The sequence below is a fragment of the Pseudomonas sp. NPDC098740 genome, assembly GCF_044760065.1.
GTDB lineage: Bacteria > Pseudomonadota > Gammaproteobacteria > Pseudomonadales > Pseudomonadaceae > Aquipseudomonas > Aquipseudomonas rossensis.
Genome location: NZ_JBIWAM010000001.1, coordinates 340,506 through 397,111 on the forward strand (window position 1 = coordinate 340,506; position 56,606 = coordinate 397,111).

A 56,606-nucleotide genomic window follows, 5' to 3' on the forward strand; every position below is an offset into this window, starting at 1 on the left:
CTGGAGGGTGCAGTGAGGGGGCATGCGAGGCTCCAAAGAGGCCGATTCTCAAGCTGGATCTGGCGGAGGGTCAAGCGGGTGACAGTAATAACGCACGACCCGCGGCACCGGGGCTGCTTCTGCTTTTTTGCGCAAACCACAAGCTGATATCATTCGAAAACTGACAAGCCGAGTAGAAAAAATGAATCGTCGTAAAAAAATACAGCAGTTATTAAAGGCCCACGCCAAAAAAGCCAGTGCCAAATTGGCACCGTCAAGCAAGTCTAAATACATTAGTAAAGCTGACCGATTGAAGCTGGCTGCTGAATCCGGTGACGACTCAATCATTTCCTCTGAGAGCTGATCTATGTAGCTCACTCAGGCAAACGCAGCCTCGATAAATGCCTCCAGGGCCTTGTTTTCCAGGATCTCGATAGAGAAGTGTCCGAAGCGCTTGGGCAACCAGATGATGCGTGCCCCGGACGGGGATTGCAGGTTCGCGCGGGCCAATGGCTCTCCGTTTTCGTCTTCTGGCTGAACACCGGCGACCATCAATTCGTCATAGGCCTTCTCGATGTCCGGTGTCGAGTAGCAGTGGCGATAAATCATCCCCTCGCCCGAGGAGTCCAATAGCTCCTTCAGATTCCCCGCCAACGGTTGTACCAGCATGAAACGCTCCTGGCCGATCAGCGCAATCGCGTAGCGCACGTGCAGACCACCTCGTTCCCAGGCGAGCGTCTTGGAGATCCTGGCTTTCAGTATCTGCGCGTAGTACGCACAGGCTTCTTCGAGGTTCTTGACCAGTACATCGACGTGACTGAACTTCAGTTCCATTGCATGCCTCCTCCTGATCTCGAGATTGTTCAATCACAAACCGGGCTCAGCATGCCATTAACCGCGCTGTTGCGTTGCAATGATCGCTGTGGGAGCAAGCTCGCTCCCACAGGTCCGTATTTTTATGGCTGTGGCGATCAACTTCCAGCCCGCTTATTCAACGCCTCTTCAGCCGCCGCAATCTCAGCCTGACGCTTGACGATCATGTCGCCAATCGGCGGACCCTGGAAGCGTCGGGCTTCAAAACCGAACCAGACGATGGCTGTCAACACCAGAAAACCGATGGTGATGTACAGCGCCCAATCGTTCGGTGGCTGGATGCCGATGACGAAAATGATCACCATCGAGAGGATCGAGAGGAGGGCGAACACTGTGTACCAGAAGCGCCCCATGTTCCACGGCCCCATGGTCGGCCACTTCGAAGTCCCGTAGGTAAACAGGCCCAGCACTATGGGAATGATGAAGGAGAAGAACAGGAAGATCACCGTGCAGGACACCACGATGGTATAGACCGGCGTTTCGCCGACCGAGATCACCGACGATCCCCAGACGAACAACACCGCGAGCGTGGCACCGGTCCAGATCGCTGCCACCGGGCTGCGAAGGGTCGGCGAGACCGAGGCCAGTGTTTTGGAGAAGGGCAGGCCGCCGTCACGGGAGAACGCAAAGATCATGCGTGAGACCGAGGTCACGGTCGCCAACCCGCAAAGAAATTGCGAGATGAAAATCGCCACGTAAAGCGCCAACTTCACAGTCGGATTGACCTGGGTGTCCATGGCCCAGAAAAACACGGTCCAGCCATGCTTCGCCGCCTCGTCCATGCTTGGCAGCATCAGCACAAACGAACTGAGCATGACCCAGCCGAACAGCAACGACCAGACCACCGACATGACCATGCCGCGCGGCACTGACATGGCGGCATTTCGGGTCTCTTCCGAGGTATGCGCAGAGGCGTCATAGCCCGTGATGGTATAGATCGGCAAGAGCAGGCCGAGCATGAAAATCCAGCCGTTCGAGACCTGTGGCCAAACGCTGCCGCCAGCCTCGCCGGAATAGTTGCTGAAGGTCCATAACCGGGCGAACTCATAACTGGGTGCAGAGATCAGGCAGACGATGGTCAGCGCGAGCGCCGTGGCGAAGATCAGATAGCCCGAGAAGTCGGTGAGCTTCGCGGTCAGGCCGATACCCAGGTGGTTACACAAGGCCTGGAGACCGGTCAGGATCGCCAGGAAAATCACCCGGGTCGTGGTGGTGTCTTCCATTCCCAGGGCCGGTCCGAAGGCGCCGAAAAAGAAGTAATAGGTGCCGACGTTGATCGCACCGAGCACGGTGACCAGCCCGAGCAAGTTGAACCACGCGGTCAGCCATCCGGTGAAGCGGTTACCGAGAATCGAACCCCAATGATAGAGGCCACCAGCGGTGGGGTAGGCCGAGGAAATCTGCGCCATGGCCATGGCGAAAACCCCGGAGATCAGGCAACCGATCGGCCAGCCGATGCCAATTGACGCACCGCCCGCACCCGAGGTGCCCTGAGCGAGTGAGTTGATACCACCCGAGAGGATGCAGATGATCGAAAAGGAAATGGCAAAGTTAGAGAAAACGCCCATGCGTCGTGAGAGCTGCTGGGCATAGCCCATGTTGTGCAGCACCTTGACGTCATCGTCTTGCGGCGCGCTCGTGCCGGGCTGGCTTGCTGGATTCATGTTGTGTGCCCCTTAGGTTTTGATACGCATCCATCCGGGTTTTACGGTGCCGGATGGGCTGGCCTTCAACCCCTTGTCGTACTGCTCCTGTCTCTTACGGATAAACACCGTCCATGCTGCGAGTTCGCACCTTGGCCATGGACAGACAACTGCTCTACAGACGGCCGTGGTACGCCGCTTCGAAAATTTCTGCCGCGCCATTTCGGGTCAATGGCAGCGGGTTGCCGCCGGCGCAAGGGTCGACAATCGCCATGTCCGCGATCAGGTCGGCCTGCCGGTCATCCACCCCCAGCTCAACCAGCGTATGGGGCACGCCGATGTCCTTGCGCAACTTGAGGACGAAGGCCAGAAAACTGTCGAAGCCGGGCGAGGGCAGACGCAAATAAGCCGCGAGGCGGGTGATGCGTTCCTCGATGGCCGGGCGATTGAATTTCAGGACATAGGGCATGAACGTGGCATTGGTCATGCCGTGATGGGTGTCGTACAGGGCGCCCACCGGATGTGAGAGGGCGTGCATCCCGCCCAGGCCTTTCTGGAAAGCGGTAGCGCCCATCGCGGCCGCCGCGAGCATTTCCGCTCGCGCCTCCAGGTCCGAGGGTGTGTGTACGGCTCGCACCAGGGCATTGGCGACCAGGCGCATGCCTTCCACCGCAATCCCTTCGGCCATGGGGTGAAAGCCGGGAGCGCAATACGATTCCAGACAATGCGCAAACGCATCCATGCCGGTGCCCGCAGTGACCTTGGCCGGCATGCCGACGGTGAGGGCCGGGTCGCTGATGACCACGCGCGGCATCATCTTCGGGTGGAAGATGATGCGTTTGGTGTGCGTACGCTCATCGATGATCACCGCGGCACGGCCCACCTCGGAGCCGGTACCCGCCGTGGTCGGCACCGCAATGATCGGGGCGATGCTGCCTTCGTCGGCGCGGGTCCAGTAGTCGCCGATGTCTTCGAAATCCCACACCGGTCGGGTTTGGCCGCTCATGAAGGCGATGAGCTTGCCCATGTCCAGGCCACTGCCACCGCCGAAGGCGACCACGCCATCGTGTTTGCCGGCGCGCCAGGCGTCGAGCCCGCCCGCCAGGTTGGCTTCGACCGGATTGGGTTTAAGGTCGCAAAACAGCGCGACGCCAAGACCGGCAGCGCGCAAGGCGTCCAGCGCTGCGGCAGTGATCGGGGCTCGCGCCAGGCCACTGTCGGTGACCAGTAACGGTCGCTGGATCCCTTGGCTGCGGCAGATCTCGGCAAGCTCGGCGATGCGGCCGGCACCGAAGCGGATGCTTGTGGGGTAGTTCCAGTTCGCGGTCAGGCTCATGGCTCAGATCTCGTGGCGCAAATGGAAGGATTTCGCGCGGGTCAGGTTGTCATAGCCAAGGCGCGACAGCGTGACGCCGCGCCCGCTGTTCTTCACCCCGGTCCAGGCCAGGGCCGGGTCCAGGTAATCGCAGCGGTTCATGAACACGGTGCCGGTGTCGATCTCGTTGCCCAGACGTTCTGCGGCGGCAAGGTCTTGTGTCCAGATGGAGGCGCTGAGCCCGAACTCACTGTCGTTCATCAAGGCGATGGCTTCGTCGTCGCTGGCCACCGGCATGATGCCGACCACCGGGCCAAAGCTTTCGTCGCGCATCACCGACATTTGATGGGTGACGTCGACTAATACTTGCGGCGCGAGGTAGGCGCTGCCCGGTGCGTCGGCAGGAAAATCCTTTGGATCGATCAGCGCCCGAGCGCCTTGGGTCAGTGCATCGGCGATCTGCCCGCGAACGAATTCAGCGGCACTCGGTGTGACCAACGGACCGAGTGTGGTGGCTTCGTCCAGTGGGTTGCCCAGCACGTATTGGCGGGTCAAGGCGACGAAGCGTTCGACAAACACCGGGTAAATTTTTTCATCGACATAAATACGCTCGACCGCGCAACAGCTTTGCCCGGAATTGAAGAAGCTGCCGTCCACCAGGTTTTCCACTGCATGCTCGAGGTTGGCGTCTGACCGGACGTAAGCCGGGTCTTTGCCACCGAGCTCCAACCCCACGCCGAGGAAGCGTCCGGTGGCGGCGGTTTCCATGGCCTTGCCAGCATCGACTGAACCGGTGAAGTTCACCTGGTGCACGCGTCCCGAGCCAATGATCTCGCCGGTCTGGCCATGATCGAGCAGCAGGTTATGGAACAGGCCGGCGGGCAAGTTGGCGCGGCGCAACGCTTCGGCAAAACGTTCGCCAACCAGCAGCGTTTGCGAGGCGTGTTTGAGGATGACGCTGTTGCCGGCCATCAGCGCCGGGATGATCGTATTCACTGCCGTCAGATAGGGGTAATTCCAGGGTGCGACGACCAATACCGTACCCAGCGGCTCGCGTTTGATACAGCGACGAAAACCTGCGGCGGGTGTCGGTTCAAGCGCTGCCAAGGCTTCAGGCGCAATGGCGATCATATGGCGGGCACGCTCTTCGAAACCGCGCAGTTCACCAGCACCAAAGCGCACCGGGCGGCCCATCTGCCAGGCCAGTTCCGGCACGATGTCAGCCTTCATGGCCAGCATCGCGTCTACCGCGGCGCTGCAGAAGGCGGCGCGTTCGCTCAGTGGCCGGCGTTTCCATTGCGTCTGGGCTGCTTCGGCCGCCGCCAGAGCCTGGTCGATTTGCGCCGCATCGGCGCAGCGACGTTCGGCATAGACCCGGCCATCGACTGGGGAGATGAGTTGAATCGTTGAAGTCATGATGGAAGTCTCAATAGCGCTCAAACCCGCGCTGCAGTTCCCAGTCGGTGATCCGCCGGTCGTACTCTTTCTGCTCCCATTCGGCGGTGTGCACGTAGTGGTCGATCACTTCATCGCCGAACGCCTCGCGCAACATGGTCGAGCCCTGGAGTGCGGCGCAGGCTTCGCGCAGGGTCTTCGATACTTCAGGCAAGTGTTCGTCGACGTAGGCATCGCCCTCGAAGGGTGGCGCGAGGCTGAGCTTCTCGTCGATACCGGCCAGGCCAGCGGCGATCAACGCGGCAAAGGCCAGATAAGGGTTGAGGTCGGCACCGCCAATGCGACATTCGATGCGGATGGCTTTGCTGCCTTCTGCGCACAAACGGAAACCTGCGGTGCGATTGTCCCGGCTCCACACCGCCCGGGTCGGGGCAAAGGTGCCTGCCTGAAAGCGCTTGTACGAATTGATGTAGGGCGCGAGAAAACAGGTGATGTCGTTGGCATATTTAAGCTGCCCGGCCACCCAGGAGCGCATCAGTTTCGACATGCCAAACTCAGCCTTGGCGTCGAAGAACAGCGGCTTCTTACCGTTCTTGTCCCACAGCGAATTGTGGATGTGGCTGCTGGAACCGGCGGCGTCATAGCGCCACTTGGCCATGAACGTGATCGCCTTGCCCTGCAGTTGCGCGATCTCTTTGCAGGCGTGCTTGATGATGACGTGGTGGTCGGCCATAGTCAGGGCATCGGCATAACGGATGTTGATCTCTTCCTGGCCCGGCCCCCATTCACCCTTGGAGTTTTCCACGGGAATGCCGCTGGCCTGCAGATGCTTGCGAATCGCCCGCAGCACCGGCTCTTCGCGGGTGGTTTGCAGGATGTTGTAGTCTTCGATGTAGTGGCCGGCCGTCTTCGGCTTGTGGTAGTTGCGCTCGTGGATCGCCTCGTAGCTCTCGTCGAACAGATAGAACTCCAGTTCCGAAGCAAACATGCCGGTGTAGCCGCGCTCGCGCAGTCGCTCAATCTGCTTTTTCAGAATCGCCCGTGGGCTGTGCGGCAGGTCGCGCCGATGGTGATGATCGAGCACATCGCAGAGCACCAGCGCCGTGCACTCAAGCCAGGGCACCCGTCGCAACGTAGCCATGTCGGGTTTGAGCACAAAGTCGCCATAGCCTTTGCTCCAACTGGCCGCGGCGTAACCCGGCACCGGTTCCATGTCGATGTCATCGGCCAGCAGGTAATTGCAGCAGTGGGTTTCTTCGTGGCCGCTGTCGATGAAAAACTCGACCTGGAATCGCTTGCCGACCAGTCGGCCTTGCATGTCGACCATGCAGACAAGAACGGTATCGATCTCGCCGGAGGCGGCGGCACGCTTGAGTTGATCAAAACTGAGGAGGGGCTCGGTCATCACGTAGTCCTGCGTGAATTGTTTGGGCCTGTCTGAAATAGCTGTTGCAGACGCTCTCCAGAAAAAACCAAAACCTGCAGACGCGAGCATCGTGTGCAATAAGCTGCTGTAAGCGTAGCCTACTGCTGCAGTGTGCAAGTTTCGGAAATCGCAGCCTGATGACTCGGGCGCAAAGGCGAGAACTGATCGCCCTCCCACGCGAGGAAACAAACATGGCAAAGAAGAGAGCGCACAACACCTACCAACGTCTCGAACAGCAGTACCCGGATTACCTGGCCGCAGTGGAGGCCTTGGGTACGGCGGTGCGTCATACCGGCCCACTGGAAGAGATCGTTGTTCAGCTGATCCAGCTCGGTGCCGCGGCGGCCATCCGTTCTGAGGGCGCGGTGCACAGTCATACCCGACGGGCACTGGAGGCGGGCGCTACGCCAGAGCAGATCCGTCACACACTGATCTCACTGACCAGCACGATCGGTTTCCCCACCGTCGTCGCGGCTATCAGTTGGGCGGATGATGTGATTGAGACGTGAACGAGGTCTGTTGAGCCGCGTTTGAGCACCTGGCTTGTCAGCTTTTCGAAGCCCTCCATTCATGCGGAATCTGGCAACAGTGTCAAAGCAGACTTCAGCTTCACCACTAAGCCAGATACCGCCGAAACCATCCGAGCGTCCGGTCCCAGGCCAGCCTGGCCGCGGCGTCATCGTATCGAGGCGTGGAGTCGTTATGGAAACCATGGTTGGCGCCGGGGTAAATGTAGGCTTCATACGTCTTGCCCGCAGCTTTCAGTGCCTTCTCATAGGCGGGCCAGCCTTCGTTGATGCGCGTATCCAGTTCACCGTAGTGAAGCATCACCGGCGCCTTGATTCGGGCGACATCCTTGGCTTCTGGCTGGCGGCCATAAAAGGACACGGCAGCCCCCAGCTCCGGATAGGCGACGGCCGCGGCATTGGTCACACCGCCGCCGTAACAAAACCCGGTGATGCCGACTTTTCCGGTGGTCGCGTCATGCTTCATCAGCCATTCGATGGCGGCGAAAAAATCGTTCATGAGCTTTTCGGGGTCGACGGTCGCCTGCAGCTCCCGGCCTTTGTCATCGTTGCCGGGATAACCGCCCAGCGACGTCAGACCATCAGGGGCGAGGGCGATGAACCCTGCCTTGGCAACACGCCGCGCGACATCTTCGATGTACGGGTTGAGCCCGCGGTTTTCATGCACGACCACCACCGCCGGCACCTTGCCGACGGCTTTCGCCGGGCGTACCAGATAGCCACGGACTTGCCCGTTGCCCTTGGGGGAGGGATAGGTGATGTACTCGGCAACAATGTCCGGGTCGGTAAATTCAACCTGCTCGGCGAGTGCATAATTCGGACTCAGGGCCGCGAGGAGCGCGCTGGCGGTCAAACCGCCCAAGGTGAACAACGCCGCTCGATCCAGAAACTCTCGCCGGTTGATCTTGCCGTGGGCGTAGTAGTCGTACAGTTCGAGCAATTCCGGGGCAAAGTCTTTCGCAGTGAGACGGGTCATCTGTGCGCTTCCTCTTGGGCGGGTCGATTGCTCTGTCGGTTGGACAGGGTGAGCGATACCTAACGAGCGTAGCCGCTCACAAACAAAAGAGGCCTCGAAGACTGGGTGAAAACGCGGAGAGGGTGACTCAAGCAAACGCCAGAGATTGTTTAGGGCGCTTGCTTTTGGGTGAGGTCGCGGCTGCCTGGAAATTACTGCTATCGATCGCTACAGCTCACCTACGGCCAAGCTCTAATCGTCAGGCGGGTAGCTAAGTTTTCACACAATCTGTGGATGTCGATTTTTTTGAAGTATTTATTATTACTAATTATGTAACTTTTACTGGGTTTTCATAGGCTGCTGTTTTTTAAAAGTTAACTGGAGAGTCTGTGGCTTTAAGCACGGAGGCCCAGATCTTTAGCTCTATTGGAACATGTGTAGAATTATTTCAAAGACACAATATGAAACAAATAGTCGATTGAATCGCAATGTAACGAAATTATAGAAGTGTTCTGTTTTCTAACGAGAAAAGTTGATTTTTCTTACGTCGCGGGTAATCGTCTGAGGTCAAAACATGGAGTTCGACGTCATTGTTGTAGGTGCAGGAGCAGTTGGCGGGTCAATCGCGTATGAGTTGTCCACGCGTGGTTTAAATGTCTGTCGAGTTGGTGAGACTGATCGTACAAATGCAGCGTCAAGGGCTGCCGGTGCGATGAATGGATGTTTCGGGGAGGTAACAAGCGGCCTACTGGCAAGTGATTTTGGTCGATTGAAACTAGACATGGACCGACAAGCTCAACACTTGTGGTCAAGTTGGGCGGAGCGCCTGGCAATTTCTTCAGGTGATTCCAGTTCGTTGTTTACCGCGATAGGGACCCATGTGCTGCTCAACACCGCCGGCATGGATGAGGTAGACAGCGTTAACTACGACACCATCGAAAGAACCCTTCGTGAGTATGGGGAGCCGTTCGAAATTGTTGATCCGCGCAAAATGGAGTGGCTGAAACCCAACCATCTGGTTCGGCCTTTGCGTGGGCTGTACATACCAAACGAGCACTCCGTGAACTCTCATCTTTTGCTGGAGAAACTGGATGCTGCATTTGTCTCCGAGGGCGGCACTCTGAAAAATGAGAACGCCCAACGCGTGCTGGGTGAGGGTGGGGTAGTCACCGGTATTGAGTTGTGCAATGGAGAGGTTCTTTGGGCTAAAAAGGTTGTGATTGCGGCAGGCGTTCAATCTTTAGACCTGCTTAGTGATTTCGACGAGCTCGTAAAGAAAATTCCACCGTTGTTCAGTGGATATGGCGTTTCAATTCTCGTGAAAATGCCAGAAGGGGTTGAGTTGCCGAGTTCTGTCATACGGACGCCAAATCGTGCTTTTGCGTGCGGCTTGCACTGTGTCCCTCGTGGGGACGGCGTCTTGTATCTGGGAGCTACTAATATAATTTCGGAGCGGCCTAAACAACAGGCTCTCATATCGGATGTTCAGTTTTTGCTTGACTGTGCTGTTGATCAGTTGAACTTGGACCTTCACGGCGCTGAAATCATTTCCATACAGGTTGGCAACAGACCAATTCCGGCAGATGGTTTCCCATTGATTGGCGAGTGCGGTATCGAAGGTCTTTGGCTTGCAACAGGCACCTACCGAGACGGCCTGCACCAATCACCACTGCTGGCGCGGTATATAGCTGATTGCCTTACCGATATAGAGACTCCCGATCTAGATCTCAGCCCTTTCAAACCTGTACGTGCTCCGTTATCTGGGTTTGCCCGCGAGAATACGGTCAGGGAAACGGTACAGCAGATGTTTGCCACAGGATATGAGTATCGTTGGGATATAAAACCTTACTGGTTTCCTTTGCTGGATGAAGGGCTGTCGCGCAATTACGAACAACTTATAAATAACTTGCACCCGTCATTTACGCCTCCGCCGGAGTTGGTCGCATTCTCCTATCTGTATGAGTCAATTTTGAAAAGACTTTCGCAGTATTACAAGGAGTGGTCATGAGTCTTACGGATCGTGAGTATCTTGCTATTAGTCAAGCGCGGGCCATGTTGCAAGCGTCTGGTGTCTGGGACTTGGAAGCAGATTTGAGTTGTCTTATAGATCGCTATATCGAACGGGTGGATAAAAGCCGTGCGCTCGATGAGTTTATGTTAGCGGTTAAAGAGCGCTGTAACCGAATCCCTCTCGGGCATATTGTTGGCATGGTGGAGTTTGACGAAATGCCGCTGGTGGTCGGTAGCGGCGTGTTTATCCCCCGCCCTCACAGCAAAATCATTCACAAGTGGCTGGAAACCAGTGCTGCGCTGCGACCGGGAGCAAGTGTTCTCGATTTGTGTGCCGGAAGCGGCGCGATTGGCTTGGCGATCGCACGGCGCAGACCGGATCTGAAAGTGACATGTGTGGAGTTTGATGAGATAGCGATGCAGTACCTCAAACGCAACATTGATCGACTGGCCTGCAAGGGGGGGCAGGTCAATCACTTGCGGGCAGACATTCGCGACAAACAGGCATTTACGCGATTCACAGATCAGGTCGGTTTGATTGTCGCTAATCCTCCGTACGTCCCACAGTCCCAAGAGTTGTTGCCTGAGTGGAGCGATCACCATCCACGGGACTCGGTCTATTCCGGGGTCGATGGGCTTGAACTGATACGGCAAATCATCTCGCTCGCGAACCAGTTACTTAGTCGTGAAGGTTGGCTAGTCATTGAGCATGGCGAGGAACAGGCCAAAGCGGTGCGCGAACTGTTCAAGCAGAGTCAGCTGACAAATACGCAAACTGTAATCGATAAGGAAGCGTCTGACGCCTCTGGCAGCTCAGTAATGACCATCGGTTGCAAATCACATTGATCTTCAGAAAGGAGCTTTAGCTATGGATGTGCAAACCAAACAAGACTGGATGAGCATTCGTCGCGGCAACACCACTGGTGCACTGGCGAAGGCTTACGAGGAAGGGCTTACAGGTTTTACCGTTGCGAGTCGTGTGGGGAAGCACATTACCTTGCAGGACGGAGGTACATTCACAGAGTTTGTTTCCTGTTCGTACTTGGGCTTGGAAACCCACTCTGCATTGGTCGATGCCGCACACCAGGCTATGGAAACTTCCGGACTGCACCTGTCGTCTTCTCGAAGTGCAATGCGCCCAAGTTACCTACCTCAACTGGAAGAGTTGCTTGCTCAGATTTATAGAGGTTGCGGCGTTGCGGTGTTTACTTCTACCAGCAGTGTCCATTTGGGTGTTTTACCGTTGCTGGGGAGTGGTTCGTTGAGTGGGTATCCGGTCAAAAAACGAATCCACTGGCTGATGGACAAAACCGCCCATGCTTCGATGCAGGTACTTAGAGGGATTTTGGAGCAGTTCGGACCTGTTTCTAGAGTTGAGTCCACCAGCCAAGAATCACTGACCACAGCGCTGAAAGTTTGCACCGACAAAGGTGAAACTCCTGTGCTCTTGATCGATGGAATTGGTTCGATGAGTGGACTTGTACCCATCGCCGAGCTCTCTCGGCAGCTAGAGTCGGCACAGGGATACCTATACGTAGACGATGCTCATGGTATTTCGATCGTCGGACGTCATGGTGCGGGATATGCCTTTTCAGCGGTTGATCACTCATTATCTGCAAATATTATTCTGGCAGGGTCTCTCTCCAAGGCATTTGGTGGCGCGGGTGGTTTTGTCGTGGTTTCAGATCCACGGGATGTTGAAGTTATCCGAACCCTGGCCAATCCGCTGATATTTGGTCATTCCATTATGGTGCCCATGTTGGCGGCGAACGTTGCCGCGGCGAAAATCCATCTCAGTGAAGAGATCGATATGCTGCAACGGCGACTTTGGGAAAATGTCGCCCTTTTAGATTCTCTCACCGACAACCAGTTGCTCAATGCAGGTATCCAGTCACCTGTCAGAGGAGCCTTCTTCGAAACAGAGGAAGCCGGCCTACAGGCTGCGAGAACCCTGCGAGACCAAGGCATGCTGCTCTTTCCGGTGTTTTACCCAATTATTGCCAAAGGCAAAGCGATGCTGCGTTTTGCAATTTCAGCAGACCACAGTGGCAAAGACATTAAGTTATTGGGGGCTGCTCTAGGGGGGATGACGAGCAAGGGGTTATGGACGCCGGCTATCAATGAGCGGGATCACGCCTGACTGGCGACTCTCTTCCAGAAATTGGCTAACGGAGATGCAAAAGATGAAACAACAGGGACAGTTATCACAGACAGGCACGTCTAACATTTTGCAGCCGCAGCGGGAGCGGCTTGATTCGATAAATTTGCAAGTCGTCGACCTGCTTTCTGAGCGAATGAAAGTGTGCATGGACATTGCCGAACTCAAAGCCGTCCATGGCATTGCGATGATGCAACCCGGACGAATTTCCTACGTGCTTGATATGATTAAGACTAGATCGGAGGCGGTAGGATTGAGGCCGGAATACACCGAGTCGATATTCAAACTGATTATAGAAGAGACGTGTATTCAGGAAGACGTCCTGATCAATCAGTGTCTGGCCCCGGGGCGACCCTCATGAAAATATTACTGATTGATAACTTTGATTCCTTCACCCAGAACATCGCTCAGTATTTATATGAGGTGACAGGTATTTGCGCGGATGTAGTCAAAAACACCCTTCCGTACAATGAATTGGGCATCGAAAAATATGACGCTGTAGTGCTGTCGCCCGGTCCAGGGCACCCCGGACAGGAGGGAGATTTCGGTGTGTGCGGTGACGTCATCCTCCGTTCTCCTGTCCCGTTGCTTGGTATTTGTCTAGGGCATCAAGGCATCGCTCAATTTCTCGGGGGGACGGTGGGGTACGCTCCCAACCCTGTGCATGGCTACCGCAGTCGGATTACTCATTCAGGTAAAGGGCTCTTTCGAGATCTGCCGGAACAGTTCGAAGTGGTCAGATACCATTCGTTGATGTGTACAAGCCTACCAGCAGAGCTCCAATGTACGGCCTGGACGTCTGAAGGTGTGGTCATGGCAATCGAACATATCACCAGACCGGTTTGGGGTGTCCAGTTCCACCCCGAATCCATCGATTCAGAATATGGCCATGCGTTATTGAGCAACTTCATACGCATGGCGCTGGAACATAACGTCAGTGCTAGAGCTCATTTAGAATCCGACACGGAATGTACGTCATCAAAAGATGCATACGTCGCAGTAGGGGGGATGCTGAATATGCAGCTTGCCTACCGCGAGTTTTCCGAATGCACGGATCCATCAGCAGTATTTTCAACGCTCTATGCAGATGATGGTTATGCTTTTTGGCTAGACTGCGAGAAGTCGGAAAGACCTAATGCCCGCTACTCGATCATGGGTAGTGGGGAGGCGCAAGGAGCGATAAGGCTTGAGTACGATGTCAACGATGAGTGCCTGAAACTTGAGGGCCCCAAGGGCAAAAAAAGCATCAAAGGAGACTTTTTTACACTGATTGCACAAATCTTCGAAGCTGTGCAGGTGGCAACCCCTCAGTACTTGCCGTTTGTTTTCAAGGGTGGTTTTGTTGGCTACCTCGGTTACGAATTGAAAGCGCTGGCGGGTGGACGCAAAATTTACCGTTCGATTTATCCGGATGCTTCATTCATGTTTGCGCCGCATTTCTTTGTCTTTGATCATCATGAAGACAAGGCCTATGAATGCCTGATGACTGCGACTGGCGATGCTGTGGAATGGCCATCCTTACCTGATTTTCTCCATCGTAATGATGAGCCAGTTGGTCATTGCAGTTCGTTTATTCCAGGTGCCGTAGATCAGCTGAAGCTCTCGCTTGAGGACGGGCCAGATGAGTACATCAGTAAGATCAATCAATCTCTCAAGTACATCACCGATGGGGAGTCATACGAGATCTGCCTGACCAATAGGGCAAAAATGGCTTACAGCGGTGCGCCTTTGAGTGCTTATTGGCGAATGCGCCAGGCTAGCCCCGTACCCTACGGTGCTTACCTCTCGTTTGCAGGATTTTCAGTATTGAGCGCTTCGCCCGAAACTTTTCTCAGAGTCGATGACAGCGGATTGATCGAGTCCAGACCGATCAAGGGAACCAGACCGCGTAGTAAACAATTCGCAGAGGACCAAGTACTGCGGGATGAGCTACGTAGCTCGGCGAAGGACAGGGCCGAGAACCTAATGATTGTAGATTTAGTGCGCCATGATTTGAATCAAGTGTGCCGTCCAGGGAGCGTTCATGTTCCTGAGATTTTCTCAGTGGAAAGCTTTTCCTCGGTCCACCAACTTGTCTCAACAGTTCGTGGACACCTTCGCTCGGATATTTCAACGATCGAAGCTATTCGAGCCTGCTTCCCAGGTGGCTCAATGACGGGAGCTCCGAAGAAACGCACGATGGAAATTATTGACGTATTGGAGTCCTCTGCCCGTGGTGTCTACTCAGGCGCATTAGGATGGTTATCTTTCAGTGGTGGAGCGGAGCTGAGTATTGTCATCCGAACAGCAGTGCTCCAGGGTAACGAGGCGAAATTTGGAATTGGTGGCGCGATTGTTGCGCACTCCGATCCACAGCAAGAGCTTGAAGAAACTTTGGTCAAGGCTAGCGTGCCTTTTTACAGTTTTGTCGCAGGGAGCGAATCATGATGAGCGACACGGTTGTCGTGTTGGGGGGAGCGGGTTTGGTTGGCTCATTGATCAGCCGCATTCTTATGCAATATGGATACGATGTCCGGGTGGTGGATCGCAGGCCTTCCGAACAGGAAAGTGGCTTCTATGAAGTCGATGTCACAAGTCCGTTCAGCAACACCGGGCATATCTTCCAAGGGGCAGTGGCAGTGGTCTTTGCGTTGCCCGAAAACGTGGCTATCCGGGCAATACCTTGGGTTGTTGGCTCCGTTTCGAACGATGTTGTATTCATACCGACTTGTTCTGTTCAGGAACCTTTTTACAGAGCATTGAAGAATGCTTCGTCCCAGCAGCCTTTCGTCGGCGTCAATCCGATGTTTTCACCCAAGCTCTCCGTTCAGGGACGCACCGTCGCAATTTGTCTGGAAGATGGCGACTCCCCTTCGACTTTCATCGAACAGCACTTGATGGGGGCTGGGATGAAGATAAAGCGAATGACGCCAGCGGCCCATGATGAGCTCATGGCGCTATGTCAGGCGCTGCCCCATGCCGCAATTCTCGGTTTCGGTTTGGCGTTGGCAAGGTCTTCACTTGATCTGGAAAGCGCTCTTGAAGTGATGCCACCACCGATGCGGACAATGATGGCGTTGCTGTCCCGGGTTCTGGTCAATCCGCCTGAAGTCTACTGGGACATACAACTAGAAAATGACCAGGCCAACCACCAGCGCGCCGCGCTGGCGGAAGGGATGGAACGCTTGATGACTAATGTCTCTAATCAGGATTTTGACGAGTTCAGACGTGACTTACAGGGCGTTTCAAATGCTTTGGGTAGTCGTTTGAATTCGGGGGCCGTTGATTGTCAGCACGTTTTTTCATTACTGAACTGACCGAGTCCTCGTCATGGAAGCGCGCTGGGTTCGTTTCACGGGTGCCTTGCGAAATCTCCCGTGAGTACTTTGAGGAGATAAGGAGTTGGCTGATGTCGTTAATAAGTGAGACCGCGCAACACAAAGCAAAATCAAAACGATGGTTAGCCCTAAGCGTGCTAATGCTGCCAGTACTACTGGTGACCGTAGACAATACGGTGCTTGGATTCGCGTTACCAAAGATTGCCGAGGCCCTGAGTCCGAGCGCTAGTCAGCAGTTATGGATGATCGATGCCTATTCGCTGGTATTGGCGGGATTGCTGGTGTCGATGGGCAGTCTGGGCGATCGAATCGGTCATCGAAAGTTGTTACTGGCCGGGTCTTTGGGTTTTGTCGTTGTGTCGGTACTGACCGCCTATTCCCATACGGCCATGCAACTGATTGCCGGGCGAGCTTGCATGGGGATTTTCGGTGCGATGTTGATGCCCTCGACGTTGGCATTGATACGTTCGGTGTTTCTGGATCGAGAGGAGCGCAGAGTCGCTGTCGCGATCTGGGCAACAACGCTGACGGTAGGATCAGCACTCGGTCCTTTGGTCGGTGGGGTTTTGCTGGAGTTTTTCAGCTGGGGGGCGATTTTCCTATTGGCGATACCCGTATTGGTGCCGTTGTTGGTATTGGGACCGGTGTTGTTGCCCGAATCCGAGAAAGACTGTTCAGGGCCATTGGATCCGCTAAGTATCCTGCAATCGATGGTTGCCCTCAGTGCCATCGTTTATGGCATTAAACACAGCGCCAGTAATGGTCTGGACTGGATGGCGCTGACAGCATTTGTAATCGGCATGGTTGCTGGGTGGATGTTTGTGCATCGGCAGTTACGTCTGCCTGTGCCGCTGATGGATCTGAGCCTGTTCCGAAGTGGCACCTTTAGCGGCTCCGTACTAATCAATCTGATGAGCCTCGCGTTCCTCGTCGGCTTTGTATTCTTCACCACTCAGTTCTTACAGATCGTCCTTCAGATGTCACCGTTGAATGCGAGCTTTGCGTTAGTACCTGGTCAGATCATGGCGATCGTAGTGGGAATGGCCGTCGTGCCTGTAGCGCGGCGAGTACCGGTGCATGTGCTGGTACCGATTCTGATGGCGTTTGCCGGGGCGGCGTTTTTGCTGGTCGCCAGCATCGGCAGCAGCCTGACCGTTCTGGTGGTGGCTTTTGCCTTGCTGAACATCGGCGTGGGCGCGATCGCGACGGTATCCAACGATGTGATTTTGTCGGCTGCACCACCGGAAAAGGCGGGTGCGGCGTCGGCCATTAGTGAAACGGCCTATGAAGTGGGTGTGGTTTTGGGGACGACAGTGCTCGGTGGTCTCGTTACTGCCTACTATCGCGGTGCATTGCAGCTGCCGGGATTTTTGAGCGAGGTGCAGACGATGCTGGCGAGTGAGACGCTATCGGGTGCTAATCATGTAGCGGTGCAGTTGTCGCAAGATCAAGCACAAGCGCTGATGACGCAGGCGGGAAGTGCATTCGAGGGTGGAATTAATCTGGTTTCGTGGGTGACGTTCGGCTTGGCACTCATGGCGATTTTAATTGCCTGGCGCGCTCTGCGGATACCGAAGACGAAACTTGCTGAAGGGCAGTGATCGAGAACGAACGTCGGGCCGTTTATCACACGGCCCGACCATTTCAGCGCTCAGCTCAAATCAGTTCGGCTCAGTTCAGGCATTGCGCCCCGGCCTTGGCCACTTGTGCGTCCTGCTCGGCTTTGACACCGGACACCCCGACCGCGCCGATCACCTGGCCGTCGACGATGATCGGCACGCCGCCCTCAAGGGACGTCAGCAATGGCGCGGACAAAAAGGCGTGGCGCCCGCCATTGACCATCTCTTCATAACCTTTGGATTCGCGCCGACCCAGGGCTGAGGTGCGGGCCTTTTCGGTGGCGATGTAGGCGCCAATCGGAGCGCAACCGTCGAGGCGTTCGAGAGCCAGGGGATGGCCGCCGTCATCGACAATCACGATGGTCACGGCCCACTGGTTGTTCTGTGCTTCGGTGCGTGCCGCCGCGAGGATTTGGCTGACTTCGGTCTGGCTCAGTACGGCTTTGCTTTTCATGGGGATTCTCCAGTACTCGGTTAGGGCAAGGCGGCTTCAACCAGTTCGATCCAGTGCCTGACAGGGGTTCGGCCCGCACCGTCGAGGTGGGACTGACAGCCGATGTTGGCCGTGACAATGACTTCGGGGTGTCCGCTTTCCAGCGCGTTCAGCTTGTTGTCGCGCAGTTGCCGGGACAGTTCGGGTTGGGTCAGCGAATAGGTGCCCGCCGAGCCGCAGCACAGGTGACTGTCGGCAACATACGTGAGGTTGAAGCCCAGACTCGTCAGAATCGCTTCAACCGCACCGCCCAGTTTCTGCGCGTGCTGCAAGGTGCAGGGGCAATGAAAGGCCAGGCGCTGGGCGCTGTGGATACCGAGCTTTTCCAGCGGCTCGTCGCGCAGCACTTCGACCAGATCCTTGGCCAGGGCACTGACCTTTTTCGCCTTCTCGGCATAGGCCGGGTCGGTGCTGAGCAGGTGGCCATAATCTTTGATGAAGGCACCGCAACCGCTGGCGGTTTGCACGATGGCCTCGGCGCCGTTTTCAATGCTCGGCCACCACGCGTCAATGTTGCGACGGGCGCGGTCCAGGCCGGCCGCCTGAGCGTCGAGGTGATAATCCACGGCGCCGCAACAGCCCGCCTCGCGGGTCGGCGTGACGCTGATCCCCAGTCGATCCAGGACTCGGGCGGCGGCCGCGTTGGTATTGGGCGACAGACTAGGTTGCACGCAGCCTTCGAGCATCAGCACCTGCCGGGTGTGGCGAGTGATCGGGCGCGGCTTGGCCGGATAGACGTGGCGAGGCAGCTTTATCTGCAAGGTGTTGGGCAACAACGCCCGGAACATCTGGCCGCTGCTGACCAGCCCTTTGAACAGCGCAGGATTGGGGACGACGCTGCGCAGTCCTTCACGCAACAAGCGCTGACCGAGCGGGCGCGGCACCGCCGCATCGACCACCGCCCGGCCGATGTCCAGCAAGTTGTGGTAGTCGACGCCGGAAGGGCAGGTGGTTTCGCAGTTACGACACGACAGGCAGCGATCCAGGTGTAGTTGGGTCTTTTGCGTGACTTCGTTGCCCTCCAGCACCTGTTTGATCAGGTAAATACGGCCCCGCGGTCCATCCAGTTCATCGCCCAGCAATTGATAGGTCGGGCAAGTGGCATTGCAGAAACCGCAGTGCACGCAGGTGCGCAGGATGCTTTCGGCTTCTTCGGCGCGGGGCAGTTGGCGTGCGTGTTCGCTCAAAGTGGTCTGCATGGGTCAAAGCTCCACGTACAAGCGTCCGGGGTTGAAGATTCCCCGGGGATCGAGTTGTTGCTTCAAGTTCCGGTGGTAGCGCATCAGTGCGGCAGGCAACGGTTGGAACGGGCTGTCGATCAGGCCATGGCTGTAGCAGGTCACATGCCCGCCGACGTCTTCCACGATCGAGCGAATGAACGTTGCCTCTGCGTCGGTTTTGAGCCAGCGCTGTGCACCGCCCCAATCGATCAGCTGACGGCCAGGCAGGGAAAGACGAGGCGTGTTGTGAGGAACGGACAGGCGCCAAAGTGCCTGGTCCTCATCGAAGAAGCTCAATCGATGTTCGTTGAGATCATCCCAATATGAAGCGTCCAGCAACTCGCCGCCGAGTCGGTCATGAGCCGCCGCCACCGAGCCTTCGCCCCCCTCAAGCCGCAGGTGCAGGCGCTGCCCATCGTGGCACGCGGCGCTGATCGGCAGCGGCTGCTGGCCCCATTCGGCGAGGCGCGGCAAGGCGCGATCGCTGTCCATTTCCAGACTGATGCTTAAAGCTTGACGCGGCTTGGGCAGGACCTTGAGCGAGACTTCGGTGACCACGCCGAGCGAGCCATAGCTGCCAGCCATCAAGCGCGACAGGTCGTAGCCGGCGACGTTTTTCATGACTTCGCCACCGAAGCGTAAATGCTTGCCATGACCGGTGATGACGCGGGTGCCCAGGACGAAGTCCCTGACGGAGCCGGACCAGGGGCGCCGTGGTCCCGACAGCCCACTGGCGATCATGCCGCCGACAGTCGCGCCGTCGCCGAAGGAGGGCGGTTCGCAGGGCAACATCTGCTGCGCCGCGTCCAACACTTCAGCCAGTTCTGCCAACGGGGTGCCGCAGCGGGCGGTGATCACCAGCTCGGTCGGATCGTAGCTGACGATGCCTCGGTGGCTGCGCGTGTCGAGCACTTCGCCCGCCACGATGCGCCCAAGAAACGCCTTGCTGTTGGAGCCTTGAATGCGCATCGGCGTGGCGTTTTGCAGCGCCTGGTTGACCTGTTCCAGCAGCGAGGCGCTGTCGTCGAAATCGTGTTCGCTGCGCATCAGAAACGCTCCAGTTCAGGGAAGGGCATCTGACCCAAATGAACGTGCATGGCGCCAAACTCGGCGCAGCGGTGCAGCGTCGGAATGTTCTTGCCAGGGTTGAGTAAGCCGCTCGGATCGAAGGCAGCTTTGACGGCATGGAACACGGTCAGCTCATCGCTATTGAACTGCGCACACATCTGATTGATTTTCTCCCGCCCCACGCCGTGTTCACCGGTAATGCTGCCGCCGACCTTCACGCACAATTCGAGGATCTTGCCGCCCAGGGCTTCGGCGCGATCGAGCTCACCCGGTTGGTTGGCATCGAACAGAATCAGTGGGTGCATGTTGCCGTCTCCGGCGTGGAAAACGTTGGCCACCCGCAGGTCGAACTCGGCCGACAACGCGGCAATCGCGTGCAGCACGCCGGGCAACTCGCGGCGCGGGATCGTCCCGTCCATGCAGTAATAATCCGGTGAGAGACGGCCCACCGCCGGAAAGGCATTCTTGCGCCCGGCCCAGAAACGCACGCGTTCGGCTTCATCGCGAGCCTGGCGCACTTCGGTGGCGCCGGCCTGTTCCAGCACTTGGCGGACGCGGTCGCAGTCATCATGAACGTCCGCTTCAACGCCATCGAGTTCGCACAGCAGGATGGCTTCGGCGTCGACCGGATAGCCGGCGTGGATGAAGTCTTCGGCGGCGCGAATGGCCAGGTTGTCCATCATTTCCAGGCCGCCGGGGATGATGCCGGCGGCAATAATGTCACCCACCGCGCGACCCGCTTTCTCGACGGAATCGAACGCTGCCAACAGCACTTTCGCGGTCTGGGGTTTGGGCAGCAGTTTGACCGTGACCTCGGTGATGACACCGAGCATGCCTTCGGAACCGGTGAACAACGCCAGCAGATCGAAGCCCGGAGAATCGAGCGCCTGCGAACCCAGGCTCAGGTGTTCGCCATCGACGGTGAGGATGTCGACCTTGAGCAGGTTGTGCACGGTCAGCCCGTACTTCAGGCAATGCACGCCACCGGCGTTTTCCGCCACATTACCGCCGATTGAACAAGCGATCTGCGAGGAAGGGTCCGGCGCGTAATACAAACCAAACGGCGCGGCTGCCTGGGAAATCGCCAGATTGCGCACCCCTGGTTGGACCCGAGCCGTGCGGGCGGCGGGGTCGATGTGCAGAATAGAGTTGAAACGCGCCATCACCAGCAGCACGCCTTTTTCCAGCGGCAATGCACCGCCAGACAAACCCGTGCCGGCACCGCGGGCGACCACCGCGACCTGCCGCTCATGGCAGAGCCGAAGCACGCCTTGCACCTCGTCGATGTGGCGCGGCAGCACCACCAGCATGGGCGTGGTGCGGTAAGCAGAAAGTCCGTCGCATTCGTACGGTTTGAGCTCTTCCTGTTGATGCAGTACTTCCAGATCCGGCCACTGCGTGTGCAGGGCTTGCAGCAGGGCGGTTTTGTCGACGTCAGGCAGGACGCCGTCGACGCGTTCATCGTAGAGAATGTTCATAGTCGGTTGGCGACCCTCAGTTGTTTTTATAGGAGGTCTGTATCCGTTTACCACTGACTTTCATCATTGGCCTGGGGCGTTCTACTGTCTATGTGTTGTTGGCTGGTCGAACCAGTTTTCGGTTCGAAGGTTCGAGCAACGCTGCGACTTGGGGGGGGGCGTAAAGCTTGCTGATCACTTAAAGAAGTCATGAGTCAGTGAGAGTCCTGCCGCCATGCCCAAACGATGACCCCAGGCATGGCTGACAGGTTTGCGTCAATCAATGCCCGCCCACAACCATACTGCTGAACGGCTCCACATACGCCTGCAACGTCACCAAACCACCGACCAGAATGGCCAGGATGATCGAGTGGAAAAACACATAACGCAGGATTTCCCCTTCATGCCCGTACCAGCGGGTGGCGGTGGAGGCCACCACGATCGACTGCGCGTCGACCATCTTGCCCATGACCCCGCCGGAACTGTTGGCGGCAGCCATCAGCACCGGGCTGATCCCCAACTGCTCGGCGGTCACCCGTTGCAAGCCGCCGAACAGCACGTTGGACGCCGTGTCCGAGCCGGTCAACGCCACGCCGAGCCAGCCGAGCAGGGTGCCGAACATGGGGTAGAAGATGCCCGTCGCGGCGAAGGCCAGGCCCATGGTGGCGTCCAGGCCCGAGTAGCGGGTGAGGAAGCCCAGGGCGAGCATCGCCACGATAGTAATCAACGAGTAACGCACCAACCAGATCGTTCGCAGGTAATGGTGGATCAACTGCGGGATGGAGTAACCCATCAGCAACCCGCCGAGGATCGCCGACAACAGGATGCCGCTACCGGTGGCGGTGAACCAGTTGAACTTGTAGATCGCCTCTTCGGTTTTCGGCGCAGGCACCACCGGTGGAACCTTCTCGATCTGCTGGTGAATGGTGGTGAAGGTCAGCGTCGGGGCGAAAATCGGGTTGGCTTCGCGCATCGGTTTGCCTTGCGGGTCGAGTTTGGCCGAGCTGGTCGCCGGATCGATCGCCGCGCGAGTATCGAACATGTTTTTGAAGCTCTGTGTGCCCCAGGCGAACACAAAGATCGTGAGGATGATCCAAGGCATCCAGGCGCGCATCACCGCCGAGCGGTTTTCGCTGTTGAAGGTGGCGGTCGCCGTGGGTTGTACGTCGTGCTCATCGTCGATCTTTGAGTTGTCTACCCGCCCTGACAGCGCGGCGGAGGTATGGATGGTGGCCGGTTTCCAGACCTTGATGAAACCGGTCAGGCAGGCCATGGAAATCAGCGCGGCGATCACGTCCACCAGCATCGGCCCGTGGTAGTTGGACACCAGGAACTGCGGCACGGCAAAACTGACCCCGGCCACCAGAATCGCCGGCCAGATTTCCAGCATCTTGCGCCAGCCGGCGAAGGCCCAGATCAACCAGAACGGCACGATCACCGAGAAGAACGGCAGTTGCCGGCCAACCATCATCGACAGCTCCATTTCGTCCAGCCCGGTTACCTTGGCCAGGGTAATGATCGGCGTGCCCAGCGCACCGAACGCCACGGGCGCGGTGTTGGCGATCAACGCCAGGCCAGACGCGGCCAGAGGCGAGAAGCCCAACCCGATCAGAATCGCCCCGGTCACCGCCACCGGTGTGCCGAATCCGGCAGCCCCTTCGAAGAAAGCACCGAAGCAGAAGGCAATCAGCAGCAATTGCAGGCGTCGATCGTCGGTGATGCGCGCGAGGGAATCCTGCAGCACTTTGAACGAGCCGTTCTCGGTGGTCAGCCGATGCAGGAAGATGATGTTAAGCACAATCCAGCCAATGGGCAGCAAGCCGTTGGCGGCGCCGTACAGTGCGGCCGAGCCGGCCATGTTCGCCGGCATGCCGAAGGCGAAGATCGCGATCAGCAGCGCAGACGCCAAGGCCATCAATGCGGCCAGATGCGCCTTGATATGGAAAAACGCCAGGGCTGCCAGCATCACCACGACCGGCACTGCTGCCATGAGGGTTGAAAGTATCGGGTTGCCGAACGGATCGTAGATTTGCTGCCAGACCATGTTCCACCTCTGCTTTTTATTGTTGGGAGTGCAGACCCCTTAGGGGCGGTGGCTTCTAGTATAGGGGGCATTACGCCGCTGTCCTGGCAGGCCTTTTAGTGGGCCGCACTGAGCTAACATGGCCAATGGGTAAATGCGCTACTCGGACTTCAACGACGGGAGAAATGCAGCCATGACTGAACGCCATATGCACCACAAGGAAACGCTGTCCAACGGATGCAAGATCGAGGTCAAAGCCGAGATATTGAAGGACGGCTCACTGGGGATGTTCATCGGTGTTTACCGGCCGGACGGCACGGCCATTTTTGAGGATCACGATCCAAAACCGCATCTGCTGGACATGGAGGCCGCCTTGGATTGGGGTATCGAAACGGCGAGAGACGTCGGTAACAGCCAAAGAACGCTATATGCCCTGGCTCTGGCACCCACATGTACAAGGCGATAACCACCATGAAGAAAGAGCAGGTCGGTGCAAAAGAAGAAGAGGGAGGAGATTGGCCTCTCAGCGGATAGACGCGAGAATCAAGGAACTGGAAGATTGGCGGGGGGTTCCAGAATGGTCGCACGCCGGAATCATCTGCACCGGTGAGACGTACAAGCAGGTTCCAAGGGCGCCTCGCTGGAAGACCCTTCAGGCCCGCACTGGCGATAGCATCTTTCCATCCTGCCGCGCTTCCCACAGGTCAAAATCGTTCTAAAAAAGCCTGCCTTGCGCTTTGGACTTTGTACTACTCTTGAAGTTGTAGGTGAAGACGCAGACTGATGCGCAAGCGGATGGCGAGGAAACGTGGGGCGCGTTCCGAAGGGTACACGGTTAGAAAGATCTCCGCGCTGAGATCCAGCCCTTATGCCGTGTGAAGCAGGACAGCACAAAACTGTTCTGTGGGAGTCCTGATAAACCTTGTAAGCCGGAGACCAGCACCGGCCACCTACTCGATTTACAAAGCCCGCCTTGTGCGGGCTTTTTCGTGTCCGCAGGAAACGTTTGTATCGGAACGTATCCGGTGCGCCTTCAGCTAACTCCGCATACAAATCCAAGGCATCTCGACACTTGCGCGATACACGGCGGCCTCCAAATAGAGCCACCGCATCCGCGGCAAGTTCCGCGCGCATTCCCGCGCACTGATTGGAGAAATGCCATGTCCCGTTTCAACCACCGTATCTCCGCTGGCATGCTCGGCGTCGCCGTTGCCGCGGCACTCACCGCCTTCGCGGGCCTCTCTCAAGCACAAGAGGCGCCACCGGTAAAAAGCTGGCAGGCGGGTCTTCACCGCACCGATCTGCTGCGCCAGGATCTCGACGTCGCCGGGCGTGAGGTGATCCAGGTCCGCGTTGATTTCGAGCCGGGTGTGGTGTCCCCCAAGCATTCGCATCCCGGGGTGGAAGTGGCCTACGTGATTGAGGGCACGTTTGAATATCAGCTCGAGGGTCGGCCACCGGTAACGCTCAAGGCTGGCGATTCCTTGTACATCCCCGCAGGCACCGCGCACGTCGCGAAGAACGTCGGCGCGAACAAAGCGTCTGAGCTGGCGACGTACATTGTGAAGAAAGACACGCCACTGGTCGTGCTGGAAAAGTAAACGACCTGTCGGCTTACCGGCGGTTATGACGCACTGCCAACGCGCGGCTTCCCAGCGCGATGGCCAGTGCGACAGCGATCAGCACCAGCGCCACGGCGAAGGTGATCCGCAGACCGCTGGCAACCGCTTCGGGTCGCGCCGTTGCAATGTCTACCGAGGACGATGCGAGCGCGAACACCGCGCCCAAGGCGGACGCACCTGTGATGAGCCCCAGATTGCGCGACAGGTTGAGCATGCCGGAGATGACGCCTCGCTGGTCCGGCTGAACATCCGCCATGACCGCCGTGTTGTTGGCTGTCTGGAACAGGGAATAGCCGATGGTTATCACGACCATGGGCAAGAGATAGCCGCCGATGCCGAACGTCTCCGGCAGCACCGACAGGGTGAAGCATCCGGTCGCCATTGCCGCGAGCCCGGCGAGAGTCATGCGTTGGGCGCCAAAGCGGTCGGCAATACGGCCAGCGGGCACACCGGTCAGAGCCGCGACAAATGGCCCGACCGACAAGACCAGTCCAACCAGAACCGCATCGAGCCCCAGCCCATGCGCGAGATAGAAGGGCCCGACCACGAGTGTCGCCATCATCACGGTCGCGACGAGCAGGCTCATGGCGAGGCTGCCACTGAGCACGGGGTCGCGGAACATCGCCAATCGAATCAACGGTGAGGTGACTCGAGCCTCGGCGCACACGAAGAGGCCGACGCCGACGCCCGCCGCCAACAGCAAGGCGATGTTGATCGGCCCGAAGCTGCCTCGCCCAAGGGTCATGGCCAGCGCATAAGCGGCGAGTGTCAACGCCAGCAGCAGTGTGCCCAGCGGGTCGAAGCCAGCACGATCGGTCTTGGGCTTCGGGCGATCGGCGGGCAAGTAGCGATGCGCGAGCACTAACGTCAGCAAGCCCAGCGGTACGCTGATGAGGAAGATCGCCTGCCAGCCAAACCCGCCAATCAGCAGGCCACCGAACGACGGCCCCATCGCGGTGCCAATCGCCGACATCGTCCCGAGCAAGCCCATGGCGCTGCCGGTTTTTGCCTTCGCGACCGTCTCGCCGACAAAGGCCATGGTCAGTGCCATCATGATTGCTGCACCGATTCCCTGCAGCGCCCGGGCGCCAATCAGCATCCAGAGCGTGGGCGCAAAGCCGCACAGGGCCGACGCCAGCGTGAACAAGCCGATGCCGGCCAAAAGCAGCCGCCGACGCCCAGTGATGTCACCGAGCCGACCGACACTGACAATCAGGGTGGTAATGGCCAGAAGGTAGGCGAGGACGATCCATTGCACGTGCTGGAAGGAGGCGTTGTACACCTGCGCCAGGGTCGGCAAACCCACATTGGCGATACTGGTGCCGAGCGAGGACAGCAGCATCGCCAGCGAAAGACTGGCCAGCGCCCACCGAACCGACGGCGTCTGTTGCGCAAGCTGTGCGACTGCACTGATGGATTTCATTGTGTCCCTCTTTTCTGGCCACTCCCGAAGCGGAGCTATCAGAAAGCTACGCCTCGGCCTAATATGGCGAAAGGCGCACCGTTTGCACTTGATACGTGCGTTCAACGCCATATCTCTCTGCCGCGGGGCGCTGCATGTCCACTCCCGATTTCAACTTGCTGATCACCCTTGATGTGCTGCTCGCCGAAGGCAGCGTGGCGCGCGCCGCCAAGCGCTTGCGGCTGAGCCCGTCGGCCATGAGCCGGGCACTGGCGCGATTGCGTGAAACCACCGGCGATCCGCTGTTGGTCAGGGCCGGGCGGGGTCTGGTGCCCACCCCGCGAGCGCTCGAACTGCGCGAGCGGGTCAGTCAGCTGGTGCAGGACGCAGAAGCGGTCCTTCGGCCTGCCGAGCAACCCGACCTCAAACAGCTGAGCCGCACGTTCACGCTGCGCACCAGTGAAGGCTTTGTCGAGAATTTTGGCGTGGACCTAATTGCCCGTGTCGCCGAGCAAGCCCCTGGTGTGCGGCTGCGCTTCATGCACAAACCCGATAAAGACAGCACGTCACTGCGCGATGGGACTGTCGATCTGGAAACGGGTGTGGTGGGGAAGACCACTGGGCCGGAGTTGCGTACCCAGGGCTTGTTCCGGGACCGTTTTGTTGGCGTCGTGCGAATGGGGCATCCGCTGAGCGAAGGCGAGATGACCCCCGCGCGTTATGCGGCAGGCAGCCACATCGGCGTCTCTCGGCGGGGGCTCGACAAGGGACCCATTGATGAAGCCCTTGAGCTCCTGGAACTGGAGCGGCACATAGCAACAATCGTTGCAGGCTTCTCCACTGCGCTGGCGCTCGCCCGGGTCACTGACCTGATCGCCAGCGTTCCCGAACGGCACACCGCCAACCTGCGCACCGGCATGCACAGCTTTGCACTGCCGTTGTCTCTGCCGGCGTTCACTGTCGCCATGCTCTGGCATCCGCGGCTGGATGCCGATCCTGTGCATCGCTGGTTGCGGGGTTGCCTTCGGGATGTTTGTGCTGACTAAGAAAGTTGTCAGTTTTTTGAACTAATGTTCATTATTGAAACAATAATGTTTCACTCGTGTAACTGCTGCATGACTATTCTGGTTCTATAAAGTGAGTAATTTTGGAATAAAAATACTTTGAACTTATTAATATGCAGGCGGTTACCGAAAGCTGTCGCAAATGGGAATTAACTGCTGATGCCATTAAATAGCGCAACGCTATCAATGGTGGCCATTAACTAGTAGTGAGTATAGTTGTAACGCTTGAGTTACTTAGTATGTTTAACCTGATGAAATATAAATGATTATTTTTTGTGGTAAGCAGGCGATTTGCTGAGCAGCAACGCAGCGAGCCAGTCGGGATCCAATTAAAGTTAATGGCGAAATATTGGCGGTCGATATGTCAAAAAATAACTTCATAATAATACTGACGTTTTTCTGCTGCGGTGCTAGTGTTTCTAACTCATCTTAACCGTACTTGTCTGTCTGCAGAGGCTGTGCGTCATGCCCACTCCAACTCCACGGATTGCGATACTGGGTAATAGAATTCCAAGCTTGGATCTTCCGGAGCTTGAGCACTTCGCCGATCTGGGCAGCTTGTTGGCTGCACCCGCCTTTGATGTCGTGCTGCTGGACCTGCCAGCGGTTTATGCCGGGCGGGTGCTTCGAAAATTGCGCGTCATTCCCCCTTATCGCTACAGCCTCATTTACTGCTGCCGTGATCAGAACGACTGGTGTGAAGCCTTGGGTGATGGCGCGTGCCCTGTCGATTCCAGCGAAACAAGAACCCTCTGGGGGGTGTGGCGAGAACGTTACAGGTTGTTCACACAGGGTTCTGCCCCCGAGCGTTTTGAAAGTCGGGTGCTTTCATGGTTGTGGTTGCGCGACAACGCCCACATCTATGCCCTTCGAGACCCGGAGGTGCCTCAGCATTATCGCTATCCGTTGCTGGACGCCTTGGCTGATAACGAGCAGGTCAACTCGTTTGTCTGGCTCAGTTTGATGGTGCAGCAGGACTGGCTGGAAGAGGGGATTCTGGTCGATCGCGTTCGCCTGTGTTCGGAGTGTGGCTCGGGCCGGCTCAATTACATTGATGTGTGTGCCGAATGTCAGGCCCTGGACATTTCACGGCAGCCGTCATTGCACTGCTTTACCTGTGGGCATGTAGGGCCACAGGAATCCTTTCTCAAGGACGGGGTGTTGTTGTGCCCCAACTGCTTGAACCGGTTGCGCCATATCGGCAGTGATTACGACCGCCCTATGGAGAACTATCGCTGTCGGTCATGTCAGGCGTTTTTTGTCGATGCCGAAGTGCAGGCGCGTTGCCTGGATTGCGGCCTGTCACACACGCCTGACAAGTTGCGAGTACGCGAGGTCAGAGATTTCCGCCTGGCCGAGGCCGGCCGTTTCCGCTGCCGCCAGGAGTTCAGCGATCAAACGGTCCATCACTTCGGTCGACTCAATCTGTTAGGTGGCAAGGATTTCTATGACCTGCTGACCTGGCAGATGCAGGTCGTACGCCGCTACCAGTCGCCTGCCTTCTCACTGCTCGGTCTGCGCTTCGTCAACCTGGCCGATACGTTGACTCGCCTGGGTGAACACCACGGCCATGCCTTCATCGATAGCGTGGCTGATCGATTGAAGGAAACCGTCAGGGATACAGACCGCTGCTCTCGAAGTACCGAAGAGTACTTCTGGATCATGCTTCCCCATACCGATGGCAACGGCCTGGAAACCGTCAAACAACGCTTGAGTCGGGTTGCCGAGTTGTTTTCAGCACCGGAGGTCAGCGACATTTCCTTGCGTGTCGTCAGCATCACGGCGCCCCAGGATCTGCTCGAACAGGAAGATGGTGAACTACTACTGGCCCGTCTGGCCAGTGAGTTGGCGTGACCGCCATGAGCCCTTTCCTGGAGCAACTCCTCAGCGCACTCAGCGGGCTCATGGGGCCGGATGGTTTGAGCCGGGTGTTTTTCATGCTTTTCCCTTTGTTTCTGATCTTTGAATTGCCCCTGATGATCATGGTGATGCTGGGTGTTTTGCGCTGGTTCGCACGTCGGCGCACCCGTGTACCGAGGATCAGTCTCTATCGGCCCAAGGTCTCTTGCATCATTACCTGCTACAGCGAAGGGATGGACGTTCAGACCACGCTGTTAAGCCTGTGCGAGCAAACGTACCCCGGCCACATCGAGATGATTCCGGTGGTGGACGGGGCCACGGTGAACCAGCCGACGCTCAGCGCCGTTCGCAGTTTCAACGTGGATCCGCAGTTATACCCCAGACGGCATTTGCGCCCGATCGCCAAATGGCAGAGGGGCGGGCGGGTGTCGTCGCTGAACGCCGGCCTGTCGCTTGCCAGCGGTGAAATCGTGATGGCGCTTGATGGTGATACGTCCTTCGACAACAACATGGTCAGCTCCATCGTGCGCCATTTCGAGGACCCGACGGTGCCTGCGGTTGCCGGTAGCCTGCGAGTGCGCAATGTCTGGGCTTCGTGGGTGACCGCGATGCAGGCGCTGGAATACCTGTTGTCCATCCACATGTCGAAAATCGGTCTGGCCGAATGGAACCTGGTCAATAACGTCTCGGGGGCCTTCGGGGCATTCCGCCGCAGCTTTCTGGTGAAAATCGGTGGCTGGAACACGCACACCGCGGAGGATCTGGACCTGACGTTGCGCATCAAGAGTTACTTCAAGCGACACGATTTGAGGATTCCCTTCGAGCCGGAAGCGATTGGACACACCGATGCACCGTCGACGCTCAGTCAGTTCCTGATGCAGCGCTTGCGCTGGGACGGCGACCTGTTTTTTCTGTACATCAGAAAGCACAACCACAACATCAACCCCAACTTGTTGGGCTGGCCGACCTTTCTGATGATCTTGCTCAGCGGCTTCTTTTTTCAGCTGGTGCTGCCGTTCCTCATCTTCAGCTACACCTTGCTGGCGTTATTTGTTCTGCCGGGAAAGACGCTGTTGTTTCTATTTGTACTGATCTATGCGCTGTACCTGACGATCACCGCGCTGTTGTTCGGCGCCATGTTGTTGATGGTGTCCGACCGACCAGCAAAGGACATGGTCCTGGGGTTGTTGGTGCCTTTCTTTCCGCTGTTCATGCTAATCCTGCGGTGCTGGAGCGCAGTGGCCATGCTCAACGAGATCTTTCGCCGGGGCCACGAAGAAAGCTCGATGGCACCGTGGTGGGTGCTTAAACGAGCCACGAGGTTTTGATTATGCGATCGATAGTTCTGCTGCTGACGCTGTCGTTGCCCCCCACGATACTGGCCGCACAACCCCTTTCGGCTCCGGCGGCGGGGGCGCCGTCGAGCCAATGGTCCCAGGCCAGTTATGTCTGGGACAGCGAAGCGTTGCTCGATCCCGATCAACGTAAGGCGGAGCTCGAGCAACTGCGTAAAGCCGGGATGGACAAGATCTACCTTGGCCTCAAGTCCTCCCAGTTGAAAGACCTTGCCACGACGCGCCAGCGGCTGGAGCAATTGCTGCAGGACGCGGCCGGCAAGGGGGTGCAAGTCAGTCTGTTGCTCGGCGATCCGGCCTGGATCGAGCCGCAGGAACGCCATCAGCTCACCGATTTACTGGCGAAGCTCAAAGGGCTTTCATTCACCAGCCTGCACCTGGACCTGGAACTCGAACAACTGGGCGTGCCGGTCCCGGATCAGCGCTTGAAGGACTTGCTCGATACCTTGCGCGCAGCCTCCGCAGCCAGCCCATGGCCGGTAGAAATCTCCAGCCATCATCGTTGGTTTGCTGAGGCAAAACCCGGGAAAACCTGTCTGCCGTGTGCGCTTCCCGAGGCGGGCGTGCGTCAGGTCAGCCTGATGATCTACACCCGTAACCCGAAAAACAGCGCACGAATGGCAGAGCAGATCGCCCAACGCTGGCCCGATCTGCAGTTTCGCCTGGCGCAAAGCACGGAGCCGCAACTGGATGCCACTGAATCCTGGGCCGGCGCGTCGACTGAGCAGTTGCAGCACCAGACCAGTGTCTGGCGCGAACAGCTGCAACCACGGGGAATTGCCGGCATTGACTGGCAAGCCTGGCGAGACTTTCCAAAACGGTGAGCCGTCATGAAAATTCGATTCGATAGTCGCAAAGAACTGAACCCCACCCAGGAACAGGGTTTGACTGTGCTCTACGCGCCGGGCAAACGCATGGCGTTTCGCGTGCGTTGGTATTTGATCCTGTTCCTGGTCGCGAGCCCCTTGATCTGGCTGGGAGGGAAGCTGGCTTACGGCATGTTGATGATCGACGCACCGGCGCAATTGCGCCTGCCGATACTTGAGGTGCGCGCGCGGGATGCCGGTCGGGTCGATCAGCTGTTCGTCATGGCCGGGGAGCAGGTCCAGATCGATCAACCGTTGGTCAGTCTCGACAATCCCGAATGGCGTGCGCGGCTATTGCAGCTCGCCGCGATGCCGACCAAAGCGGTGCCCACCACCAACACCAAACTGGACACGAGGGAGCGTCAGTTGCTCAGGACCCGAGTGAGCAGGACGGAGGAACGCGTGCAGGTGCTTGAGGACCTCGTTTTATCAGGCGCCGTCTCTCGTGGAGAAGTGCTGGCAGCCCAGTCTGAACTCGACGCTTTTAAAGCGGACCTGTTGGCGTTCGAGCGCCGCGAGCAACTGGCTCGTCAGTCACCGTTGAGCGTTGAGCGCGAGATTATTCAACAGACCGCCGAAAAACAGTGGTTGAAAACGCGCCTCGCCGCATTGTCGGTCAAGGCTACGCAGAGCGGTCGAATTGCGGAGGTGTTGGTCACGCCCGGCGAAAACGTCGGTGCGGGTACGTTGTTGATGCGCCTTGAGCGGCTGGAAGAGCCCCTGCTGTGGATTTATCTGGAACCGCTGAATATCAGCTACGCCGCGATCGGCCAGCCGCTGCGCGTTCGCATGCCCGATGGCGAGTGGTTGGCGGCCCATGTTGTCCAGGCCGTCGACAGCGCCGGTCGCACGCCGACGGTGTTGCGTGGGCCGTTCGCTACCAGCGAGATGGGCCTGCAGGTCGCTGCCCGGTTTGATCGCCCTCTGTCGCCGCGCTGGAGAATCGATCAACTGCCGTTGAATGTGCGCTTTCCCACCGACTGGCAACAAATGCTTAGTGACAGCCGTGAACTCATCGAGCAATTAGGCGACTTCATTGCAATGGACCGAACACCCACCACCGCACCGGGGAGTAAATAAATCATGACTGCTGATCGAATTCTAGTGACGGGCGGTGCCGGTTTCATCGGTTCGCACCTGGTCGAAGCACTGCTTGAAAGCGGTTATAGCGTTCGGGTACTGGACGATCTTTCCAGTGGAAAATTGTCGAATTTGCCGATTGATCGCTGCCATTTGACCCTGGTGGTGGGGGATGTCGCCGACGCGCCGACGGTGGAGCGGGCGATGAAAGACTGTAGCGCGGTGGTGCATCTGGCGGCGGTGGCCTCGGTGCAGGCGTCGGTCGATGACCCGGTCGCGACTCACCAAAGCAATTTCGTCGGTACGCTGAATATCTGCGAAGCCATGCGTCAGGCAGGCGTAAGACGAGTGGTTTACGCGTCCAGTGCGGCGATCTATGGCAACAATGGCGAGGGCATGGCGATTACCGAGGACACGCCCAAGAATCCGCTGACCCCGTATGCCGCCGACAAACTGGCCAGCGAACATTTCCTTGATTTCTATCGCCGCCAGCATGGTCTTGAACCGGTCATTCTGCGGTTTTTCAATATTTACGGACCGCGTCAGGACCCTTCATCGCCTTATTCCGGTGTCATCAGCATTTTCAGCGAGAGGGCGCAAAAAAAACTCCCCATCACGGTTTACGGTGATGGGGAGCAAACAAGGGATTTTGTTTACGTCAATGACCTCGTAAAGGTCCTGGTACAGGCGGTCGGTGAGTCAGAGCCGATTATCGAGCCGGTCAATGTCGGGTTTAACCGATCCACCAGCGTTAACGATCTGGCAGCGGCATTGAGCGAACTCCTGGGGCGACCCCTGACGTTGAACTACGACGCGCCACGTTCCGGTGACATCAAACATTCGCGCGCCGACAACAGTCGCCTGCTTGAGCGTTTTTCCTTGAACTCACCGACCTGTTTTACCGAGGGTCTGGGTCAACTGCTCAGAAGTATTGATTCCGGGGGGCGGTAGCGGCGAGCTCAGTCGTCAGCAGGTGATCCTCCAGCACATCGCTCAGGAACCGGAACTGATCATTGAGCCCGATCACTTCATTGTTGAAATGATTGGCGGCGGACGGCATCAGCAGCGCCTCGAAGTTTTTGTCGAACACCAGTTCGAACGTTTTGCGGGAAACGAATGACTGGGAATAGTAGTTGTTGCCGAACACCGCAAAGCTCACGGCCAGGGTCACGGAGTGAATCATGACGTGCGCTCCTCGGACAGGACGTACCAGGAAAAAACGCTCAGTGTGACGGCCGTCAGGGCCAGGCAGGTCAGGAGATGGATAATCATGATTCGCCCCTCCGATGCGGGGTTTTGCGTTGGGTTAAGGCTGATCCTACGCTGACGGTTTTTGAGCGGAAGGGCATTCGCGGCGATGGTGAATATCGACATAAGTGATGGTGGGATCATTGCTGACTGTTCCGGCCCCGGTGTGGTCAGCCACCTATACTCAGGCATATAGCCCTTGATCTGATTTCAACCCGAGAGAACCGCGATCTTGAACGTGCGTTCGCTTATCGTCGCCGTGTTGGTGGTACTGACGGGATGCGTCACGCCTGCGCCTGCGCCGGTGGAAGTGGTGCCGGTGGTTGTTTCCCAAAGCACCTGGCAGATGGTGGACCGGGAGATTGTCGCGGCGTCGCAATCGGCCACCGAGCAAACCAAAATCTACGCGCGCGGTGCCATGGATTACTGGCGAACGCGGGTCTATCAATTGACCGAAGAGAACTTCATTCCCTGGTTCAGCAGTTACTGGACCCAGGAATGGCTGTCGATGAAGGTCAGCTGGTACACGCTCAGCGCCAAGGGCGAGCAGGATGCCTCGGCCAAGCGCCTGGCGGCCTATCTGCTGGAGCAATACCAACAGCGTGTGCTGGCACCGGTCGCGGTGGAGATCGATCCCGACGCGATTCTCGGCCTGGCAACGGCGTTCTACGTGGACATTCTTCAGGAAGAACTGCAGAAAACCTCCCAGCGCCACGGTGTGCCAATGGCTCAGCTCAACGGGCGGATCCAGAAAATCCCCGCCATCGCCCTGGGGCCGCCGCCTGCCCGCGACGCCTCGCTCTATCAGGTCGTGCACACCCAGCCTCTGAATACGTTGCCGGCCTATGCGGCGCTGATCGAGAAAATCCACAAGGCAGGTGGCGACAAGGGCGTTGATTCGACAGACACCGCCATGGCGCCGGTGGCCAAGCGCGCCAGCCAACGGATGGAAGCCGAAATGGTCCCGCGAGGTGCGGCCAGTGCAGTAGCCGCTGCAGCAGGAAAATTGGCCGGGGGCTTGATTTCCGTGGGTGTGGCGGGGATTCGCGCGATTATCCAGGCCAATGATCGGCCTGACAGCGAGGCATTGATTCGCAGCAGTCTGGGTAACACGTTCGACAAGGCCTGGTTGAAGCTGGTGCAAAACCCGACCACCGGCGTGATGGCCGGTACGTTGTATATGGCGGCGCAGATCGAGGGCAATCTGGCGGGGAGCGCCGAAGTACCGTCGGTCAGTTCGGGCAGCGGATCTGTCGATTGGGGGCCGACGGAATCGACTAACCATCAGATCACCCCATAACCCAAGGAGAATGACCATGTCCTACGTTGATGGCTTCATCGCAGCCGTACCCACCGCCAACCGCGAAAAATTCAAGAAGCACGCCGAAACCGCCGCTGTCATTTTCAAGGAAAGCGGTGCCCTCAGCGTCGCCGAATGCTGGGGCGACGACGTCCCTGACGGCAAAGTGACCTCGTTTCCGATGGCGGTAAAACTCAAGGAAGACGAAACCGTGGTGTTTTCCTGGATCGTCTGGCCGGACAAGGCTACCCGCGATGCAGGCATGGAAAAACTCATGACCGATCCGCGCATGCAGCCAGACGTCAACCCGATGCCGTTCGATGGCCAGAGGCTGATCTTTGGCGGGTTCGAAATGATCGTAAAAGCCTGAAACAAACGACAGGATCACTCCGGCGTCGGGGTGGTCCTGCAACTCTTGCGATTACGAATCTCGCTGTCCGTCGGCCGCTCTTTGATGAACTCGAAGCGCGGCTCACCTTCGTTGTAATGAACCAGCCAGCCCCATTCCAGCTCGGACTCATCCTGACCGGGTTTCGGTGGCACGGCCCACCATGGTTCCTTGCTGATGATCTCCCGCATGGCCCCCTCCAGTTGAATCGTTTGCATGAACTATAACTTGGATGTCAGGAGGTGCCAGATATGAGCGACGAATCCCATGAGCCGTTAAAACGACTGTTTTTTGCCCTGAACTGCACACCCGAGCAACGTCGGGCCATTGCCCAATGGCGCAGCGCACTTGAACTCAGGAGCGGACGCCCGGTACCGGTGGAGAACTTTCATCTGACGTTGATGTTTTTGGGCGCTGTCGAGGTGGCGCAAATCGCCGATATCTGTTCGGCTGCTGCCAATATTCGAACGCCGGGTGTGCCTTTGAAGGTTGCGCTTGATCGGCTGGATGTCTGGCGCAGGGCAGGGGTGTTGGTGCTCGCGCCAGAGCAGGCATCGCCGGAGTTGCTTCGGCTGGTGTATGCGCTTGAGCAGGCGATGCTGCCGTTCGGGTTTGAGGATTCGCCGAAGGCGTTTCGGCCGCACCTGACGCTGATGCGTGATTACCGAGTGCCGGTGCCAGAGTCCGCGACGCCGCCCGAGTTCTATCTGCGGGCCGATCACTTCACCTTGTTCGAATCCCATAAGGGCCGCTACCGAGCGCTGGCCGAGTGGCCGCTCGCTCCATCATAAAAAAAGGCGCCCGAGGAGGGCGCCCAAATTCACCTTAACCGAGGAAGCCAGGTGAGGCCGTTCTACAGATAGGAGTGCAGCGGTGGTAAGGCGCTGCGTGAACGGAAAACAGAATTCAGGGTGTCCACAACCCCCTGTAGGAGCTGTCGAGTTCAACGAGGCTGCGATCTTTGGATCTTGATCCGGAAAAAACAAGATCAAAAGATCGCAGCCTCGTTGCACTCGACAGCTCCTACAGAAGCGGATTTTCGTGGTTACTTGCCGAGCTTCACTCGCGTCCACCCGCGGGTCATCACCCGCTGAACACCAATCGGCATGTCCGGAATCGCATACAACGTCGCCATCACAGCCTGCGACGGATACGACCCCGGATCATCCCGAATCGCTTCATCCACCAAAGGTGTAGCCGCCGCGTTGGCGTTGCTATAGCCGATGTTGTTGGTGATCTCGGCGATGATGTCCGGGCGCATCAGGAAGTTCATGAACAGGTAAGCGTTCTCGACGTTCGCTGCGTCCCGAGGGATCGCGACCATGTCGTAGAAACTGCCCGCGCCTTCCTTGGGAATGCTGTAATCGACCTTCACCTTATCGCCAGCTTCTTGGGCGCGCGCCTTGGCTTGCAGCACATCGCCGGAGTAACCGACCGCCACGCAGATGTTGCCGTTGGCCAGGTCCGAGATGTATTTCGACGAATGGAAGTACGCCACCGAAGGACGAATCTTCATGAACAGCGCTTCAGCTTCGGCGATCTGATCCTTGTTCTGCGAGTTCACCGGGTAACCCAGATAGTGCAGGGCGGCCGGGAGCATCTCGGTCGGCGAATCAAGGAAACTGATGCCGCACGCTTTCAGCTTCGCGGCGTTTTCCGGTTTGAACAGCAAGTCCCAGGAGTTGGTCGGCGCATTGCTGCCGAGCACTTCCTTGACCTTCTCCGGGTTGAAGCCGATGCCAATCGAGCCCCACATGTACGGGAAGGCGTGGCCGTTATCCGGGTCGCTGGCGGCAGCATTTTTCAGCAGGACCGGGTTGAGGTTTTTCCAGTTCGGCAGCTTCGACTTATCCAGTTCCTGATAGACGCCAGCCTTGATCTGCTTGGCCAGGAAACTGTTGGACGGCACGACGATGTCGTAGCCGGATTTGCCGGCGAGCAGCCGTGCCTCCAGGGTTTCATTGCTGTCGAACACATCGTAGGTCACGCGGATGCCGGTCTCGTCTTCGAACTTTTTGACGGTGTCCGGGGCGATGTAATCCGACCAGTTGTAGACGCGCAGTACCTTGTCATTGGCCTGGGCGCCGGTGGCAATCGCGCCCAATAAGGACAGTGTCAGCAGAGTCCTGCCAAACATTTTCATCGGTACAACTCCATTCTTTTTTTATTCAATACGCAAAGCTGTGAAACGCGACGGCACTAGGCCGTCGCTTCTACCATTTGCTTTTTAGGTTGCTGCCAGGATTCGCTGGCGGTCTGGTCCATCGCTTCCTGGATCGCACGTTTGCGGGTGGCTTCGGCGCGGCGGCTGAAGTACCAGACCATGAAGGTCACGATCGATACGGCGAGCAGAATCAGGCTGGCCACGGCATTGATCTCAGGCTTCACGCCCAGACGCACCGCCGAGAACACTTCCATCGGCAGGGTCGTGGAACCCGGGCCGGACACGAAACTCGCCAACACCAGGTCATCTAGCGACAGGGCAAACGACATCATGCCGCCGGCCGCCAGTGACGGCGCGATCATCGGAATGGTGATCAGGAAAAACACCTTGAACGGCTTCGCCCCGAGGTCCATGGCCGCTTCTTCGATGGACAGGTCCAGCTCACGCAAGCGCGCCGAAACCACCACCGCCACATACGCCGCACAGAAGGTGGTGTGGGCGATCCAGATGGTGACGATGCCACGTTCCTGCGGCCAGCCAATCAACTGCGCCATCGCCACGAACAGCAGTAACAGCGAAAGACCGGTGATCACTTCCGGCATCACCAGCGGCGCCGTCACCAAACCACCGAACAATGTGCGGCCCTTGAAGCGCGTGACGCGAGTCAGCACAAACGCCGCCAACGTCCCCAGCGCCACCGCAGCAATCGCGGTGTAGCAGGCGATTTCCAGCGAACGCACCACCGAACCCATCAGTTGCGAGTTATCGAGCAGGCCGGCGTACCACTTGAACGACCAGCCGCCCCATACGGTTACCAGTTTCGAGGCATTGAACGAGTAGATCACCAGAATCAACATCGGCAGGTAGATAAACGACAGACCGAAAATCAGCATGAACTTTGAAAATCCGAAGCGTTTCATCCCCGTGCCTCCATCTCTTTGGCCTGACTGCGGTTGAACAGCAGAATTGGCACAATCAGGATCAACAGCATCACCACCGCCAGGGCAGACGCCACCGGCCAGTCGCGGTTATTGAAGAACTCTTGCCACAGCACGCGACCGATCATCAGGGTCTCCGGGCCGCCCAGCAGTTCCGGAATCACGAACTCACCGACAACCGGAATGAACACCAGCATGCAGCCGGCGATGATCCCGTTCTTGGCCAACGGCACGGTGATTTTCCAGAAGTTGTTGAAGTTGCTCGAACCCAGGTCCGAACCCGCTTCCAGAAGGCTTTGATCGTGCTTGACCAGGTTGGCGTACAGCGGCAGCACCATGAATGGCAGATACGCATACACCACGCCGATATACACAGCGGTGTTGGTGTTGAGAATCTCGATCGGGTGCGACGTCAGCCCGGTCCACATCAGGAAGCCGTTGAGCAAACCGTTGTTGCTGAGAATGCCCATCCACGCGTAGACGCGGATCAGGATCGCCGTCCAGGTCGGCATCATGATCAGCAGCAGCAAAACGTTTTGCGATTCCTTGCTGGCCTTGGTGATGGCGTAGGCCATCGGAAAACCGATCACCAGGCACATCAGCGTGCTGAAGAAGGCGACCTTCAACGAGCCAAAGTAGGCCGAGATGTACAGCTCATCCTGGGTCAGCAAACTGTAGTTGCCGAGGTTCAGCAGCAGCTGAAATTTCTGCTCGGCGAAGGTGTAGATCTCCGAGTAAGGCGGAATGGCCAGGGCCGCTTCCGAGAAGCTGATCTTCATCACCAGGAAGAATGGCAACATGAAGAACAGGAACAGCCACAGGAAAGGAACCCCGATGACGAGCTTTCGACCACTCGGCATCAGCCGCATAAACTGCTGATTGAGTGTTTTCATGAGCGCAGTACCACGCCGCTGTCGTCTTCCCACCACACGTAGACTTGATCGTCCCAGGTCGGTCGCGCGCCACGGCGTTCGGCATTGGCCATTAACGACTGCACAACCTTGCCGCCAGGCAGTTCCACGTAAAACACCGAGTGGCCGCCGAGGTAGGCGATGTCATGCACCTTGCCACTGGACCAGTTGTAGCGGGTCTCGGGTTTGGTGGTACTGACCAGCAGTTTTTCCGGGCGGATGGCGTAGGTGATCGACTTGTCTTGCACCGACGTACTCACGCCGTGGCCGACGTAAATCTTCTGCTCCAGGTCCGGGCTGTGAATGATCGCGTGCCCCTCAAGGTCTTCCACAACCGTGCCGTCGAAGGCGTTCACGTTGCCGATGAATTCGCAGACCATGCGGCTGACCGGCGCCTCATAAATGTCCACCGGGCTGCCGATCTGCGCGATCCAGCCGAGGTGCATGATCGCGATGCGTTGGGCCATGGTCATGGCCTCTTCCTGATCGTGGGTCACCATCACGCAGGTCACGCCGACCCGCTCGATGATCTCCACCAGCTCCAGTTGCATCTGCGAACGCAGCTTCTTATCCAGCGCGCCCATCGGTTCGTCGAGCAGCAACAGCTTCGGACGCTTGGCCAGGGAGCGAGCCAATGCCACACGCTGACGCTGACCGCCGGACAGTTGATGCGGTTTGCGCTTGGCATATTGGGTCATGTGCACCAGTCGCAGCATCTCTTCAACGCGGGCGTCGATTTCGCTGGCGGACAGACGATCCTGCTTCAGGCCGAAGGCGATGTTCTGCGCCACCGTCATGTGCGGGAACAGCGCGTAGGACTGGAACATCATGTTGATCGGCCGTTCGTACGGCGGCATGTCGGTGATGTCGACACCGTCGAGCAGAATCCGCCCTTCGGTCGGGCGCTCGAAACCTGCGAGCATGCGCAGCAGGGTCGATTTACCGGAGCCGGAACCGCCGAGCAGGGCGAAGATTTCCCCTTGATGGATCTCAAGCGAGACATCGTCCACCGCGGTGGTTTCGTCGAATTTCTTGGTGACGCGGTCGACTTTCACCAGCACCTTTTTCGGTGACTGGTGACCTTCAAGAGCCTTCCTGTAGATGCTGGAGGCGTTTGCCATGTGAAACTCCCAACAGGTTTCAGTCGTCGGGCCAACGCGGCCTGACTTAATAGTTGATTGCAAGCTCAAGTCGGTGAGGCCAGTCCGTCATATCGCTGATCCCCTGTGGGAGCGAGCTTGCTCGCGATGGCGGTGTGTCAGTCGACATCAATGTTGACTGGGCCGCCCTCATCGCGAGCAAGCTCGCTCCCACAGGGATTTGCGTTTGACTTTCTGGCCCGCACTGAGTGGGCTTATTCGGCGCCGCCGTCCTGGCTGCCTGGTGGTACTTGTTGTTATCGCGTTTGTTGTTGTCGTGAGGGACTGGCGCGCAAAGGCACGCCCGCCTGACTCACGGGGGCAGTAAATGGATCAATCATGTTTGGAGTCAGCCCTTGTTACGTAGCGCCGCCCGTCGCCGGCATGCATCACCGAACGCCTGGAAAATACTCAAGTAGGGCGGATTCGAAAGCACCTGCCATTCCGGGTGCCACTGCACACCGACGGCGAAGGTCGGGCTGTGTTCCACCGAGATCGCTTCGATCAGGCCATCCGGTGCGACGGCTTCCGCACGCAGGCCGGGCGCCAGTCGGTCGATGCCCTGGCTGTGAATCGAATTGACCTGGAACACCTGCGGCAAATCCAGCGCCTCGAACACACCGCCCGGTTGCACGTTGACCGCATGCGCCGGTGCGTATTGCACGGCCAGGTCCGGATGATTCGCTTCCCGGTGATCAAGCATGCCGGGGAGTTCGTGGACCTTCTGATGCAGGCTGCCACCGAACGCCACGTTCATTTCCTGGAAGCCCCGGCAGATGCCAAGTACCGGAACGCCCGCCGCAATGGCCGCACGCAATAAGGGAAGGGTCGTGGCGTCCCGTTGCGGATCGTGATCCGTGCCGGGGGCGCTGTCGGGGCCTTGATAGTGGAAAGGTTCCACATTCGAGGGTGAGCCGGTCAGCAGCAGACCGTCGAGCTGCGCGAGCAGGTCATCGATTTCGGTCAGATCGCCTAAAGAAGGAATGACGACCGGCAGCCCCAAAGCCGCGACGCTGACAGCACGCAAGTACTTGTCGCCGCTGACATGGTAGGGGTGCAGGCCAATCTGTTTGACGCATGCAGTAACGCCGATCAATGGCTTGAGTGCCATTTTTATCACCTCGAAGTTTCACACTTGAACGAGCTTTTCCGGAGCTTAGCCTTGTTGATTTTAATTAACAACTCTCATGTAAAAAATTCTAAACGCCACACGTCCGATCTTCAGGATTTACACGGTGCGCAAGACTGATTTGGCACTCTCGTGCCCAAGAAAGGCCAGAAAATAAAGGTTGAGAGGTCAGGTGTTCGCTATTGACTTCACTTTGCCGTTCGGGTTGACTGGGCTCGCAACAAGGTAGTGAACATAATAATTAACAGCTAATAGGTGCATCATGTCGGTCCCTCTGCGTACCGTTCAACTCAACGAAGCAAACGCATTCCTTAAGAAATATCCTGAGGTTTTGTACGTCGACCTTCTGATTGCGGATATGAACGGTGTGGTGCGCGGCAAGCGCATCGAGCGCACCAGTCTTCATAAGGTTTACGAAAAAGGCATTAACCTCCCGGCGTCGCTGTTTGCTCTGGACATCAACGGTTCTACGGTAGAAAGCACCGGCCTGGGTCTGGACATCGGTGACTCAGACCGAATCTGCTTCCCCATCCCTGATACGCTCAGCATCGAGCCCTGGCAGAAGCGCCCGACCGCGCAACTGTTAATGACCATGCACGAACTCGAAGGCCAGCCGTTCTTCGCCGACCCTCGCGAAGTGTTGCGTCAGGTCGTGAGCAAGTTCGATGACATGGGCCTGACCATCTGCGCCGCGTTCGAACTCGAGTTCTATCTGATCGACCAGGACAACGTGAACGGTCGTCCGCAATCGCCACGTTCGCCGGTCTCCGGCAAACGTCCGATGTCGACTCAGGTCTACCTGATCGACGACCTGGACGAATACGTCGATTGCCTGCAAGACATCCTCGAAGGCGCGAAAGAGCAGGGCATTCCTGCCGACGCCATCGTCAAGGAAAGCGCCCCGGCGCAGTTCGAAGTGAACCTGCATCACGTCAATGACCCGATCAAGGCCTGCGACTACGCGGTGTTGCTCAAGCGTCTGGTGAAGAACATCGCCTACGACCACGAGATGGACACCACGTTTATGGCCAAGCCGTATCCGGGCCAGGCGGGCAATGGTTTGCACGTGCACATTTCGATTCTCGACAAAGAAGGCAACAACATCTTTGCCAGCGAGGATCCCGAGCAGAACGCCGCACTGCGTCACGCGATCGGCGGTGTGCTCGAGACCCTGCCGGCGCAGATGGCGTTCCTGTGTCCGAACGTCAACTCGTATCGTCGTTTCGGCGCGCAGTTCTACGTACCGAACTCGCCGAGCTGGGGCATCGACAACCGTACCGTGGCGGTACGTGTGCCGACCGGTTCGCCGGACTCCGTGCGCATCGAACACCGCGTAGCGGGCGCCGACGCCAACCCGTATCTGCTGATGGCGTCGGTCCTGGCTGGTATTCACCACGGCCTGACCAACGAAATCGAGCCGGGCGCACCGGTTGAAGGCAACAGCTACGAGCAGAACGAGCAGAGCCTGCCGAACAACCTGCGTGATGCACTGCGCGAACTGGACGACAGCGAAGTCATGGCCCGTTACATCGACCCGATGTACATCGACGTGTTCGTGGCGTGCAAGGAAAGCGAGCTGGCCGAGTTCGAAAACTCCATCTCGGACCTTGAGTACAACTGGTACTTGCACACCGTCTGATGGGCAGTTGCCCGCCAAATGGAGATACGACACATCTTTGATGGCGGGTAAATACCTCTGTAGGAGCTGCCGAAGGCTGCGATCTTTTGACTTTGTTTTTTAAGATCAAGATCAAAAGATCGCAGCCATCGGCAGCTCCTACAGGGCGCCAGGCAAACGATCACTTATTCCTCTGCGTCGAGTCACAACCATGACAAACACTCGCAGCGACTGGGAGCAACGCTTCCAGTCCTTGACACTCGAAGGCCGCGCGTTCATCGACGGCCAATACTGCCCGGCACTCAGCGGCGACACCTTTGAATGCATGAGCCCGGTCGACGGCCGTTTCCTGGCCAACGTCGCCAGCACCGACGAGGCCGACGCCAATGCGGCAGTCGCCGTTGCACGCCGTACCTTCGAATCCGGTATCTGGGCGCGGTTGGCACCCGCAGAACGCAAGCGCATTTTGATTCGCTTCGCCGACCTGATCCTGGCCAACCAGGAAGAACTCGCCCTGCTCGAAACCCTCGACATGGGCAAGCCGATTAACGATTCCATGAACATCGACATTCCAGCGACCGCCAACGCGATCCGCTGGAGCGCCGAGGCCATCGACAAGATCTACGACGAAGTTGCCGCCACGCCCCACGACCAACTCGGCCTCATCACCCGCGAACCAGCTGGTGTTGTCGCCGCCATCGTGCCGTGGAACTTCCCGCTGATCATGGCCAGCTGGAAGTTCGCCCCAGCCCTTGCGGCCGGCAACTCGTTCATCCTCAAGCCTTCGGAAAAGTCGCCACTGACCGCGATTCGCATCGCGCAACTGGCGCTGGATGCCGGCATCCCGAAAGGCGTGTTCAACGTCCTGCCGGGCTACGGTCACACTGTCGGCAAGGCACTGGCGTTGCACATGGACGTCGACGTGCTGGCCTTCACCGGCTCGACCGCGATTGCCAAGCAACTGCTGATCTACGCCGGGCAAAGCAACATGAAACGCGTCTGGCTCGAAGCAGGGGGGAAGAGCCCGAACGTGGTGTTCGCCGACGCGCCGGATTTGCGCGCGGCAGCACAAGCGGCGGCCGGTGCGATTGCCTTCAACCAGGGCGAAGTCTGCACCGCCGGTTCACGCTTGCTGGTAGAGCGTTCGATCCGCGAGCAGTTCATTCCGCTGCTGGTGGAAGCCCTGCAAGCCTGGAAACCGGGGCACGCTTTGGACCCGGAAACCACCGTCGGCGCGGTCGTCGATCAGCGTCAACTGGACAACGTGCTGCGCTACATCCAGGTCGGCAAAGACCAGGGCGCGCAACTGATCGCCGGCGGCAGCCGCACCCTCGAAGCCACCGGTGGCCTGTACGTGGAACCGGCGATTTTCGACGGCGTGACCAACGCCATGACCATCGCCCGGGAAGAAATCTTCGGCCCGGTGCTGTCGCTGATCACCTTCGACACCGAGGAAGAAGCGCTGGCCATCGCCAATGACAGCATCTTCGGCCTGGCCGCAGGCGTGTGGACCAGCAACCTGAGCAAGGCCCACACCTTCGCGCGCGGCTTGCGCGCCGGCAGCGTCTGGGTCAACCAGTACGACGGCGGCGACATGACCGCGCCGTTCGGCGGGTACAAGCAGTCGGGTAACGGTCGGGACAAATCGCTGCACGCGTTCGACAAATACACCGAACTCAAAGCGACCTGGATCAAGCTCTAATACCTATAAAAAACGACGGTCACCGGCACGCTGCCGGCGACCCTCGGAGAAACCTATGAAACAAGCACATGTAAATAGCTACTACGCCGCCACCCGCAACTTCACCGGCGACTTCCCGGTACTCGAACAAGCGGTCGACTGCGACGTCTGCATCATTGGCGCCGGCTACACCGGTTTGTCCTCGGCCCTGTTCCTCGCCGAAGCCGGCTACAGTGTCACCGTGCTCGAAGCCGCCAAAGTCGGTTTCGGCGCCAGCGGCCGCAACGGCGGCCAACTGGTTAACTCCTACAGTCGCGACGTCGATGTCATTGAAGAACGCTACGGCGACAAAACCGCAGAAGTGCTCGGCAGCATGATCTTCGAAGGCGCCGACATCATTCGTCAGCGCATACAACACTACGACATCCAGTGCGACTACCGTCCGGGTGGCATCTTCGCCGCGCTGAACAAGAAGCAGCTCAAAGGCCTGGCCGAGCAGAAAAGCAGTTGGGAACGCTACGGCAACAAAAACCTGAAAATGCTCGACGCGGCGGACATCAAGCGGGAAGTGGGTTGCGACAACTACGTCGGCGGCCTGCTCGACATGCAGGGCGGCCACATCCACCCGCTGAACCTGGCCCTCGGCGAAGCCTCGGCCATCATCGGCCTGGGCGGCAAAATCTACGAACAATCGGCCGCAGTGGAAATCACCTACGGCGAACCGATCACCGTACGCACCGCCAAAGGCGTGGTCCGCGCCAAGTACCTGCTGATCGCTGGCAACGCCTATTTGCCGCAAGACCTCGACAACCGCGTCACGCGCAAAAGCATGCCGTGCGGCTCGCAAATCGTCGTCACCGAACCGTTGTCCGAAAAGGTTGCGCGCTGCCTGATCAAAAACAACTACTGCGTCGAAGACTGCAACTACCTGCTGGACTACTACCGCCTCACCGCCGACAACCGCCTGCTGTACGGCGGCGGCGTGGTCTACGGCGCCCGTGAACCGGACGACATCGAGCAACTGATCAAGCCGAAAATCCTCAAGACCTTCCCGCAACTGAAGGACGTGAAGATCGACTACCGCTGGACCGGCAACTTCCTGCTGACCATGTCACGCATGCCACAATTCGGCCGCATCGAGAAAAACGCCTACTACATGCAAGGCTACAGCGGCCACGGCGTCACCTGCTCGCACCTGGCCGGCAAACTGATCTCGGAAATGATCCGCGGCGACGCCGAACGCTTCGACGCCTTCGCCTCGCTACCGCACATGCCCATGATCGGCGGCCGCACCTTCCAGGCCCCACTCACCGCCATGGGCGCCGCGTACTACGCGCTGCGTGACCGGTTCGGTATCTAAGCGACACAATCCCTGTGGGAGCGGCGGTGCGACGATTCGACTTGCCCGCGAAGGCGGCTTAACATCCAACAATGATGTAGCTGACACACCGCCTTCGCGAGCAAGCCCGCTCCCACAGAGACCCATGGCATACACAAAATCTGTGACCAACCAGAACCAAACTGTGGGAGCGAGCTTGCTCGCCATGAGGCCATACCAGTCACTATCAATCCCAACTGACACACAGTAATCGCACCTACACTTTTCACGACCAAACCACCCCGACTTCAGGACAAAACAACCTTTTTACCCACCCATCCATCGAACCTGCTGAGCAACACAACCAAACGTGATTTAATACCCGCCTTTCAAATTTCCGGGACAGGGAAGCGGTATCTTCGCGGCCAAAAGTCGCCCGCCATCCACCCCCATAACCCTTAAGTATTCCTCGCATAAGGCTGTCATGGACACGGGCTCACGACTCAAATTAGTACGCGAAAGCTACAAACTCTCCCAGCGCGAGCTGGCCCGGCGTAGCGGCGTCACCAATGCCACCATCTCCCTGATCGAACAAAATCGCGTCAGTCCCTCCGTCAGCTCCCTCAAAAAACTGCTCGAAGGCATCCCCATGTCTTTGGCGGACTTCTTTACCTTTGATCAGCCGCCGCGTGAGCATCAATACGTGTTTCGCGCCAATGAACAGCCGGATCTCGGGCGTCATGGATTGCGGTTGTTGCTGATTGGCGCATCGGTGCCGAGCCGGCAGATGCGGTTGTTGCGTGAGCAATACGCGCCAGGGGCGAGTTCGGGGGAAGAGCCGATTGTGCACTCGGAAGGGGAGGAGTGTGGGCTCGTTACGCGGGGGACAGTTGAGTTGACGGTTGATGGGCAGATTAGTGTTTTGAATGCTGGGGATGGGTATTACTTTCCGACGACGTTGCCGCATCGGTTTCGGAATATTGGGGCGGATGAGGCAGAAATTATTAGTGCGAATACGCCGGCGAATTTTTAGGGATGAACCTTTAGCCGATGCTCAAGGCCGCATAGAACCGGGTCACAAAGAAAAAAACCGCAGAGATGCGGTTTTTTATATCCGTAAGCCTAGTTACAGAACCACACTTGGCTGTGATCGCGTTTCAGTTTTATAACTCTGTATTGCGTTAATTATTTGCTGTTCGGAAGGAATGGCGTTGCCAATTTTTATTGCCTTAACTGGAATCCCGTATGCTTCTGCAGTTTTAATCTCCCATTGAACCCATTGAGACTGTTTGGTTGATTTTGTTTCTAGGAGTAGCAGCAAGTTTGAGCTTTTTAATTCTGCTTCTACGCGAGCCTGTCTGTATTTAGAATTGTTATGAATTAGGTCAATAAAAGGCTTGCCAAATGTAGAAATGGGGCGCAGAAAACATGCTAAAGAATCTCTATTTATAATCGCATCCCGCGTGGTGTAGCTAACAAATATCTTGAAGCTTGAACATAAACTGGGGTCAGAAAAATCTGTCATAAATGATCGCTCCAAGGCAAATAGTCAGAGCATAAAGATATAGACTCATTGAACGATTAAAAAAGGCGTTGAACCAAGAGTTTTTAAGCTTGGAAACGTGATCTTGTTCATTGGAGTTTCGAGTTTTTATTTGATCTAGGAGTTTGTTTATTTTCTGTCTGTTGGCCCGTTGATAATAGTACGCGGTAGCGTCACAAAACCAGAAGCCCAAGCTAATGACAATGCATATGTTTGAGATTGCACTCAGACTTGCAGGTGTCCCAAGCTTAAGCAATGCAGCGACTACTATGCCAATTATACCAACGCACAGCTTTTTGTATTCAAAGCATTGATTGCTGATTTGTAGCGTGGCTTCGTGTAGTTGGTCGATCGACGACCAATCAAGTTCGTCCTCGTAGCATTTTTTATACTCGTTTTTTTCCATTTTGTTGAGCCTTAATTAAATACTACAAAAAATACATTGATTGGTGATTGTTAATGATAGAAGTGTTTTGTTATAGCCGTTGTGTTTTTGTTTTAGAAGATGTGTGAGTTTCTAATGATCAGTATCCTTGGTGGCTTTTACTTCTATAGGATGAGTAATCTCAGGAAGAAAGGTTTGTGTCAATCGCTTTTGTCCTGCAAAAACTACTGAGCTCCATATAGCAAGTAGAATAAAGCCAAAAACTATAAATGCTAACCCGTCTGGCTCCTTTTCGTCATTCTTACCTTCTGTGTCAGAATATTTTTTCCGCCCTGTTGAATATAAATCTCGAAGTACTGCTGCTCCACACATTGCTATATAAATTGCCACTGATGAATAAAGCACTATGTCGTGAGCTGACGTGAAGAGTTGTGCGCTCATTGCGCGTGGTGGTGCTAAATAAATGATAAGAATAGTAGAAAAGTTTATTAATGAAACCAACGGGATTGACGCAAAAAATGCGGTAATGTCGTGCTTTCTTGACAGTAGTCTAATAGCTATGGCGCCTACAATCGTAGAGGATAAAAAGTAAGATATTATAATTAATACATTCTTAAGTTCAATGGCGGTGTGTAATTGGCTAGCCTGGATTGAATTTGTGGGAGTGAGTGGTGAGATTGTGTGGTTTTGGCTCCACGCTAAAAATAAACCAAGAGCGGCTATCAGGACACCAAATGCACCGAAAAATGTTGAAATCGGCGAACGTCTTATTTCACTCATTGCGCTACTTGCTATCGACATTTATGTGCATTGCCTGATGATATTTTTGGACTTGTAGTGGCAAATAAACCACAATGGATTTGGATATATAAGGTGGTAGTTCTGTAGCCTGGGCTAAGAATTCTGCCACCTTTTCTTGCAATATTCTGGTTCTTTAATTTTCAAGAACGATTATCTTTTTGAACTTTCCTGCGTTACTACGATTGTCGTGGAATTGACCATCTTTTCTGGACCATAAAGGTGACAGATATTTAAAAAAAAGACCTGCCACCTTTTCTTCTCATAACGGTAAATCCAGTAAATATGTCAGACGCTTCCCACAAAAATAGCGGTTAGCTTGCCGACACCGTCTATCTGAATGCATCCCCCATCTTAACTTGGATAGCTTGCAAAACGGTGAGCAGCTATTCTACGCTTACTGTAAGCGACTCTAACAACTCTTCTTTGGTTGTCTCAATCTCTAGGCTGTCTCGTTGAGTTTTTAAAGTACTCAACATAAAATCATGGGAGATTCTGAATTCTTCGATGATGGTCTGCCAAGTTTTCACATATTTTTTTATAGGGTTCGTCGTGGTGCCAGCACCTATTAGTCCCGGATCGTTTCTGTCAGCGAGATTGTTGAGTCGTTCGTGAATGTCAAAATTTAAGTCTGAAATTTTTCGTCCTACAAGTACGATTTCATATTTCGTTCTTATGCCATTGAATTCTGGATGTCGAGACAAAATAGTTGCATAGTCATCTACTTGTCGCAGGTGTTTTGTGTTTAAGGATACGCTCGGGCGCTTTATCTCAATAATCACGCATCTGAAGTATGGTTGATTGTTAGAGTCGTATTGTTTTTGTCTTCTCACTAGGAATAGATCAACTTGACGATTTGCGCCATCTACAGTTGCAATATCCTCAAGATCATCGTTCTCAATGAGCTCAATGCCTTTCACTGAATTTCTTAGATTTTTGGCGATTTTCGTGAATGTATCTTCTTCAGCGCCAATGCTTTCATACTGATTGCCGAATAGCCAAGTGTTGTTCTCTATGACACCTTGAAGATCCGGCGTCTCAAGCGTTACCTTGTAATGGTGCCGCATTATTTCAGCAATTCTAGTAATTGCATGCTCACGCTTCTGAAGGGACTCAATTGTTTGAATAATATTCTGAAGTTTTGAACGTTTAAGTTGTGCTGCAAAATTTTCAATATCGGCAGAATTGAGATCTAGCACGCTGTCTAAAATCTCAAACAAGGAACTATTTTCGCTGGAGACGGAAATCTTATCTAACAGCCTAATTATTATTTTTCTTTGCTTTTTATTGCTGTTTTTAAATAGCTTTGGGTCAGCAAGAATGATGCCCTTTACGATGCGTTTAGTATTACCAAGCCTCCAGCTGGAATATGCTGGGTCTATACCTTTATAGTCAGGAAAATCACCTTCCTCGATAAACCCTTCAATCTGTTCGTCTGCTAGTCGCGCAAGGAAATCTTGATAATGATTTTGAGTAAAAGCCGAAAGTAGCTTGGAAAAACCCTTCCAGACTTTTGAAGCAGATAGCTCGTTGAAGGTTGAGCGTAATTCAGATTCACCGCCGGACAATGCATCTAGCCAAGGGGATGAAACCAAAAGACTTGTATGATATCCAGGTTTTTGGTTCAGGCTGCTAGGCATGTGGTGTAAAGGTATGCCGTCACTTCCCCTTAGATATGTATAGGATTTCTCTGAATTGAGTTTTTCATCCCACTGTATCAACTCAACGGAGAACTCAATTCCTTCAGCGTGTATTGTTTCTTTGGTCAATGTATGCGCAGGTGGAGATATTTGGGTGGCGTTGAGTATTATGCTTTTTTCAGGATTGAACGCCAAATGCCATCCGAGCTCCAGTTGTAACTGATGGACTAATTCGTGTTGTTCTGGAAGGTTATTAGTGAAATTTGTAAGTTCTACACATGTGCCCTGAGGCTTCGAGGATAGAAGAGCGTTTTGCTCGTTTTCAGGGATTTCATGTCCGTTAATCGTACTTAGAGACGAGCTTTGTATGCCGATGATCGCATTTCTGCCAAGAAACTTTGTATGCCAAATGGCGTTGGCGCAAATTTTGTGAAACGCCAGTCTTCCTCGGCCTTTTGAACCGTGAGTGGAATGTGATCGTTTCTTCAAGGAGTCATTGAAACGTCTGAAGTTATCCATCGGCTTAGTAAAGTCGATCCCTTCACCATCATCTAGTACTGTGACAGATATAGTTCCACCCATATCGTTTTCGCGCGTGATCACTCGTACGGATTTGGCCCCTGCGTCGAACCCGTTCCATATGAGTTCAGCGATTGGCTGCCACGGTTCTAGGTCTCTTTTAAAATGATTCCTAATGCCTTCGTCAGTGATGGCGGTCGAACCTGAAAAATCGAAGGTAGCAGATGAGAGGGGCAAGTTATTAGTCCTTTATTCACATGTTTGATTCGACGCGACGCTGAACATAACAAAAAACCGTCGCGTCGTCTCTGTTCGCTTTTGGCCGATTGTTGCCAGTCACAATCCAGGCAACAAAACCCGCACCAACGTGGTTTTTTGATTGAGATTCGATCACTGGCCTTTGGGGGTATCAAACCCACGCTGCTCAATCACCCGAAACACATCGCTCACATCCTGGATCATGATCCGGGCGATGTTGGTGACGGTGTTGATGTCGTTTTCGGCGTAGTCGGGGAGGCTGGTGCAGGCCATGAGGTTGAGGTACTTGAGGACGGCGCTGAGGCGTTCGCTGACGCAGTTGTGGAGTTCGCGGAGTGGGGCGTCGCTGTCGATGAGCAGGACGGGGTAGTCGGTGGCGAATTGGGACATGGGGGTGAAGCGGCGCGGCGGGTTTTGGGTCGTCATGGTCTAAATCCTCACAAAAGAAGAATTGCCACCTTTCTGCTGCGAAACAAATGGGTGGCAGCTGTGCGCGGGTTCGCAGACCGGAGACCCACACCAAAAACCCGGCAGACCCGAGGGTCTCCCACGCACAACCGCCATAAAACTAATGCAACCAGAAGCGGCTGCATCATGCCTGACGGTACTTTGGTGTCAATCTAGCGGGCTGCGAAACCCAATCGCTAACTGCGGTCAGCGACAGGTCGAATATAGGCGTGCATTTTTGTGCTCACAACCGGGCTGTAGGACGGTTGGGCGCTTGTTGTGGCAAGGCTGATTGCCAATGTTTTCGGGCTTGTCGCGGTGATTCGGGCTGTGTGGAGTGCCTTGGGAAATGGGGTGCAGGTTTTGGGGCCGCTTCGCGACCCAGCGGGGATAAATCCCCTCGCCACAAAGGGTAAATTCCTACGAGATTTTCGGACGTCAGGTTTATAGAATCGGGTGATCAGAAACAACAAAGCCCCGAATTATCGTGGCTTTGTTCTTTGGGATGGAGCAGTTCCAAAAATCCTTACCGCACAGCCTCCGCCGTCATTGCCTGGCCTGCGGTGAATGCGGGTTGGGATTGGTGTGTTTCGGTCCCGCCAGTGCCCACGCTATCAGCCCGAATAGCGGTACAAACACGATTACCACCATCCATACGAGTTTGTTGCTTGATTTGCCTTCGGCTTTACGCACTTTGTTGATTGCCCATATCTCGACCAGCACAAGTATTGCGGCGAGTACGATCCAGATGGTTTCGGTTTGCATGGGTCACCTCCTGATAGTCATTCAGTTAGGTGAGCGGTGATGGGCGGGGTTCATTAAATTTCGGGGTTTCTTGCGAGCTTAAGATCAAAAGATCGCAGCCTCGTTTCACTCGACAGCTCCTACAAGGGTGATGGCGATGGCAAGGGTGGCTTGCTGGCGATGGCGTTTTTGAGGACGTCTTCGCCGGCAAGCCTGGCTCCTACAGGGTTTGTGGTGCGCTTCGGTTATAGGCTGTTGGCGAGTTTTCCGGTTGAGAGGCGACGCTTGTAGGCGGTGTCGCGGTTGGCTAGCCAGTAGTAGAGCGGGGAGGTGATCAGCAGGCCTACCAGCCAGGACAAGTCTGCCCCATTGATGTGCTCCGAAATCGGCCCGACATACAGCGGCGTGTTCATGAACGGGATCTGCACCGCAATCCCGATCGCATACGCCAACAACGCCTGCGGGTTGTACCGGCCATAGATCCCGCCATCGACCTTGAAGATCGAACCGATGTCGTACTGACCTTTGTGAATGGCATAGAAGTCGATCAGGTTGATCGCGGTCCATGGCACCAGCACGACGAGCAGCACCAGCACCATGTCGACGAAGTGGCCGATGAAGTTGGCGGAGGCGCCGACGGCGGCGAAGCAGCAGGCGGCGAGGATGATGATGGAGAGGACGGCGCGGCTTTTGGCGGTGGGGATCCAGCGGTAGGCGAAGGTTTGGATCAGGGTGATCAGCGACAGCACGGCGCCGTAGAGGTTGAGGGCGTTGTGGCTGATGACGCTGAGCAAAAACAGCACGAGCATCAACGGGCCGATGGAGCCGGTGGCGAGTTTGACGGCGTCCATGGTGTCCATGCCCACGGGCGTGGCGAGGACGGCGACGGCGCCGAAGATGAACGAGAGGCTGGAGCCGAGGACGGTGCCGAGGTAGGTGGTCCAGAACGTCGCGGCCATGGGCACGTTGGCCGGCAGGTAGCGCGAGTAGTCGGACACGTACGGGGCGAAGGCGATTTGCCAGAGCGCGGCGAGCGAGACGGTGGCGAGCCAACCGGAGATGTTGAAGCTGCCGCGGGTGAGGAAGTCGGCGGTCTGTACGTGGGTGAAGATGTAGCCGAAGCCCAGCACGATGCCGGCGCCGAGCACCCAGGTGCCGATGCGGTTGAGCACGTGGATGAAGCGGTAACCGATGATGCCGATGATGCCGGAGCCGAGGGCGCCGATGACGATGCCGACGGGCACGGGCACGCTGTCGACCACGCCGTGCAGGGATTTGCCGGCGAGGACGATGTTGGAGGCGAAGAAGCCGATGTACATGATGCCGGCGATCAGCACCACCAGCAGTGCGCCGAGCGAGCCGAACTGGGCGCGGCTCTGGATCATTTGCGGAATGCCCATCTGCGGGCCTTGCGCCGAGTGCAACGCCATTAGCACGCCGCCGACCAGGTGGCCAACGAGGATGGCGACGATGCCCCACACCAGGTTCAGGTGGAACATCTGCACGCCGAGGGCGCCGGTGACGATGGGCAGCGGCGCGATGTTGCCGCCGAACCAGAGGGTGAACAGGTCGCGGGTTTTTCCGTGGCGATCTTCGGGCGGCACGTAGCCGATGGTGTGTTTTTCAATGAGCGGGGCGGAGGTTGTTGCTGCGGTAACCATGACGGACTCCAAGGCAATTTGAGTACGTGGACGTACTTCGGTGAGCGCTGCACGGGGGCGACGCTTTTCTTGTTGGAGTTGATGATGTGCGGTGGGTGGGGATAGATAAATTACAAAGATTGTTGGTATAGACGTTAAAAAATGTAGGTCGTTGAGTCACCACAAAACCTGTGGGAGCGAGCTTGCTCGCGATGGCGGTCTGTCAGTCAAGTCATTGTTGACTGCCAGGCCATCATCGCGAGCAAGCTCGCTCCCACAGGGATTTAGGGGGATTCAAAATCTTCGTTATTCGCTGATCGATAGCAGCATCCGTTGCAGCATTTGATCGCAGCCGTTCAGTTGATCGAGGCTGACAAACTCGTCGGGTTTATGGCCCTGTTCCATGCTGCCGGGGCCGCAGACGACGGTGGGAATGCCTGCTGCGTCGAACAGACCACCTTCGGTGCCGAACGCTACCGTTCCGAATTCTCGGGAGCCGCAGAAAGCAGCAATCAACTCAGCCGCTTCGCTGTGCGCATCGGTCGCCAACCCGGGATACGCCGACAACTCGCTGAAGCGAATCTCGCTCTGTTCACTCACCGCACGCATGCGCGGCAATACTTGTTGCTCGGCATAAGCCTTCAGCTCCTGCGCAACGTCACTTGGATCATGCGAGGGCAGGGCGCGGATTTCGAAGTCGAAGCGGCAATCGGCGGGGACGATGTTCAAGGCCTTGCCACCGGAAATCACGCCGGTTTGCACGGTGCTGAATGGCGGATCGAAACGGGCATCGTGATGCTCGGGCGCTTTGAGCCGGTGGCCAATCCGCCCCAGTTCACCGATCAGTTCGGCGGCGTATTCAATGGCATTGACCCCAAGCGGCGCGTACGCCGAATGACAGGCTTCACCGTGAATATCGCAGCGCATCGCCAGTTTGCCCTTATGGCCCAGCACCGGTTTGAGCTCGGTCGGTTCACCAATGATGCAGAGCATCGGTTTGACCGGGAGTTTTTCCAATTCCGACAGCAACGAACGCACACCGAGGCAACCGACTTCCTCATCGTAGGACAGCGCGATGTGCACCGGCAGCCGCAGCGTGGCTTTCACCAGCGACGGGACCAGCGCGAGTACGCAAGCGATGTAGCCTTTCATGTCCGCCGTGCCGCGGCCGTACAACTTGCCGTCGCGCTCGGTGAGTTCGAACGGCGCAACGGTCCACGGCTGGCCGTCGACGGGCACCACGTCGGTGTGCCCCGACAGCACGATGCCCGGCCGGTCCGCCGGGCCAATGGTTGCGAACAGGTTGGCCTTGCTGCGCTCATCGTTGTAGACCAGCTCGCAAGGCACGTCGAAGCGTTCGAGGTGGTCGCGTACGAACTCGATGAGGTGCAGGTTTGATTCGCGGCTCGTGGTGTCGAACGCCACCAACGTTTTCAGCAAATCGAGGCTGTTGCTCATCGGTCGTCTCCGGCGACACCGTAGCCAGGGGATTTGTCGGGGGCGAGGGCGCGGTCGATGTAGTCCTGAACCTGTGGGCGATAGGCGTCCCACAATTTCTCAAGCTGACCGATCGGGTCGTGATCCGCCCAATCCACCCGCAGGTTGATGATCGGCCAGGTCAACTCGCCGACCACCACCACCGCCGCCGAATGCACCGGCCCGGCCTCGCCGCCCGCTGCGATGGCTGCTTTCATGGCCGCGAGCAGGCGATCGGTCAGTTGACCCTCGCCATGTTCGAATGCCTCGACCATGGCCTCGATCACTGATCGGTCCGCCAGCATGTTGCCGGCAGCGACGCATTGATCGCCGGACACGGCATTGTGGTTGCCCAAGGTCTGCGCGCCGCTGAAGTGCGCGGTGCGGCCGAGATGGTCAATCGCCGTGATCTGCCGATATTGGCTGTAGCCATTGCGGGTCAGGACCTTGTCCAACGCCTCGGCCGGTGTAAAGCCTTGTTCCATAAGGGCGAGGGCTTCCGGGCCGAGCGACGGCAAGGTGATGTTTTGCGTAGAGACGGCGCCGACCCCCGGCAGCAGCCAGGGGCACCGTGCACCGACGGCGATGCTGGAGG

General features: G+C 56.8%; 52 protein-coding genes (2 of these 52 cut by a window edge). 24 read left to right on the forward strand and 28 right to left on the reverse strand.

What is annotated here, in order from left to right:
• Positions 1 to 24 carry the beginning of a M15 family metallopeptidase gene (locus ACIQU2_RS01740; protein WP_403137999.1) on the reverse strand. 1,437 nt of this gene lie to the left of the window's left edge, so the window shows 24 of its 1,461 coding nt (coding positions 1-24); it begins with the start codon at positions 22 to 24; the stop codon falls past the left edge of the window.
• Between the two features lie 157 nt (positions 25 to 181).
• On the opposite strand from ACIQU2_RS01740, the gene ACIQU2_RS01745 reads away from it, so the two are divergent.
• The gene (locus ACIQU2_RS01745; RefSeq protein WP_403138002.1) at positions 182 to 343 is read left to right on the forward strand and encodes a DUF2986 domain-containing protein; all 162 of its coding nucleotides are present in this window, start codon (positions 182 to 184) and stop codon (positions 341 to 343) included.
• A 14-nt stretch (positions 344 to 357) separates the two neighbouring features.
• On the opposite strand, the gene ACIQU2_RS01750 is transcribed toward ACIQU2_RS01745, so the two are convergent.
• From ACIQU2_RS01750 to ACIQU2_RS01770, 5 genes are all read right to left on the reverse strand, one after another.
• The gene (locus ACIQU2_RS01750; RefSeq protein WP_403138003.1) at positions 358 to 813 is read right to left on the reverse strand and encodes a VOC family protein; all 456 of its coding nucleotides are present in this window, start codon (positions 811 to 813) and stop codon (positions 358 to 360) included.
• A 137-nt stretch (positions 814 to 950) separates the two neighbouring features.
• Complete coding sequence (locus tag ACIQU2_RS01755) at positions 951 to 2,516, reverse strand: amino acid permease (RefSeq protein WP_283180611.1); 1,566 nt, start codon at positions 2,514 to 2,516, stop codon at positions 951 to 953.
• Between the two features lie 154 nt (positions 2,517 to 2,670).
• On the reverse strand, positions 2,671 to 3,831 hold the full coding sequence (locus tag ACIQU2_RS01760) for an iron-containing alcohol dehydrogenase (RefSeq protein WP_283180610.1): 1,161 nt from the start codon (positions 3,829 to 3,831) through the stop codon (positions 2,671 to 2,673).
• A 3-nt stretch (positions 3,832 to 3,834) separates the two neighbouring features.
• Positions 3,835 to 5,226: an aldehyde dehydrogenase family protein gene (locus tag ACIQU2_RS01765; protein WP_403138005.1), complete on the reverse strand. Its 1,392-nt coding sequence runs from the start codon at positions 5,224 to 5,226 to the stop codon at positions 3,835 to 3,837.
• Between the two features lie 10 nt (positions 5,227 to 5,236).
• Positions 5,237 to 6,610 carry a glutamine synthetase family protein gene (locus ACIQU2_RS01770; protein ID WP_403138007.1) on the reverse strand — a complete coding sequence of 458 codons (1,374 nt, stop codon included), beginning with the start codon at positions 6,608 to 6,610 and terminating at the stop codon, positions 5,237 to 5,239.
• A gap of 212 nt (positions 6,611 to 6,822) precedes the next feature.
• On the opposite strand from ACIQU2_RS01770, the gene ACIQU2_RS01775 reads away from it, so the two are divergent.
• Complete coding sequence (locus ACIQU2_RS01775; protein ID WP_403138009.1) at positions 6,823 to 7,140, forward strand: carboxymuconolactone decarboxylase family protein; 318 nt, start codon at positions 6,823 to 6,825, stop codon at positions 7,138 to 7,140.
• Between the two features lie 106 nt (positions 7,141 to 7,246).
• Here ACIQU2_RS01775 and yghX read toward each other — a convergent pair whose 3' ends face one another.
• On the reverse strand, positions 7,247 to 8,134 hold the full coding sequence (gene yghX, locus ACIQU2_RS01780) for a YghX family hydrolase (protein WP_403138012.1): 888 nt from the start codon (positions 8,132 to 8,134) through the stop codon (positions 7,247 to 7,249).
• A 553-nt stretch (positions 8,135 to 8,687) separates the two neighbouring features.
• Here yghX and ACIQU2_RS01785 point away from each other — a divergent pair.
• From ACIQU2_RS01785 to ACIQU2_RS01815, 7 genes are all read left to right on the forward strand, one after another.
• Complete coding sequence (locus ACIQU2_RS01785) at positions 8,688 to 10,121, forward strand: NAD(P)/FAD-dependent oxidoreductase (protein WP_403138014.1); 1,434 nt, start codon at positions 8,688 to 8,690, stop codon at positions 10,119 to 10,121.
• Complete coding sequence (locus ACIQU2_RS01790) at positions 10,118 to 10,969, forward strand: HemK/PrmC family methyltransferase (protein WP_403138015.1); 852 nt, start codon at positions 10,118 to 10,120, stop codon at positions 10,967 to 10,969. The genes ACIQU2_RS01785 and ACIQU2_RS01790 overlap by 4 nt, the downstream gene beginning before the upstream one ends.
• 22 nt (positions 10,970 to 10,991) lie before the next feature.
• On the forward strand, positions 10,992 to 12,263 hold the full coding sequence (locus ACIQU2_RS01795; protein WP_403138017.1) for an aminotransferase class I/II-fold pyridoxal phosphate-dependent enzyme: 1,272 nt from the start codon (positions 10,992 to 10,994) through the stop codon (positions 12,261 to 12,263).
• 43 nt (positions 12,264 to 12,306) lie between these two features.
• A complete protein-coding gene (locus tag ACIQU2_RS01800; RefSeq protein ID WP_403138021.1) occupies positions 12,307 to 12,642 on the forward strand; it encodes a chorismate mutase in 336 nt (111 codons plus the stop codon).
• Positions 12,639 to 14,708, forward strand: coding sequence for an aminodeoxychorismate synthase component I (gene pabB / locus ACIQU2_RS01805; protein ID WP_403138023.1), 2,070 nt, complete (start codon positions 12,639 to 12,641; stop codon positions 14,706 to 14,708). Before ACIQU2_RS01800 ends, pabB begins: the two co-directional genes overlap by 4 nt.
• Positions 14,705 to 15,577 (forward strand): prephenate dehydrogenase dimerization domain-containing protein, encoded by an 873-nt coding sequence (locus ACIQU2_RS01810; protein ID WP_403138024.1) that lies wholly within the window; start codon positions 14,705 to 14,707, stop codon positions 15,575 to 15,577. Before pabB ends, ACIQU2_RS01810 begins: the two co-directional genes overlap by 4 nt.
• Before the next feature lie 92 nt (positions 15,578 to 15,669).
• The gene (locus tag ACIQU2_RS01815) at positions 15,670 to 17,199 is read left to right on the forward strand and encodes an MFS transporter (RefSeq protein WP_403138026.1); all 1,530 of its coding nucleotides are present in this window, start codon (positions 15,670 to 15,672) and stop codon (positions 17,197 to 17,199) included.
• Positions 17,200 to 17,269: 70 nt separating this feature from the next.
• Here ACIQU2_RS01815 and ACIQU2_RS01820 read toward each other — a convergent pair whose 3' ends face one another.
• The 5 genes from ACIQU2_RS01820 to ACIQU2_RS01840 form a co-directional block, all read right to left on the reverse strand.
• A complete protein-coding gene (locus tag ACIQU2_RS01820; RefSeq protein WP_008157093.1) occupies positions 17,270 to 17,671 on the reverse strand; it encodes a heme-binding protein in 402 nt (133 codons plus the stop codon).
• 20 nt (positions 17,672 to 17,691) lie between these two features.
• Positions 17,692 to 18,909 (reverse strand): glycolate oxidase subunit GlcF, encoded by a 1,218-nt coding sequence (gene glcF / locus ACIQU2_RS01825; RefSeq protein ID WP_403138028.1) that lies wholly within the window; start codon positions 18,907 to 18,909, stop codon positions 17,692 to 17,694.
• A gap of 3 nt (positions 18,910 to 18,912) precedes the next feature.
• A complete protein-coding gene (glcE, locus tag ACIQU2_RS01830) occupies positions 18,913 to 19,977 on the reverse strand; it encodes a glycolate oxidase subunit GlcE (protein WP_403138031.1) in 1,065 nt (354 codons plus the stop codon).
• Positions 19,977 to 21,476 carry a glycolate oxidase subunit GlcD gene (glcD, locus tag ACIQU2_RS01835; protein WP_403138033.1) on the reverse strand — a complete coding sequence of 500 codons (1,500 nt, stop codon included), beginning with the start codon at positions 21,474 to 21,476 and terminating at the stop codon, positions 19,977 to 19,979. The genes glcE and glcD overlap by 1 nt, the downstream gene beginning before the upstream one ends.
• A gap of 259 nt (positions 21,477 to 21,735) precedes the next feature.
• Positions 21,736 to 23,499: an L-lactate permease gene (locus ACIQU2_RS01840; protein WP_403138035.1), complete on the reverse strand. Its 1,764-nt coding sequence runs from the start codon at positions 23,497 to 23,499 to the stop codon at positions 21,736 to 21,738.
• Positions 23,500 to 23,671: 172 nt separating this feature from the next.
• On the opposite strand from ACIQU2_RS01840, the gene ACIQU2_RS01845 reads away from it, so the two are divergent.
• Positions 23,672 to 23,944, forward strand: a complete 273-nt coding sequence (locus tag ACIQU2_RS01845) for a hypothetical protein (RefSeq protein ID WP_403138036.1) — start codon at positions 23,672 to 23,674, stop codon at positions 23,942 to 23,944.
• A 694-nt stretch (positions 23,945 to 24,638) separates the two neighbouring features.
• Entirely contained in the window at positions 24,639 to 25,079 is a 441-nt protein-coding gene (locus tag ACIQU2_RS01850; protein WP_403138038.1) for a cupin domain-containing protein, read from the forward strand.
• Positions 25,080 to 25,092: 13 nt separating this feature from the next.
• On the opposite strand, the gene ACIQU2_RS01855 is transcribed toward ACIQU2_RS01850, so the two are convergent.
• Positions 25,093 to 26,523 (reverse strand): MFS transporter, encoded by a 1,431-nt coding sequence (locus ACIQU2_RS01855; protein ID WP_403138040.1) that lies wholly within the window; start codon positions 26,521 to 26,523, stop codon positions 25,093 to 25,095.
• A gap of 134 nt (positions 26,524 to 26,657) precedes the next feature.
• On the opposite strand from ACIQU2_RS01855, the gene ACIQU2_RS01860 reads away from it, so the two are divergent.
• The 6 genes from ACIQU2_RS01860 (at position 26,658) to ACIQU2_RS01885 (ending at position 33,678) form a co-directional block, all read left to right on the forward strand.
• Positions 26,658 to 27,548: a LysR family transcriptional regulator gene (locus ACIQU2_RS01860; protein ID WP_347804253.1), complete on the forward strand. Its 891-nt coding sequence runs from the start codon at positions 26,658 to 26,660 to the stop codon at positions 27,546 to 27,548.
• A gap of 483 nt (positions 27,549 to 28,031) precedes the next feature.
• On the forward strand, positions 28,032 to 29,420 hold the full coding sequence (locus tag ACIQU2_RS01865; RefSeq protein WP_403138043.1) for a diguanylate cyclase domain-containing protein: 1,389 nt from the start codon (positions 28,032 to 28,034) through the stop codon (positions 29,418 to 29,420).
• 5 nt (positions 29,421 to 29,425) lie between these two features.
• Positions 29,426 to 30,754 carry a glycosyltransferase gene (locus ACIQU2_RS01870; protein WP_403138045.1) on the forward strand — a complete coding sequence of 443 codons (1,329 nt, stop codon included), beginning with the start codon at positions 29,426 to 29,428 and terminating at the stop codon, positions 30,752 to 30,754.
• 2 nt (positions 30,755 to 30,756) lie between these two features.
• Positions 30,757 to 31,605: a hypothetical protein gene (locus ACIQU2_RS01875; RefSeq protein ID WP_347804256.1), complete on the forward strand. Its 849-nt coding sequence runs from the start codon at positions 30,757 to 30,759 to the stop codon at positions 31,603 to 31,605.
• Between the two features lie 6 nt (positions 31,606 to 31,611).
• Positions 31,612 to 32,727, forward strand: a complete 1,116-nt coding sequence (locus ACIQU2_RS01880; protein WP_403138047.1) for an HlyD family secretion protein — start codon at positions 31,612 to 31,614, stop codon at positions 32,725 to 32,727.
• A gap of 3 nt (positions 32,728 to 32,730) precedes the next feature.
• Positions 32,731 to 33,678, forward strand: a complete 948-nt coding sequence (locus ACIQU2_RS01885) for an NAD-dependent epimerase/dehydratase family protein (RefSeq protein ID WP_403138049.1) — start codon at positions 32,731 to 32,733, stop codon at positions 33,676 to 33,678.
• On the opposite strand, the gene ACIQU2_RS01890 is transcribed toward ACIQU2_RS01885, so the two are convergent.
• Positions 33,650 to 33,910 (reverse strand): hypothetical protein, encoded by a 261-nt coding sequence (locus ACIQU2_RS01890; RefSeq protein WP_403138052.1) that lies wholly within the window; start codon positions 33,908 to 33,910, stop codon positions 33,650 to 33,652. The two genes, ACIQU2_RS01885 and ACIQU2_RS01890, sit on opposite strands and share 29 nt — an antisense overlap.
• 297 nt (positions 33,911 to 34,207) lie before the next feature.
• On the opposite strand from ACIQU2_RS01890, the gene ACIQU2_RS01895 reads away from it, so the two are divergent.
• Positions 34,208 to 35,275: a hypothetical protein gene (locus ACIQU2_RS01895; RefSeq protein WP_403138054.1), complete on the forward strand. Its 1,068-nt coding sequence runs from the start codon at positions 34,208 to 34,210 to the stop codon at positions 35,273 to 35,275.
• Positions 35,276 to 35,291: 16 nt separating this feature from the next.
• Complete coding sequence (locus tag ACIQU2_RS01900; protein ID WP_347804260.1) at positions 35,292 to 35,645, forward strand: DUF1428 domain-containing protein; 354 nt, start codon at positions 35,292 to 35,294, stop codon at positions 35,643 to 35,645.
• 14 nt (positions 35,646 to 35,659) lie between these two features.
• On the opposite strand, the gene ACIQU2_RS01905 is transcribed toward ACIQU2_RS01900, so the two are convergent.
• Positions 35,660 to 35,854, reverse strand: coding sequence for a hypothetical protein (locus ACIQU2_RS01905; protein WP_008151815.1), 195 nt, complete (start codon positions 35,852 to 35,854; stop codon positions 35,660 to 35,662).
• A 60-nt stretch (positions 35,855 to 35,914) separates the two neighbouring features.
• Between ACIQU2_RS01905 and thpR the strand changes: the two genes are divergently transcribed.
• Positions 35,915 to 36,454 carry an RNA 2',3'-cyclic phosphodiesterase gene (gene thpR / locus ACIQU2_RS01910; RefSeq protein ID WP_347804261.1) on the forward strand — a complete coding sequence of 180 codons (540 nt, stop codon included), beginning with the start codon at positions 35,915 to 35,917 and terminating at the stop codon, positions 36,452 to 36,454.
• Positions 36,455 to 36,708: 254 nt separating this feature from the next.
• On the opposite strand, the gene ACIQU2_RS01915 is transcribed toward thpR, so the two are convergent.
• The 5 genes from ACIQU2_RS01915 to ACIQU2_RS01935 form a co-directional block, all read right to left on the reverse strand.
• A complete protein-coding gene (locus ACIQU2_RS01915) occupies positions 36,709 to 37,806 on the reverse strand; it encodes a polyamine ABC transporter substrate-binding protein (protein WP_095132240.1) in 1,098 nt (365 codons plus the stop codon).
• Positions 37,807 to 37,862: 56 nt separating this feature from the next.
• Positions 37,863 to 38,747 (reverse strand): ABC transporter permease subunit, encoded by an 885-nt coding sequence (locus tag ACIQU2_RS01920; protein ID WP_347804263.1) that lies wholly within the window; start codon positions 38,745 to 38,747, stop codon positions 37,863 to 37,865.
• Complete coding sequence (locus ACIQU2_RS01925) at positions 38,744 to 39,625, reverse strand: ABC transporter permease subunit (RefSeq protein ID WP_403138307.1); 882 nt, start codon at positions 39,623 to 39,625, stop codon at positions 38,744 to 38,746. Before ACIQU2_RS01925 ends, ACIQU2_RS01920 begins: the two co-directional genes overlap by 4 nt.
• 29 nt (positions 39,626 to 39,654) lie before the next feature.
• Positions 39,655 to 40,797, reverse strand: coding sequence for a polyamine ABC transporter ATP-binding protein (gene potA / locus ACIQU2_RS01930; RefSeq protein WP_403138058.1), 1,143 nt, complete (start codon positions 40,795 to 40,797; stop codon positions 39,655 to 39,657).
• Positions 40,798 to 41,164: 367 nt separating this feature from the next.
• Complete coding sequence (locus ACIQU2_RS01935; protein ID WP_403138060.1) at positions 41,165 to 41,926, reverse strand: gamma-glutamyl-gamma-aminobutyrate hydrolase family protein; 762 nt, start codon at positions 41,924 to 41,926, stop codon at positions 41,165 to 41,167.
• A 280-nt stretch (positions 41,927 to 42,206) separates the two neighbouring features.
• On the opposite strand from ACIQU2_RS01935, the gene ACIQU2_RS01940 reads away from it, so the two are divergent.
• The 4 genes from ACIQU2_RS01940 to ACIQU2_RS01955 all read left to right on the forward strand — a co-directional run bounded on the left by ACIQU2_RS01940 (position 42,207) and on the right by ACIQU2_RS01955 (position 47,594).
• Positions 42,207 to 43,583 carry a glutamine synthetase family protein gene (locus tag ACIQU2_RS01940; RefSeq protein ID WP_033056466.1) on the forward strand — a complete coding sequence of 459 codons (1,377 nt, stop codon included), beginning with the start codon at positions 42,207 to 42,209 and terminating at the stop codon, positions 43,581 to 43,583.
• 190 nt (positions 43,584 to 43,773) lie between these two features.
• Positions 43,774 to 45,264, forward strand: a complete 1,491-nt coding sequence (locus tag ACIQU2_RS01945) for an aldehyde dehydrogenase (RefSeq protein WP_403138062.1) — start codon at positions 43,774 to 43,776, stop codon at positions 45,262 to 45,264.
• Between the two features lie 55 nt (positions 45,265 to 45,319).
• On the forward strand, positions 45,320 to 46,603 hold the full coding sequence (locus ACIQU2_RS01950) for an NAD(P)/FAD-dependent oxidoreductase (RefSeq protein ID WP_403138065.1): 1,284 nt from the start codon (positions 45,320 to 45,322) through the stop codon (positions 46,601 to 46,603).
• 442 nt (positions 46,604 to 47,045) lie between these two features.
• Positions 47,046 to 47,594, forward strand: coding sequence for a cupin domain-containing protein (locus tag ACIQU2_RS01955; RefSeq protein ID WP_007895886.1), 549 nt, complete (start codon positions 47,046 to 47,048; stop codon positions 47,592 to 47,594).
• Positions 47,595 to 47,687: 93 nt separating this feature from the next.
• Here ACIQU2_RS01955 and ACIQU2_RS01960 read toward each other — a convergent pair whose 3' ends face one another.
• From ACIQU2_RS01960 to ACIQU2_RS01995, 8 genes are all read right to left on the reverse strand, one after another.
• On the reverse strand, positions 47,688 to 48,086 hold the full coding sequence (locus ACIQU2_RS01960) for a TIR domain-containing protein (RefSeq protein WP_403138069.1): 399 nt from the start codon (positions 48,084 to 48,086) through the stop codon (positions 47,688 to 47,690).
• A 535-nt stretch (positions 48,087 to 48,621) separates the two neighbouring features.
• A complete protein-coding gene (locus ACIQU2_RS01965; protein ID WP_403138071.1) occupies positions 48,622 to 49,290 on the reverse strand; it encodes a hypothetical protein in 669 nt (222 codons plus the stop codon).
• Between the two features lie 383 nt (positions 49,291 to 49,673).
• Positions 49,674 to 51,683, reverse strand: a complete 2,010-nt coding sequence (locus ACIQU2_RS01970; RefSeq protein ID WP_403138073.1) for an ATP-binding protein — start codon at positions 51,681 to 51,683, stop codon at positions 49,674 to 49,676.
• Positions 51,684 to 51,836: 153 nt separating this feature from the next.
• Positions 51,837 to 52,130: a fructose-bisphosphate aldolase gene (locus ACIQU2_RS01975; protein ID WP_095132223.1), complete on the reverse strand. Its 294-nt coding sequence runs from the start codon at positions 52,128 to 52,130 to the stop codon at positions 51,837 to 51,839.
• A 567-nt stretch (positions 52,131 to 52,697) separates the two neighbouring features.
• Positions 52,698 to 52,916 carry a PLD nuclease N-terminal domain-containing protein gene (locus ACIQU2_RS01980; RefSeq protein ID WP_403138076.1) on the reverse strand — a complete coding sequence of 73 codons (219 nt, stop codon included), beginning with the start codon at positions 52,914 to 52,916 and terminating at the stop codon, positions 52,698 to 52,700.
• A gap of 224 nt (positions 52,917 to 53,140) precedes the next feature.
• Complete coding sequence (locus ACIQU2_RS01985; RefSeq protein ID WP_403138077.1) at positions 53,141 to 54,556, reverse strand: purine-cytosine permease family protein; 1,416 nt, start codon at positions 54,554 to 54,556, stop codon at positions 53,141 to 53,143.
• 285 nt (positions 54,557 to 54,841) lie between these two features.
• Positions 54,842 to 55,993 (reverse strand): acetylornithine deacetylase, encoded by a 1,152-nt coding sequence (gene argE / locus ACIQU2_RS01990; RefSeq protein ID WP_403138080.1) that lies wholly within the window; start codon positions 55,991 to 55,993, stop codon positions 54,842 to 54,844.
• Positions 55,990 to 56,606, reverse strand: the 3' portion of a protein-coding gene (locus tag ACIQU2_RS01995) for a DUF1028 domain-containing protein (RefSeq protein ID WP_403138081.1). 61 nt of this gene lie beyond the right edge of the window; 617 of the gene's 678 nt are visible here — the last part of the coding sequence; its start codon lies beyond the right edge, outside the window; it ends in the stop codon at positions 55,990 to 55,992. Before ACIQU2_RS01995 ends, argE begins: the two co-directional genes overlap by 4 nt.

What these genes read in the sequence shown, in the direction of transcription:
- ACIQU2_RS01820 (WP_008157093.1), bottom strand. Translation starts at nt 17,671, where the DNA reads ATGAAAAGCAAAGCCGTACTGAGCCAGACCGAAGTCAGCCAAATCCTC.
- ACIQU2_RS01750 (WP_403138003.1), bottom strand. Translation starts at nt 813, where the DNA reads ATGGAACTGAAGTTCAGTCACGTCGATGTACTGGTCAAGAACCTCGAA.
- ACIQU2_RS01925 (WP_403138307.1), bottom strand. Translation starts at nt 39,625, where the DNA reads ATGCCGAGTGGTCGAAAGCTCGTCATCGGGGTTCCTTTCCTGTGGCTG.
- glcE (WP_403138031.1), bottom strand. Translation starts at nt 19,977, where the DNA reads ATGCGCAGCGAACACGATTTCGACGACAGCGCCTCGCTGCTGGAACAG.
- glcD (WP_403138033.1), bottom strand. Translation starts at nt 21,476, where the DNA reads ATGAACATTCTCTACGATGAACGCGTCGACGGCGTCCTGCCTGACGTC.
- ACIQU2_RS01965 (WP_403138071.1), bottom strand. Translation starts at nt 49,290, where the DNA reads ATGTCGATAGCAAGTAGCGCAATGAGTGAAATAAGACGTTCGCCGATT.
- glcF (WP_403138028.1), bottom strand. Translation starts at nt 18,909, where the DNA reads ATGCAGACCACTTTGAGCGAACACGCACGCCAACTGCCCCGCGCCGAA.
- pabB (WP_403138023.1), top strand. Translation starts at nt 12,639, where the DNA reads ATGAAAATATTACTGATTGATAACTTTGATTCCTTCACCCAGAACATC.
- ACIQU2_RS01860 (WP_347804253.1), top strand. Translation starts at nt 26,658, where the DNA reads ATGTCCACTCCCGATTTCAACTTGCTGATCACCCTTGATGTGCTGCTC.
- ACIQU2_RS01875 (WP_347804256.1), top strand. Translation starts at nt 30,757, where the DNA reads ATGCGATCGATAGTTCTGCTGCTGACGCTGTCGTTGCCCCCCACGATA.
- ACIQU2_RS01840 (WP_403138035.1), bottom strand. Translation starts at nt 23,499, where the DNA reads ATGGTCTGGCAGCAAATCTACGATCCGTTCGGCAACCCGATACTTTCA.
- ACIQU2_RS01975 (WP_095132223.1), bottom strand. Translation starts at nt 52,130, where the DNA reads ATGACGACCCAAAACCCGCCGCGCCGCTTCACCCCCATGTCCCAATTC.
- ACIQU2_RS01960 (WP_403138069.1), bottom strand. Translation starts at nt 48,086, where the DNA reads ATGACAGATTTTTCTGACCCCAGTTTATGTTCAAGCTTCAAGATATTT.
- ACIQU2_RS01905 (WP_008151815.1), bottom strand. Translation starts at nt 35,854, where the DNA reads ATGCGGGAGATCATCAGCAAGGAACCATGGTGGGCCGTGCCACCGAAA.
- ACIQU2_RS01900 (WP_347804260.1), top strand. Translation starts at nt 35,292, where the DNA reads ATGTCCTACGTTGATGGCTTCATCGCAGCCGTACCCACCGCCAACCGC.
- ACIQU2_RS01775 (WP_403138009.1), top strand. Translation starts at nt 6,823, where the DNA reads ATGGCAAAGAAGAGAGCGCACAACACCTACCAACGTCTCGAACAGCAG.
- ACIQU2_RS01985 (WP_403138077.1), bottom strand. Translation starts at nt 54,556, where the DNA reads ATGGTTACCGCAGCAACAACCTCCGCCCCGCTCATTGAAAAACACACC.
- ACIQU2_RS01850 (WP_403138038.1), top strand. Translation starts at nt 24,639, where the DNA reads ATGTCCCGTTTCAACCACCGTATCTCCGCTGGCATGCTCGGCGTCGCC.
- ACIQU2_RS01865 (WP_403138043.1), top strand. Translation starts at nt 28,032, where the DNA reads ATGCCCACTCCAACTCCACGGATTGCGATACTGGGTAATAGAATTCCA.
- ACIQU2_RS01915 (WP_095132240.1), bottom strand. Translation starts at nt 37,806, where the DNA reads ATGAAAATGTTTGGCAGGACTCTGCTGACACTGTCCTTATTGGGCGCG.
- ACIQU2_RS01785 (WP_403138014.1), top strand. Translation starts at nt 8,688, where the DNA reads ATGGAGTTCGACGTCATTGTTGTAGGTGCAGGAGCAGTTGGCGGGTCA.
- ACIQU2_RS01790 (WP_403138015.1), top strand. Translation starts at nt 10,118, where the DNA reads ATGAGTCTTACGGATCGTGAGTATCTTGCTATTAGTCAAGCGCGGGCC.
- thpR (WP_347804261.1), top strand. Translation starts at nt 35,915, where the DNA reads ATGAGCGACGAATCCCATGAGCCGTTAAAACGACTGTTTTTTGCCCTG.
- ACIQU2_RS01950 (WP_403138065.1), top strand. Translation starts at nt 45,320, where the DNA reads ATGAAACAAGCACATGTAAATAGCTACTACGCCGCCACCCGCAACTTC.
- ACIQU2_RS01845 (WP_403138036.1), top strand. Translation starts at nt 23,672, where the DNA reads ATGACTGAACGCCATATGCACCACAAGGAAACGCTGTCCAACGGATGC.
- ACIQU2_RS01935 (WP_403138060.1), bottom strand. Translation starts at nt 41,926, where the DNA reads ATGGCACTCAAGCCATTGATCGGCGTTACTGCATGCGTCAAACAGATT.
- ACIQU2_RS01980 (WP_403138076.1), bottom strand. Translation starts at nt 52,916, where the DNA reads ATGCAAACCGAAACCATCTGGATCGTACTCGCCGCAATACTTGTGCTG.
- ACIQU2_RS01795 (WP_403138017.1), top strand. Translation starts at nt 10,992, where the DNA reads ATGGATGTGCAAACCAAACAAGACTGGATGAGCATTCGTCGCGGCAAC.
- ACIQU2_RS01940 (WP_033056466.1), top strand. Translation starts at nt 42,207, where the DNA reads ATGTCGGTCCCTCTGCGTACCGTTCAACTCAACGAAGCAAACGCATTC.
- ACIQU2_RS01815 (WP_403138026.1), top strand. Translation starts at nt 15,670, where the DNA reads ATGTCGTTAATAAGTGAGACCGCGCAACACAAAGCAAAATCAAAACGA.
- argE (WP_403138080.1), bottom strand. Translation starts at nt 55,993, where the DNA reads ATGAGCAACAGCCTCGATTTGCTGAAAACGTTGGTGGCGTTCGACACC.
- potA (WP_403138058.1), bottom strand. Translation starts at nt 40,797, where the DNA reads ATGGCAAACGCCTCCAGCATCTACAGGAAGGCTCTTGAAGGTCACCAG.
- ACIQU2_RS01770 (WP_403138007.1), bottom strand. Translation starts at nt 6,610, where the DNA reads ATGACCGAGCCCCTCCTCAGTTTTGATCAACTCAAGCGTGCCGCCGCC.
- yghX (WP_403138012.1), bottom strand. Translation starts at nt 8,134, where the DNA reads ATGACCCGTCTCACTGCGAAAGACTTTGCCCCGGAATTGCTCGAACTG.
- ACIQU2_RS01885 (WP_403138049.1), top strand. Translation starts at nt 32,731, where the DNA reads ATGACTGCTGATCGAATTCTAGTGACGGGCGGTGCCGGTTTCATCGGT.
- ACIQU2_RS01810 (WP_403138024.1), top strand. Translation starts at nt 14,705, where the DNA reads ATGATGAGCGACACGGTTGTCGTGTTGGGGGGAGCGGGTTTGGTTGGC.
- ACIQU2_RS01745 (WP_403138002.1), top strand. Translation starts at nt 182, where the DNA reads ATGAATCGTCGTAAAAAAATACAGCAGTTATTAAAGGCCCACGCCAAA.
- ACIQU2_RS01890 (WP_403138052.1), bottom strand. Translation starts at nt 33,910, where the DNA reads ATGATTCACTCCGTGACCCTGGCCGTGAGCTTTGCGGTGTTCGGCAAC.
- ACIQU2_RS01855 (WP_403138040.1), bottom strand. Translation starts at nt 26,523, where the DNA reads ATGAAATCCATCAGTGCAGTCGCACAGCTTGCGCAACAGACGCCGTCG.
- ACIQU2_RS01765 (WP_403138005.1), bottom strand. Translation starts at nt 5,226, where the DNA reads ATGACTTCAACGATTCAACTCATCTCCCCAGTCGATGGCCGGGTCTAT.
- ACIQU2_RS01760 (WP_283180610.1), bottom strand. Translation starts at nt 3,831, where the DNA reads ATGAGCCTGACCGCGAACTGGAACTACCCCACAAGCATCCGCTTCGGT.
- ACIQU2_RS01755 (WP_283180611.1), bottom strand. Translation starts at nt 2,516, where the DNA reads ATGAATCCAGCAAGCCAGCCCGGCACGAGCGCGCCGCAAGACGATGAC.
- ACIQU2_RS01800 (WP_403138021.1), top strand. Translation starts at nt 12,307, where the DNA reads ATGAAACAACAGGGACAGTTATCACAGACAGGCACGTCTAACATTTTG.
- ACIQU2_RS01920 (WP_347804263.1), bottom strand. Translation starts at nt 38,747, where the DNA reads ATGAAACGCTTCGGATTTTCAAAGTTCATGCTGATTTTCGGTCTGTCG.
- ACIQU2_RS01870 (WP_403138045.1), top strand. Translation starts at nt 29,426, where the DNA reads ATGAGCCCTTTCCTGGAGCAACTCCTCAGCGCACTCAGCGGGCTCATG.
- ACIQU2_RS01945 (WP_403138062.1), top strand. Translation starts at nt 43,774, where the DNA reads ATGACAAACACTCGCAGCGACTGGGAGCAACGCTTCCAGTCCTTGACA.
- ACIQU2_RS01880 (WP_403138047.1), top strand. Translation starts at nt 31,612, where the DNA reads ATGAAAATTCGATTCGATAGTCGCAAAGAACTGAACCCCACCCAGGAA.
- ACIQU2_RS01955 (WP_007895886.1), top strand. Translation starts at nt 47,046, where the DNA reads ATGGACACGGGCTCACGACTCAAATTAGTACGCGAAAGCTACAAACTC.